This is a genomic window from Collinsella sp. wc0583, from assembly GCF_046116915.1.
GTDB lineage: Bacteria > Actinomycetota > Coriobacteriia > Coriobacteriales > Coriobacteriaceae > Collinsella.
In genome coordinates this window covers 57,672-114,711 of the sequence record NZ_JBJXBN010000001.1, presented here as the reverse complement: position 1 = coordinate 114,711, position 57,040 = coordinate 57,672, and the positions used below count along the sequence as shown (strand labels likewise).

The 57,040-nt window shown below is 59.8% G+C and carries 52 protein-coding genes, 1 other RNA gene, 1 pseudogene and 1 riboswitch (2 of these 55 only partly in view); of the genes and pseudogenes, 11 read left to right on the top strand and 43 right to left on the bottom strand.

What is annotated here, in order from left to right; genetic code table 11:
- The 4 genes and pseudogenes from ACKUUJ_RS00505 to ACKUUJ_RS00490 form a co-directional block, all read right to left on the bottom strand.
- Positions 1-227, bottom strand: a pseudogene (locus ACKUUJ_RS00505) (peptide chain release factor family protein); its annotated part reaches 82 nt to the left of the window's first position; the annotation flags it as partial.
- 154 nt (positions 228-381) lie between these two features.
- Complete coding sequence (locus tag ACKUUJ_RS00500) at positions 382-960, bottom strand: xanthine phosphoribosyltransferase (RefSeq protein WP_022095227.1); 579 nt, start codon at positions 958-960, stop codon at positions 382-384.
- A 159-nt stretch (positions 961-1,119) separates the two neighbouring features.
- Positions 1,120-2,424, bottom strand: coding sequence for an MFS transporter (locus ACKUUJ_RS00495; RefSeq protein ID WP_409064290.1), 1,305 nt, complete (start codon positions 2,422-2,424; stop codon positions 1,120-1,122).
- A 143-nt stretch (positions 2,425-2,567) separates the two neighbouring features.
- A complete protein-coding gene (locus ACKUUJ_RS00490; protein ID WP_148346077.1) occupies positions 2,568-3,851 on the bottom strand; it encodes an O-acetylhomoserine aminocarboxypropyltransferase/cysteine synthase family protein in 1,284 nt (427 codons plus the stop codon).
- Between the two features lie 231 nt (positions 3,852-4,082).
- On the opposite strand from ACKUUJ_RS00490, the gene ACKUUJ_RS00485 reads away from it, so the two are divergent.
- On the top strand, positions 4,083-4,529 hold the full coding sequence (locus ACKUUJ_RS00485) for a C-GCAxxG-C-C family protein (RefSeq protein ID WP_409064289.1): 447 nt from the start codon (positions 4,083-4,085) through the stop codon (positions 4,527-4,529).
- A gap of 68 nt (positions 4,530-4,597) precedes the next feature.
- Here the strand turns inward: ACKUUJ_RS00485 and ACKUUJ_RS00480 are convergent, their stop codons facing one another.
- The 3 genes from ACKUUJ_RS00480 to rpsA all read right to left on the bottom strand — a co-directional run bounded on the left by ACKUUJ_RS00480 (position 4,598) and on the right by rpsA (position 7,336).
- Positions 4,598-5,236: a YigZ family protein gene (locus ACKUUJ_RS00480; protein WP_199411510.1), complete on the bottom strand. Its 639-nt coding sequence runs from the start codon at positions 5,234-5,236 to the stop codon at positions 4,598-4,600.
- Positions 5,237-5,465: 229 nt separating this feature from the next.
- Positions 5,466-5,827, bottom strand: an RNA gene (gene rnpB, locus ACKUUJ_RS00475) — RNase P RNA component class A.
- Between the two features lie 342 nt (positions 5,828-6,169).
- On the bottom strand, positions 6,170-7,336 hold the full coding sequence (rpsA, locus tag ACKUUJ_RS00470) for a 30S ribosomal protein S1 (protein WP_022095232.1): 1,167 nt from the start codon (positions 7,334-7,336) through the stop codon (positions 6,170-6,172).
- A gap of 314 nt (positions 7,337-7,650) precedes the next feature.
- On the opposite strand from rpsA, the gene ACKUUJ_RS00465 reads away from it, so the two are divergent.
- Positions 7,651-8,409: an HAD family hydrolase gene (locus ACKUUJ_RS00465; RefSeq protein ID WP_409064288.1), complete on the top strand. Its 759-nt coding sequence runs from the start codon at positions 7,651-7,653 to the stop codon at positions 8,407-8,409.
- A gap of 188 nt (positions 8,410-8,597) precedes the next feature.
- Here ACKUUJ_RS00465 and ACKUUJ_RS00460 read toward each other — a convergent pair whose 3' ends face one another.
- Positions 8,598-9,917 (bottom strand): serine dehydratase subunit alpha family protein, encoded by a 1,320-nt coding sequence (locus tag ACKUUJ_RS00460; protein ID WP_409064287.1) that lies wholly within the window; start codon positions 9,915-9,917, stop codon positions 8,598-8,600.
- 271 nt (positions 9,918-10,188) lie between these two features.
- Here ACKUUJ_RS00460 and rpiB point away from each other — a divergent pair, with 271 nt between their 5' ends.
- Positions 10,189-10,656 (top strand): ribose 5-phosphate isomerase B, encoded by a 468-nt coding sequence (rpiB, locus tag ACKUUJ_RS00455; RefSeq protein WP_006234151.1) that lies wholly within the window; start codon positions 10,189-10,191, stop codon positions 10,654-10,656.
- Positions 10,657-10,807: 151 nt separating this feature from the next.
- Here the strand turns inward: rpiB and ndk are convergent, their stop codons facing one another.
- The 4 genes from ndk to ACKUUJ_RS00435 all read right to left on the bottom strand — a co-directional run bounded on the left by ndk (position 10,808) and on the right by ACKUUJ_RS00435 (position 14,780).
- Entirely contained in the window at positions 10,808-11,212 is a 405-nt protein-coding gene (gene ndk / locus ACKUUJ_RS00450; RefSeq protein ID WP_055251725.1) for a nucleoside-diphosphate kinase, read from the bottom strand.
- Between the two features lie 388 nt (positions 11,213-11,600).
- Positions 11,601-13,031: an argininosuccinate lyase gene (argH, locus tag ACKUUJ_RS00445; RefSeq protein ID WP_409064286.1), complete on the bottom strand. Its 1,431-nt coding sequence runs from the start codon at positions 13,029-13,031 to the stop codon at positions 11,601-11,603.
- A gap of 118 nt (positions 13,032-13,149) precedes the next feature.
- Positions 13,150-13,320, bottom strand: coding sequence for a hypothetical protein (locus tag ACKUUJ_RS00440; protein ID WP_409064285.1), 171 nt, complete (start codon positions 13,318-13,320; stop codon positions 13,150-13,152).
- Positions 13,321-13,553: 233 nt separating this feature from the next.
- Positions 13,554-14,780, bottom strand: a complete 1,227-nt coding sequence (locus ACKUUJ_RS00435; RefSeq protein ID WP_035138001.1) for an argininosuccinate synthase — start codon at positions 14,778-14,780, stop codon at positions 13,554-13,556.
- A 554-nt stretch (positions 14,781-15,334) separates the two neighbouring features.
- Here ACKUUJ_RS00435 and ACKUUJ_RS00430 point away from each other — a divergent pair.
- The gene (locus ACKUUJ_RS00430; RefSeq protein ID WP_409064284.1) at positions 15,335-16,162 is read left to right on the top strand and encodes a Cof-type HAD-IIB family hydrolase; all 828 of its coding nucleotides are present in this window, start codon (positions 15,335-15,337) and stop codon (positions 16,160-16,162) included.
- Between the two features lie 273 nt (positions 16,163-16,435).
- Here ACKUUJ_RS00430 and polA read toward each other — a convergent pair whose 3' ends face one another.
- Positions 16,436-19,186 carry a DNA polymerase I gene (gene polA, locus ACKUUJ_RS00425; protein ID WP_409064283.1) on the bottom strand — a complete coding sequence of 917 codons (2,751 nt, stop codon included), beginning with the start codon at positions 19,184-19,186 and terminating at the stop codon, positions 16,436-16,438.
- Between the two features lie 166 nt (positions 19,187-19,352).
- Between polA and ACKUUJ_RS00420 the strand changes: the two genes are divergently transcribed.
- Positions 19,353-20,750: an aminopeptidase gene (locus ACKUUJ_RS00420; protein WP_409064282.1), complete on the top strand. Its 1,398-nt coding sequence runs from the start codon at positions 19,353-19,355 to the stop codon at positions 20,748-20,750.
- 100 nt (positions 20,751-20,850) lie between these two features.
- Positions 20,851-21,660: a YaaA family protein gene (locus ACKUUJ_RS00415; RefSeq protein ID WP_022094511.1), complete on the top strand. Its 810-nt coding sequence runs from the start codon at positions 20,851-20,853 to the stop codon at positions 21,658-21,660.
- A gap of 63 nt (positions 21,661-21,723) precedes the next feature.
- Here ACKUUJ_RS00415 and ACKUUJ_RS00410 read toward each other — a convergent pair whose 3' ends face one another.
- Entirely contained in the window at positions 21,724-22,245 is a 522-nt protein-coding gene (locus tag ACKUUJ_RS00410; protein WP_409064281.1) for a hypothetical protein, read from the bottom strand.
- A 63-nt stretch (positions 22,246-22,308) separates the two neighbouring features.
- A riboswitch (TPP riboswitch) is annotated at positions 22,309-22,424 on the top strand.
- Between ACKUUJ_RS00410 and thiC the strand changes: the two genes are divergently transcribed.
- Together thiC and thiD are read left to right on the top strand one after the other, a co-directional pair.
- Entirely contained in the window at positions 22,417-23,751 is a 1,335-nt protein-coding gene (gene thiC, locus ACKUUJ_RS00405) for a phosphomethylpyrimidine synthase ThiC (protein ID WP_409064280.1), read from the top strand. Its footprint overlaps the riboswitch before it by 8 nt.
- Positions 23,752-23,929: 178 nt before the next feature.
- A complete protein-coding gene (gene thiD, locus ACKUUJ_RS00400) occupies positions 23,930-24,760 on the top strand; it encodes a bifunctional hydroxymethylpyrimidine kinase/phosphomethylpyrimidine kinase (RefSeq protein WP_022094507.1) in 831 nt (276 codons plus the stop codon).
- Between the two features lie 329 nt (positions 24,761-25,089).
- Here the strand turns inward: thiD and ACKUUJ_RS00395 are convergent, their stop codons facing one another.
- From ACKUUJ_RS00395 to ACKUUJ_RS00380, 4 genes are all read right to left on the bottom strand, one after another.
- Positions 25,090-25,749: an SGNH/GDSL hydrolase family protein gene (locus ACKUUJ_RS00395; RefSeq protein ID WP_409064279.1), complete on the bottom strand. Its 660-nt coding sequence runs from the start codon at positions 25,747-25,749 to the stop codon at positions 25,090-25,092.
- A gap of 78 nt (positions 25,750-25,827) precedes the next feature.
- A complete protein-coding gene (locus ACKUUJ_RS00390; protein ID WP_409064278.1) occupies positions 25,828-26,946 on the bottom strand; it encodes a TIGR02452 family protein in 1,119 nt (372 codons plus the stop codon).
- Positions 26,947-27,082: 136 nt separating this feature from the next.
- Entirely contained in the window at positions 27,083-27,778 is a 696-nt protein-coding gene (locus tag ACKUUJ_RS00385; RefSeq protein ID WP_343001257.1) for a Bax inhibitor-1 family protein, read from the bottom strand.
- Between the two features lie 79 nt (positions 27,779-27,857).
- Complete coding sequence (locus tag ACKUUJ_RS00380) at positions 27,858-28,196, bottom strand: hypothetical protein (RefSeq protein WP_343001258.1); 339 nt, start codon at positions 28,194-28,196, stop codon at positions 27,858-27,860.
- Positions 28,197-28,446: 250 nt separating this feature from the next.
- Here ACKUUJ_RS00380 and ACKUUJ_RS00375 point away from each other — a divergent pair, with 250 nt between their 5' ends.
- From ACKUUJ_RS00375 to ACKUUJ_RS00365, 3 genes are all read left to right on the top strand, one after another.
- On the top strand, positions 28,447-29,496 hold the full coding sequence (locus tag ACKUUJ_RS00375; RefSeq protein WP_118080373.1) for an inorganic phosphate transporter: 1,050 nt from the start codon (positions 28,447-28,449) through the stop codon (positions 29,494-29,496).
- A gap of 67 nt (positions 29,497-29,563) precedes the next feature.
- Positions 29,564-30,187 carry a DUF47 domain-containing protein gene (locus tag ACKUUJ_RS00370; RefSeq protein WP_118080370.1) on the top strand — a complete coding sequence of 208 codons (624 nt, stop codon included), beginning with the start codon at positions 29,564-29,566 and terminating at the stop codon, positions 30,185-30,187.
- Between the two features lie 281 nt (positions 30,188-30,468).
- Complete coding sequence (locus tag ACKUUJ_RS00365; protein WP_409064277.1) at positions 30,469-30,999, top strand: nitroreductase family protein; 531 nt, start codon at positions 30,469-30,471, stop codon at positions 30,997-30,999.
- 166 nt (positions 31,000-31,165) lie between these two features.
- On the opposite strand, the gene ACKUUJ_RS00360 is transcribed toward ACKUUJ_RS00365, so the two are convergent.
- The 25 genes from ACKUUJ_RS00360 to ACKUUJ_RS00240 all read right to left on the bottom strand — a co-directional run.
- Positions 31,166-31,843 (bottom strand): DivIVA domain-containing protein, encoded by a 678-nt coding sequence (locus ACKUUJ_RS00360; protein ID WP_118080366.1) that lies wholly within the window; start codon positions 31,841-31,843, stop codon positions 31,166-31,168.
- A gap of 62 nt (positions 31,844-31,905) precedes the next feature.
- Positions 31,906-32,151, bottom strand: coding sequence for a YggT family protein (locus ACKUUJ_RS00355; protein WP_255360343.1), 246 nt, complete (start codon positions 32,149-32,151; stop codon positions 31,906-31,908).
- Positions 32,152-32,208: 57 nt separating this feature from the next.
- Complete coding sequence (locus ACKUUJ_RS00350; RefSeq protein WP_343000982.1) at positions 32,209-32,934, bottom strand: cell division protein SepF; 726 nt, start codon at positions 32,932-32,934, stop codon at positions 32,209-32,211.
- A 60-nt stretch (positions 32,935-32,994) separates the two neighbouring features.
- On the bottom strand, positions 32,995-33,732 hold the full coding sequence (locus ACKUUJ_RS00345; protein ID WP_409064276.1) for a YggS family pyridoxal phosphate-dependent enzyme: 738 nt from the start codon (positions 33,730-33,732) through the stop codon (positions 32,995-32,997).
- A gap of 120 nt (positions 33,733-33,852) precedes the next feature.
- Positions 33,853-34,710 (bottom strand): phosphate signaling complex PhoU family protein, encoded by an 858-nt coding sequence (locus ACKUUJ_RS00340; RefSeq protein WP_409064275.1) that lies wholly within the window; start codon positions 34,708-34,710, stop codon positions 33,853-33,855.
- 92 nt (positions 34,711-34,802) lie between these two features.
- Positions 34,803-35,606 carry a phosphate ABC transporter ATP-binding protein PstB gene (gene pstB / locus ACKUUJ_RS00335; protein ID WP_409064274.1) on the bottom strand — a complete coding sequence of 268 codons (804 nt, stop codon included), beginning with the start codon at positions 35,604-35,606 and terminating at the stop codon, positions 34,803-34,805.
- A gap of 12 nt (positions 35,607-35,618) precedes the next feature.
- Positions 35,619-36,524, bottom strand: coding sequence for a phosphate ABC transporter permease PstA (pstA, locus tag ACKUUJ_RS00330; protein ID WP_409064273.1), 906 nt, complete (start codon positions 36,522-36,524; stop codon positions 35,619-35,621).
- Positions 36,525-36,527: 3 nt separating this feature from the next.
- Positions 36,528-37,451, bottom strand: coding sequence for a phosphate ABC transporter permease subunit PstC (gene pstC / locus ACKUUJ_RS00325; protein WP_118080356.1), 924 nt, complete (start codon positions 37,449-37,451; stop codon positions 36,528-36,530).
- A 1-nt stretch (position 37,452) separates the two neighbouring features.
- Positions 37,453-38,289, bottom strand: coding sequence for a phosphate ABC transporter substrate-binding protein (locus tag ACKUUJ_RS00320; RefSeq protein ID WP_118080354.1), 837 nt, complete (start codon positions 38,287-38,289; stop codon positions 37,453-37,455).
- Complete coding sequence (locus ACKUUJ_RS00315) at positions 38,286-39,086, bottom strand: polyphenol oxidase family protein (protein ID WP_409064272.1); 801 nt, start codon at positions 39,084-39,086, stop codon at positions 38,286-38,288. Before ACKUUJ_RS00315 ends, ACKUUJ_RS00320 begins: the two co-directional genes overlap by 4 nt.
- Positions 39,087-39,300: 214 nt before the next feature.
- A complete protein-coding gene (gene ftsZ, locus ACKUUJ_RS00310) occupies positions 39,301-40,455 on the bottom strand; it encodes a cell division protein FtsZ (protein ID WP_195520531.1) in 1,155 nt (384 codons plus the stop codon).
- Between the two features lie 198 nt (positions 40,456-40,653).
- Positions 40,654-41,805: a cell division protein FtsQ/DivIB gene (locus ACKUUJ_RS00305; RefSeq protein WP_409064271.1), complete on the bottom strand. Its 1,152-nt coding sequence runs from the start codon at positions 41,803-41,805 to the stop codon at positions 40,654-40,656.
- A 73-nt stretch (positions 41,806-41,878) separates the two neighbouring features.
- Positions 41,879-42,790 (bottom strand): UDP-N-acetylmuramate dehydrogenase, encoded by a 912-nt coding sequence (murB, locus tag ACKUUJ_RS00300; RefSeq protein WP_409064270.1) that lies wholly within the window; start codon positions 42,788-42,790, stop codon positions 41,879-41,881.
- 5 nt (positions 42,791-42,795) lie between these two features.
- Positions 42,796-44,214: a UDP-N-acetylmuramate--L-alanine ligase gene (murC, locus tag ACKUUJ_RS00295; RefSeq protein ID WP_409064269.1), complete on the bottom strand. Its 1,419-nt coding sequence runs from the start codon at positions 44,212-44,214 to the stop codon at positions 42,796-42,798.
- A 97-nt stretch (positions 44,215-44,311) separates the two neighbouring features.
- Positions 44,312-45,427, bottom strand: coding sequence for an undecaprenyldiphospho-muramoylpentapeptide beta-N-acetylglucosaminyltransferase (gene murG / locus ACKUUJ_RS00290; RefSeq protein ID WP_409064268.1), 1,116 nt, complete (start codon positions 45,425-45,427; stop codon positions 44,312-44,314).
- On the bottom strand, positions 45,417-46,904 hold the full coding sequence (gene ftsW / locus ACKUUJ_RS00285) for a putative lipid II flippase FtsW (RefSeq protein ID WP_409064267.1): 1,488 nt from the start codon (positions 46,902-46,904) through the stop codon (positions 45,417-45,419). Before ftsW ends, murG begins: the two co-directional genes overlap by 11 nt.
- A gap of 36 nt (positions 46,905-46,940) precedes the next feature.
- Positions 46,941-48,347 carry a UDP-N-acetylmuramoyl-L-alanine--D-glutamate ligase gene (murD, locus tag ACKUUJ_RS00280; RefSeq protein ID WP_409064266.1) on the bottom strand — a complete coding sequence of 469 codons (1,407 nt, stop codon included), beginning with the start codon at positions 48,345-48,347 and terminating at the stop codon, positions 46,941-46,943.
- 9 nt (positions 48,348-48,356) lie between these two features.
- A complete protein-coding gene (mraY, locus tag ACKUUJ_RS00275) occupies positions 48,357-49,376 on the bottom strand; it encodes a phospho-N-acetylmuramoyl-pentapeptide-transferase (protein ID WP_409064265.1) in 1,020 nt (339 codons plus the stop codon).
- A 3-nt stretch (positions 49,377-49,379) separates the two neighbouring features.
- Positions 49,380-50,804: a UDP-N-acetylmuramoyl-tripeptide--D-alanyl-D-alanine ligase gene (murF, locus tag ACKUUJ_RS00270; RefSeq protein ID WP_409064264.1), complete on the bottom strand. Its 1,425-nt coding sequence runs from the start codon at positions 50,802-50,804 to the stop codon at positions 49,380-49,382.
- 123 nt (positions 50,805-50,927) lie between these two features.
- On the bottom strand, positions 50,928-52,550 hold the full coding sequence (locus ACKUUJ_RS00265; protein WP_409064263.1) for a peptidoglycan D,D-transpeptidase FtsI family protein: 1,623 nt from the start codon (positions 52,548-52,550) through the stop codon (positions 50,928-50,930).
- 261 nt (positions 52,551-52,811) lie between these two features.
- The gene (locus ACKUUJ_RS00260; RefSeq protein WP_390397414.1) at positions 52,812-53,282 is read right to left on the bottom strand and encodes a hypothetical protein; all 471 of its coding nucleotides are present in this window, start codon (positions 53,280-53,282) and stop codon (positions 52,812-52,814) included.
- Positions 53,283-53,372: 90 nt separating this feature from the next.
- Positions 53,373-54,338: a 16S rRNA (cytosine(1402)-N(4))-methyltransferase RsmH gene (rsmH, locus tag ACKUUJ_RS00255; RefSeq protein ID WP_117840379.1), complete on the bottom strand. Its 966-nt coding sequence runs from the start codon at positions 54,336-54,338 to the stop codon at positions 53,373-53,375.
- A gap of 20 nt (positions 54,339-54,358) precedes the next feature.
- Entirely contained in the window at positions 54,359-54,793 is a 435-nt protein-coding gene (locus tag ACKUUJ_RS00250) for a division/cell wall cluster transcriptional repressor MraZ (RefSeq protein WP_006234269.1), read from the bottom strand.
- 463 nt (positions 54,794-55,256) lie between these two features.
- Positions 55,257-56,198, bottom strand: a complete 942-nt coding sequence (gene xerD / locus ACKUUJ_RS00245; protein ID WP_409064262.1) for a site-specific tyrosine recombinase XerD — start codon at positions 56,196-56,198, stop codon at positions 55,257-55,259.
- A 2-nt stretch (positions 56,199-56,200) separates the two neighbouring features.
- A protein-coding gene (locus ACKUUJ_RS00240) for a CTP synthase (protein WP_409064261.1) crosses the window boundary here: on the bottom strand, positions 56,201-57,040 show its 3' portion. 822 nt of this gene lie beyond the right edge of the window; only the last 840 of its 1,662 coding nucleotides appear in the window; its start codon lies off the right edge, out of view; the stop codon is at positions 56,201-56,203.

Sequence of the window (57,040 nt, the reverse complement as noted above, 5' to 3'; positions counted from 1 at the left end):
CGCTGAGGCACCTTGGTCTTTACGCGTCGGCGCGGCGGGCGGCCACGACGCTCAAGCTCTGCACGCAGCTTACGCAGACAGCAGCTACGGTTCTGGAACTGGCTGCGGCTCTCGCGCGCCGTCACGGTAATTCCCGAAGGGATATGTTTCATGCGCACCGCCGAGTCCGTCGTGTTGACGCCTTGTCCGCCCGGACCAGTCGCGCGAAACACCTGCACCTCGCAATCGCGCGCCAACTCCTCGGCCGACATCTCGGCATAGCGCGCATACTCACGCCATCCCATCTTGTTCTCGTCCATATCAACACCTCCCCTCATACAAAAAATGTGACAAAGGGAAAGCCCTTTGTCACATCGCATACCAATCGCTTGTGTTGCGCGCTTAGGCGAAGGTGATCTCGCCGGTCTCGCAGTCCATATCGGCAATACGGGCCAGGCTCTCGACGCGGAAGCCGCGCTCGCGGAGCTTATCGCCGCCGCCCTGGAAGCCCTTCTCCACTGCAATGCCAATACCGGACACCTCGGCACCCGCAGCCTCGCAGATCTTGATAAGGCCCTCGAGCGCGCAGCCATTGGCCAAGAAGTCGTCGATGATCAGGACCTTGTCGCCCTCAGACAGGAAGCGCTTGCCAACGATGACCGGGTACTCCTTCTGCTTGGTAAAGGAGTAGATGGTCGTGGCATACTGCTCGCCGTCTAGGTTGATGGACTGTGCCTTCTTGGCAAAGACCACCGGCACGCCGCCAAAATGCTGGGCTGCAATGCAAGCCATGCCAATGCCCGAAGCCTCAATCGTCAGAATCTTGTTGATCTCGACACCCTCGAACAGACGGGCCCACTCGGCGCCCATGTGGTCGAACAGCTCAACGTCGCACTGGTGGTTGAGGAAGGCATCAACCTTAAGGACGTTACCGGCCTTTACGATGCCGTCATGGCGAATACGATCCTCAAGCTCCTGCATGGCGCAACCCCTTCTCGCGGCAACGATACCGCGCGATTAATAAACGTTGTTCGATAGTCTACCACGGACCGACCCCCGCCCGCCCCACAAGCCCCTACGCACCATAAAGCCGCAAGACCAGTAGATAGGCCCAATTCGTGGCAGGCCTACCCCCACATGCTAATGGCGGGCGCGTATCCTCACCAAACGCACCATGGCAAGCGCAAAGCCCACAGCGGCCACAGCCATGAGCACGTAGAACACCGAGCGAAAGCCAAACAGGAACACATCCGGACGGCCTGCAACAAAACTGGTCACGGCCTCGCCCATCGCCATGCTCATCTGCCCATATAGGATATGTGATGCCGCCGTAATGCCAACTGCCATACCCGCGTAGCGCGCCAGGCTACCCAGGCTGCCCGCAAAGCCGAGCGCTTCGCGCGGAGCCGAGCCCATATACAGCGAGTTGTTGGGGCTCTGGAAAATCGACGTACCGCACGACATAAACGCGACACAGCACACGATCACAGGGATGGAAGAGCGCTCGTCGAGTGTGCTTACCGCAAAAAGGCCGCATACGTACACGCCCAGGCCGACTGCCGTGGGGCCCTCGCAGCCAACACGGTCCGAAACCGTACCCGAAAGCGGGCCGATAAAGGCATTCACCATCGGCAGCGCCAAAAAGAGTAGTCCAGAGATGTCAGAACCAAAGCCGTGGGCGTCCTGAAAATAGAACGGCAGAATAAACTCGGATGCGCCAATGCCAACGAACACGATGAGCATGCAGACAAGGTTGATGGTGAAGGCCGAATTTGCAAAGCAGCGACGAGCGGCCTCGGCAAGGGGCATGGGGCGCTCGCCGGCCTCTGGCTTAACATGCGGCAACGTATAGAGCCCCACGATAAACGAGATGACGCCGATAGGCAGGTTGATGAGGAAGATGCTCTCCCAGGGAAAGCTTGCCACCAGCATGCCGCCGAGCACGGGGCCACACATCATGCCGAGGGCCACAAAGGTCGCGAGAATACCCATGGCACGACCTCGTTCGCGCGCCGGAAACGATTCGGTGATGATACCCATGTTGTTAGCCATGGCCGCTGCGCAACCGATGCCCTGAACAATGCGTGCCAGGATAAGAACCTCGAGCGAGGCCGAAAGGCCGCACAGCAGCGAACCGACCGAAAAGACGATGACGCCCAGCTGGAACACATTCACCTTGCCGCGCACATCACCCAGACGGCCAAACGGCAACATAGCCACGCATGTCGCAAGAAGATACACCGAACTCACCAGCTGGATGCGGTCGAGGCCCACGCCCAGCTCCTTTTGCATCACGGGCAGCGCCACGGTCACGACGGTCGAATCCAGACACACCATAAACGTCATGATGAGCACGGTAAACAGAATCGCCCATTTGTTCTTGCCATGGGTGTCGCCCTCTAGAGCAATGTGCTCGCGGCGCAGCTGCTCTGCAGTTTTCTCCATATCCATCCTTTCGAGTGGCCCAACGCAAAAAAACGGGGCCCCAATCGCCTGCAAACAGCCGCGATTGGGGCCCCGCCTACGGAATCGGAACGAAAGGTCACCGAAGCTTTCTGCCAGCATCGGCACCTTGTGCGAACGCTAGCCTAGCACTGCTCGAGCGCCTGCTCAAGGTCGGCAATCAGATCGGCCGTATCCTCGAGGCCGCACGACAGGCGCACCATGTCGGCGGAGATGCCACAGGCGATGAGCTCCTCATCGTTCATCTGACGATGCGTGGCATTAGCGGGATGCAGGCAGCAAGTGCGGGCGTCGGCCACGTGCGTGGCAATCTGGGCGAGCTTGAGGCTCTTCATAAAGGTCTCGGCCGCCGCGCGACCACCGTTAAAGCCAAAGCTCACAACGCCGCAGGTACCGTTGGGCATGTACTTCTGAGCCAGGTCATAGTACTTATCGCCCTCCAGGCCCGGATAGCTCACGAAGCGCACCTTGGGATGGCTCTGCAGGAACTTGGCAACGGCCAGGCCGTTCTCACAATGACGCGGCATGCGCACATGGAGGCTCTCGAGCGAGCTGTTCAGGAAGAACGCCGCCTGCGGGTTCTGCATGGGTCCAAGGTCGCGCATGAGCTGCGCGGTGGCCTTGGTAATGAAGGCACCCTCGCGACCGAACTTCTCGGCATAGGTCACGCCGTGGTAACTCTCGTCGGGCGTGGTGAGACCCGGGAACTTGTCCGCATGGGCCATCCAGTCAAACTGGCCATGGTCAACGATCACGCCGCCCAGATAGGCAGCATGTCCATCCATGTACTTGGTAGTGGAGTGCGTAACGATGTCGGCGCCCCATTCAAAGGGACGGCACATCACGGGCGTCGGGAAGGTGTTATCGACCATCAGCGGCACGCCGTGGTCATGCGCAGCCTTGGCAAAGCGCTCAATATCGAGCACGGCAAGGGCGGGATTGGCGATCGTCTCGCCAAAGACGAGCTTGGTATTGGGCTCAAAGGCTGCCTCGAGCTCTTCATCGGTGCAGTCGGGGGCAACGAACGTGCAGGTCAGTCCCATACGGCCCATGGTGTGGGCGAGCAAGTTGTACGTGCCGCCATAGATGGCAGAGCTCGCGACCACGTGATCGCCGGCACCGGCCACGTTAAAGATCGCGAGGAAGTTCGCAGCCATGCCCGAGCTCGTGAGCATCGCGGCAGTGCCTCCCTCCATCTCGCAGATCTTGGCGGCAACCAGATCGCACGTGGGGTTCTGCAGACGGCTGTAGAAATAGCCCGACTCCTCCAGGTCAAACAGCTTGCCCATGTGCTCGGACGTGTCGTACTTCCACGTGGTGGACTGGTAGATGGGCACCTGGCGCGGCTCGGCATCTCCCGGGTGATAGCCGCCCTGAACACATGTAGTACCGATGGTCTGCTCGCTCATATCTAGCTCCCTTGCCTGGGTTTTAGTTTTATTCGGTTCACGATACCGCTACCCCGCACCCCTCTCAACCCATCCCCAAGGTGGGTTATGAGACAAATTGATCCGGGGCATTTATCTCAAGCCTTGGACATTTGCTCGATAGATAAAAATGAGGCATACATGAAGCTCTCGATGGTTACATGCACCGGCACGGGTACCATAGGCGGGTACACCGTGACCAAGGAGACAACGATGAAGCAAATCGATACGGCCCAGCTCGACATCACCGCCTGCCAGGCTCAAGCTGCCGAATACCACGCCCGTGGCTTTAACTGCGCCCAGGCCGTCGCCTGCACGCTCGCGCCTGCCGTCGGGCTCGACCCCCAGATCGCCTTTACCCTCACCGAGGGCTTTGGCGCCGGCATGGGTGGCATGACCGAGACTTGCGGCGCCATCTCGGGCGCTGTGGCCATCATGGGCTTTGTAATGAGCGACGGCATGGAAAACCCCAAGACCAAAGGCCAGACCTACAAGCTGTCGCGCGAAATCGCCAAGCGTTTTGTCGAGAAGAACACGACGACCGTCTGCGGCACGCTCAAGGGCATCGGATCGGACAAGGGTCCGCTCCGCAGCTGCCCCGGCTGCATCGACGATGCCGTCGAGATCGCCTGCGATGTGCTAAAGCAGCTCGCCGAGTAAACGGCGGCAACAGAAAAACGACGGCCGGCGCACTTGGGATTCGTCCAAAAGCACGCCGGCCGTCGCCGTTAGAACTCGGCAAATTCAGGAGCGCCGACCTCAATCTCCTCGCGCCCCGCCATAAGCTCGCGCATCTTGGCGCAAAACGGCTCCTGCTCCCCCGCCTTAAACACCAAATGAAGTGTCACGGCATCCGCGTAATCGGTATCCGAAACCTTGGCACCCGAATCCTGCGCCAAGCGAAGCACCTGCTCATACTGCGGATAGGCCACATGCACGTCAACAGGCACGACGCTCGTCATCTCGACGATCTGCCCGGCCTCCTGAGCAGCGGCCACCGCCGCCTGCGTCGCCGCGGTATAGGCGCGTACCAAGCCACCAGGCCCCAACAACGTGCCACCAAAATAGCGCGTCACTACGCAGCAAACATTTTTGAGTCCCGCACCGCGCAACACCTCGAGCGTCGGCATACCGCTCGTGCGGCTCGGCTCACCGTCATCGCTCTGGCGCTCGCGTCCATCGACCAAAATCCACGCGGGCACATTATGCCGAGCGTCGTAATGACGCTTGCGAACCATCTCGATAAAGGCATTCGCCTCATCCTCGGACTCAATATGGACCAGTTGGGCAATAAAACGGCTCTTGCGGTCCACAAACTCGCCCGAAGCCTCAATATTCGATTGCAGAGTAAAATAGCTGTCCAACAAAGCCCCTCAACAGAATAAAGCGCGGCAACAAACAGCCTCAATAATACGGCAAAGACAGCACCATTGCCCTCGCCAACAAGAACGGAAACGCCAATGATACCGTCACCAACAGGGAGAACCCGTCAGCGCGAGCAAGGTGCCTTGAAAGACAAGGGCATTGACCTTATGGTCATGCCCGAAGGCTTGAAAGGCAGATTGCCGCGCTGACGGGTTCGCAGCGTCAACATAGTTGCCAAGTGGGCCTATAAGCCGGGTTCTGTCGTGAACGGTCATTTATCTTGTCTGCACGTTACCGTGCAGCTCCACGCACGCTACCCGAACGCGGACCGGGCCGGCCCATAGCGTTCCTATTCGCGCTTGCTCCGGATGGGGCTTGCCAAGCCGCCGTGTTGCCACGACGCTGGTGGTCTCTTACACCACCGTTTCAGCTTTTCCCTTTACGCCTTGCGGCGCAGGTGGGAGTCTTCTTTTCTGCGGCGCTTTCCGTCGGATCACTCCGCCCGGCCGTTAGCCGGCATCCCGCCCTCTGGAGCCCGGACTTTCCTCACGCGTGCTGCAAGCAGCACATCGCGCGACCGTCTGGCCCACTCAGCAGTGCAAGAGTGTAGCACACCGTTGCCGCAAGCAATGGCACAACACAAGCGTTCGACACGATAAACCAAGAACCACGCTATACAGTACAATAGGGTCGTCGATGGGCAACGTCGTCAGTCGAGACGCGACCGCGCTCCGCACCCCTCCGTCTACTCGGTGCGTTCCCGCCTCCTCCCCGAGGCGGGATGTCGGCATTTTTCATGCACCGACAATCCAATAGTCTGTGGACAGCCCGGGCAGCATTGCGCCCGGGCAGCATCGCGCATCTCGGCGTCAAATGCAAAAAGGGACCCGTCCATTGCGGACGGATCCCTTAAAACAAGTGATCGTCAAACCGATTTACTCGGCGTCGGTCTCCTCGTCCTTCTTCTCGGAAGGCAGCGGGGTGACCTCGATCTCGACGCCCAGAGTCTCAGCAGCGGACTTCATGGACAGGGAGATACGACGACGGTCGAGGTCGATCTCCATGACCTTGACCTGAACCTTGTCGCCCACGTGGGTGACCTGAGAAGGCTGATCGACGTGCTTGTTGGCCATCTCGGAGATGTGCACCAGGCCCTCGATGCCCTCGCCCAGGTCGACGAAAGCGCCGAACGGGACAAGCTTGGTCACAGTGCCCTCGACGATAGCGCCGACGGGGTACTTCTTGACCAGTGCGCGCCACGGATCCTCGGTGGTCTGCTTGAGACCCAGGGAGATGCGCTCGCGGTTGAGATCGACGTCGAGAACCTCGACCTCGACCTCCTGGCCGACCTTGACAACCTCGGAAGGATGGTTGACGTGGTTCCAGGAGAGCTCGGAGATGTGGATGAGGCCGTCGATACCGCCGAGGTCGACAAAGGCGCCGAAGTCGACGATGGAGGAAACGGTGCCCTGGAGACGCATGCCAGACTTGAGCTTGGACAGGATCTCGGAGCGCTCGGCCTTACGGGACTCCTCGAGCACGACGCGACGGGAGAGGACGACGTTGTTGCGGTTGCGGTCCATCTCGATGACGCGGGCCTCGATGCGAGTGCCCATGTAGGAGGTGAGGTCCTTGACGCGACGGAGGTCGACGAGGGAAGCGGGCAGGAAGCCACGCAGGCCGATGTCGAGGATCAGGCCGCCCTTGACAACCTCGATAACCTCGCCCTCGACGTTCTCGCCGGAGTTGAACTTCTCCTCGATGCGGTTCCAAGCACGCTCGTACTCGGCACGCTTCTTGGACAGGACCAGACGACCGTCCTTGTCCTCCTTCTGGAGAACCAGAGCCTCGATGGGATCACCGAGTGCAACGATGTCTGCAGGGTTAGCGTCCTTGCGGATGGACAGCTCGCGGACCGGGATAACGCCCTCGGACTTGAATCCGATGTCAACGAGCACCTCGTCATGCTCGATCTTAACGACAGTGCCGTTAACGAGATCGCCCTCATCAAAGTCGGTAATCGTACCGTCGATGAGGTTGTTCATCTCCTCCTCATTGACATCGTCAAGAGAGAAAATGGACGAGTTCTGAATCTCACTCAAAGGTGGACCCCTTTCGAACTACGGGGCCCCGATTGCTAGGACCTACAGAAGGGTGCGACAAGCACACAACGTTTAGGAACACTCGGGAGCCGACAGATACTAATGTGACGCTTATGCAATCACGTTCGTATAGGTTACGGGGAAATCATTTCGATTTCAAGCGTGAACTGCGATTTTTTACTCGTATGGAGACTTTTTCGCAATCTTGTGGACGACCGTCCCCATAAGTTGACGATAGGCAGTTAGGCATACGGCTTTGGGGTAAAGTATCCGGAGCAACGATTCTGGAACGATTTATCGAGAAAGGTGCCCGCGTGCTCAAAGCAGTCGTTTTCGATATGGACGAGACGCTTCTTAGCATCAACCTCAACGCGTTCATCCTTCGCTATTTTAAGGATGTCTCGTCGATGCTCGCGGATATCGGTCGCCGCAGCCGCGGTGGCACGATGGCGCGCCTCGGCACCATCCTGGTCGACCTCAACGCCAATCGCCGAAGCGGCACGGATAACCGCACCAATCTTGAGTTTTACCGCACCGAGGTTGAGCGCCGATGCGGCATCTGCCTCTCCGATCCCCTCATCTACGAGGCGTTTACCTACTACGACCGCGAAGTTCTTCCATACAAGAACGACGATGTCATTAACGCTCACGCCATGCCGGGCGCGCACGCCGCGCTCCAGGCCGTACAGGACGCAGGGCTGCGCTGCGCGCTCTTTACCAACCCCAGCTTTCCGCAGGGGGCCATCGAGTGCCGCATGGGCTGGGGCGACCTGGCCGACGCCCCCTTTGAGCTCGTCACGCACATGGGAAACGCCACCCGCTGCAAGCCCGATGCCGCCTACTATCTCGAGCAGCTTCAGGTGATGGGGCTCGAGCCAAACGAGGTCCTTATGGTGGGCAACGATCCCAAGCGCGACTTCCCCAGCCCCGCCTGCGGCATTCAAACCGCCTATGTTGGCCAGGGAAAACCCAGCCGAGCCACCTGGAGCGGAACCATGGAAGACTTCGCCCGCGACTTCAACGCCGTAATCGAGGCCTTCTACGAACATCAAGTAGCCGACGAACTGTCATAGGACTCCTCGCTCCAAACAAAATAGCGTCGTAGGTTGAGCATAAGTCAGCGAAAACGCCCCCAAGCGAGCAATGTGCCTTGAAAGAGGAGGGCATAGGCCTTCTGGCCATGCCCGACGATTGAAAGGCAGATTGCCGCTTGGGGGCGTTTGCAGCGTCGACTGGTACGCGGTTTGGTAAAACCGCGTAACTAACAAACCTGGGTTTTGCCGATCATGATGTTGAGGATCTCGACGTCGGTGTCCTTCATGCCCACGCGGCCTACGTAGCCCATGCTGGCGATCGTCTGCTCAACGGTATCTTGGATCAGGCCCTCACCGGCACGGAAGCCGCGGCCCTGCATGGCCATATCATGGCCCAGAATCGCCGCATCAACGGCAGCGGAAATCTTGGCGGCACAGCTCGCCTTGGCGCCATCGCACACGATGCCGCCCACGTTACCGAGCGTATTCGAAACCGTCGCGCCAATCTGCTCGCGCGTGCCACCACACAGCCAGGTAATCGCGGCGCCGGCACCGCATGCGGCGCAAATAGCACCGCAAAACGCCGAGAGTGCACCGATATAGCTCTTGATATGCACAGCGACAAGATCGGACAGCATCACGGCGCGCACCAGGCGATCGTGGTCGCAGCGCAGGTACTCGGCATACTCCATAACGGGCAATGCACAGGTAATGCCCTGGTTGCCCGAGCCGCACACAATGGCGACCGGCAGCGCGCAGCCGTTCATGCGGGCGTCGGACCCGGCGGCTGCACGGGCACGGGCACGACAGGCGACGTCATCGGCACGAGCGCCCAGCAGCGTACGGCCCACCTCGGCACCCCATGCGTGCGCAAGACCCTCGGCGCTGATTGCACCGTTAAGCTCGATCTGACGCTCAACGGCAGCGCGGGCGCCCTCAACATCGCCGTCCTCGATAAAGTCGATAATGGACTCAATCGACATGGGCGTGTCGGCGCTATCTGCCGCCCGCTCGGCCACGACGCGCTCGGCGCAGGCAGCACACTCCCCCGCTGACTTGCCGCATACCGGAATACCGTCGAGCGTATGGCACGTGACATTGGTGTGGTGGTCGGTAATCTCGACGACCGCGGTATGGCCCCCGGCCGTCGCAGTCACCTTGATGTAGAGGTTGGGCACGCCCTCGACAAGCGACACATCGCAGTAGCCGGCGTCGGCGAGGAGCTCGGCCACGCGAGCACGGTCTTTATCGTCAACGCTCTCGAGCACCTCGAGCGCGCTCTTGGCGTCGCCGCCCACGGCACCCAGCACGGCCGCGGCCTCAATACCATGCATACCGCCCGAGTTGGGCACGGTCACACTCTTAACGTTCTTGATGATGTTGCCCGAGCAGGCAACGTCCATATGGTCGGGTTCGCAACCGAGCGTCTGGCTCGCCAGCGCCGCTGCATAGGCAACGGCAATGGGCTCGGTGCAGCCGAGTGCACAGACAAGCTCGCGGTTCAAAACATCGCAAAACGCGGCATCACGAAGGGAATCGGTAGGCATAGGTATCTCCTACTTGTATAACGGGCTGGGCTCTCAAAAATAGTTAGCTCTTTTATTTGATAACAATGCATCGAAAACCGCAACCATAGTTCCGGCGGACGGCGTTCAAGCGCAATCTGGCGGCATTCATTCATGAAAAGCTAGTCTTGCTGCAAACTAAAGCATTTGACCAAAAAACGCCCGAGCGTTTACACAAAAGTCGCGCTATCATGCAGTCGAACGCGGTAAAACCTTTAGCAATCTCGCCGCACAGACCAGAGAGGAACCATCCATGAAGATCGGTATCGGCAACGACCACGCCGCCGTCGAGCTCAAGAACATCATCTCCGAGCACCTGAAGGAGCGCGGCTGCGAAGTCGTGAACTTTGGCACCGACACCTCCGAGAGCTTTGACTACCCCATCGCCGGCTACAAGGTGGGTAAGGCCGTTGCCAACGGCGACGTCGACCTGGGCATCCTGATCTGCGGCACCGGCGTCGGGATTAGCCTGGCCGCCAACAAGGTCGAGGGCGTACGCGCCGTCGTGTGCTCCGAGCCCTTCAGCGCCAAGCTCTCCCGCATGCACAACAATACCAACGTGCTCGCATTTGGTGCCCGTGTCGTGGGCTCCGAGCTCGCCAAGATGATCGTCGACGAGTGGCTCGACGCCGAGTTTGAGGGCGGCCGCCACGAGCGTCGCGTTAACCTTCTCAACGAGATCGACCACACGCGCGGCCTCAAGGTTGTCGACGAGGCCTAATCTACTCAGCGCCACAAGCTAACAGCAGGGGCCCGCTCGGAACACGCGTCCGAGCGGGCCCCTTCATAGATTTTGGAATAAAAGGGCGCCGCGGATGGAGTTCCGCGGCGCCCAAGCCACACGCTAACAGCTTTAAGGAGTCAAAGCTGGTTTAGCCAAAGAAGCGCTTGATCTCGATCTCGGCGTTCTCCAAGCAGTCGGAGCCGTGGATCACGTTAGCGTTGACATCAACAGCGAAGTCGCCGCGAATGGTGCCGGGGGCAGCATCAAGCGGGTTGGTAGCGCCCATAAGGGTGCGCATCTTGGAAACAGCGGAGAGACCGGAAACGACCATCTTGACAACCGGACCGCTCGTCATAAAGTCACAGAGACCGCCAAAGAAGGGCTTGTCGGCCAGATGGGCGTAGTGCTCCTCGACGGTAGCGCGCTCGAGCGTGGTCATCTCCATGCGCTCGATGACAAGGCCGCTGCGCTCGATGCGAGCAACGATCTCGCCGATCTTGCGGTCGCGCACAGCATCGGGCTTAATCATGATGAAGGTCTTCTCGATAGCCATAAGGTAGCCTTTCAAGTAGGTTCGCGCGTGCCCAAGTCCCATTCCGGCACCCGCCTGGACTGCATCGTAACAGAGTTTTAGCTGCAGTTAAACAAAAAGCTGTTTATTGAAACGCTACAATTTATTAAAGCGCTCCATATGTGTCACTTCTGTTTCGAGGCCCGATTAGAGTACCATCCGACCGCGCATCAACCGCACCGAACCAAGCGGACGGTCAGTTGCCGCCCGTGAACGCACCCCCTTCACAACCTGCCCAAAGGTCCTACAGAAGTTCTCGACAAGCCCCTCCCCCATAGCAACAAAATACGGGCGCCCGCACCAGCAGACGCCCGTAAAAGCAACAACGATTTATCAATAAATAATGGCCAAAACAGCTTCAGCCAAACCCCTACTTTACCCCGTGGCCCATTTCGACGACCTTGGTCAGCAATCCAAATACGCCTTTGTCGGCCTCAAGCTGTGCCTCGGCACGCTGCAGCTGCACGGCAACGGCGGCAGGGGCGGTGCCGCCCTCGGTCGTGCGCGCGGCGACAATCGACGGGATGTCGAGCGCCTCGGTAATGTCGTGCTCAAAGAGCGGGCTCGCCTCCTGGAACACCTCAAACGGCAGGTCCTCAAGGTTGCAGCCGCGCTTCTCACACATCAGGACCAAATGGCCCACCACGGCATGTGCCTCGCGGAACGGCAGGCCACGTTTGGCCAGGTAATCGGCAACATCGGTGGCGGCAAGGTGCCCCACACCGCACTCGCGCGCCATGGCATCCTCGTTGACGGTCCAGGTCGAAATCATACCGGCCATAACGGACAGGCACTGCATGAGTGTATGGGCGGTATCGAGGGCGCCCTCCTTGTCCTCCTGCAAGTCCTTGTTATAAGCAAGCGGCAGGCCCTTCATGGTCACGAGCAGCTGCACCAGGTTGCCATAGACTCGGCCGCTCTTGCCGCGGATAAGCTCGGCAAAGTCGGGATTCTTCTTCTGCGGCATGATGGACGAGCCAGTAGAGTAGGAGTCGGAAAGCGTGATAAAGCCAAATTCGGAGCTCGACCACAGCACGATCTCCTCGGAAAGACGCGACAGGTGCATGGCCATGACGGAGCCGGCGTAATGCAGATCGAGCAGGAAATCACGGTCGGAAACCGCATCGAGCGAGTTGGGAATCACACCCGCAAAGCCAAGTTCGGCAGCCGTCATCTGACGATCGAGCGGATAGCTCGTACCGGCAAGAGCGGCAGCACCCAACGGGCAGTTGTCGGCGGCATCAAAGGCGGCCTTCAGGCGTGTAAAGTCGCGCGCGAACATCCAGGAATACGCCAGCAGATGATGCGACAGCAGCACGGGCTGAGCGTGCTGCATGTGCGTATAGCCCGGCAGAATCACCTTGTCGTACTTCTTGGCCGCATCCACCAGCACATGGCGCAGTTCAAGATTGGCCTCCATGAGCTCCTTGGCCAGCGCCTTGACGCCCAGGCGCGTATCGGTCGCAACCTGGTCGTTGCGCGAACGCCCGGTATGCAGGCGCTTGCCGGCCTCGCCGATGCGGCGCGTCAGCTCGCTCTCGATGGACATATGAATGTCTTCGTCGTTGATATCGAAGGTGAAGTCGCCGGCATCGATATCCTGTTCGATTCCGGTCAGGCCCTCGGCAATCGCCTGCTCGTCCTCGGCGCTGATAATGCCCTGGGCCGCCAGCATCTTGGCATGTGCCTTAGAGCCGGCAATATCCTGCTTATAGAGATGCTTGTCAACCGGCAACGACGCGCCAAACTCCTGCGTGACCTCGGCCACACCTGCCTCAAAACGACCGCCCCAAAGAGCCATGGAACCGTCCCCTTTCATCAAATACCAAAACAAGCGCCCAAAGCTATGCGCCCTGTCGCTAAAGCGATTTTTCAACCGCTAGTTTTACACACTCCCTGCCGTAAGCGGGGCCATGTAGCTAATTTGCAAAGAAGTGACGCACCATGCACTTGGCGCCCAACGTCTCCCTCCGGATGTTGCCCCGCGAACCATCGATCCAGGCCTTCAGACTCATAGGGACGTCCTCGACCTTTGCAGCATCAAATTCAGGCGCGAGGGAAAGTAAAGCATGCGCGATAGCATTGAACATAATGGATACTCCTCATATATATAGGCGCAGAGCCGCCAAATTGATAGAAGGAGCCCCGCCGGACAACCCCGGCGGGGCTCGGACTCAGCCGCAGACGCGGCAACATATATGCGGGCGGAACGTAGGGGCCACCAATGTTAAGAAGTGTCAGCAAGCATAACGAAAGGTAGGGACCCCATGCGCCCGTTATGTATCACGCGGATGGGCCGCGCGGATACCAAGGAAAGGAAGACCTAAGCCTGGGCGGCAGCAGAGCTGGGACCCTGGACCTTAGCCCATGTCTTGAGCGACAGCGTATCGATCTCGATAAAGCCGGCGCTGGCCTTCTCGTCAAACGTGGTGTCGCGGTCGTAGGTGGCCAGGCCGTAGTCGTAGAGGCTGAAGGGGCTCTTGCGGCCGACGACATGGCAGTTGCCCTTAAAGAACTTCAGACGGACGGTGCCGGTCACGAACTTCTGGGTGTCGGCCATAAAGGCGTCGAGCGCGTTTTTGAGCGGGCTGTACCACTGGCCGTTGTACACGGCGGTGGCCCAATCCTGCTCGAGCTTAATCTTAGTCTTGAGCAGGTCGCCCTCGACGCAAATGTCCTCGAGCGCCTTGTGGGCGGTGATGAGCGTCAGGGCGCCGGGAACCTCATAGCACTCGCGACTCTTGAGGCCCACCAGACGATCCTCAACCAGGTCGAGACGGCCAAAGCCGTTGTCGCCCGAAATCTTGTTGAGGGCGATAACGATCTCGGAGAGTTTCATCTTCTTGCCGTCGACGGCGACGGGCTTGCCGGCCTCAAACTCAATCTCGGTATACGTCGGGGTGTCCGGCGTGTCCTCCGGATTCTTGGTCATAACCCAGGCGTCGTCGAGCGGCTCGTTCCAGGGATCCTCCAGGTGGCCACACTCAATGGCACGACCCCACAGGTTGTCGTCGATGGAATAGGGGTTGTCGTTGGCACCCTCGGGAACCGGCACGTTGTGGGCATGAGCATAGGCGACCTCGTCGGGACGGCACTTCAGATCCCACTCACGAACCGGGGCGATAACCTTAAGCTCGGGGTCGAGGGCCTTGACGGCAGCCTCGAAGCGGACCTGGTCGTTACCCTTGCCGGTGCAGCCGTGGGCGACGTAGGTCGCGCCAAACTCGTGAGCGACCTCGACAAGCTTCTTGGCGAGCAGCGGGCGAGACAGAGCGGAGAGCAGCGGGTACTTGTTCTCGTACATGGAGTTTGCGGCGATGGCCTTAGTCAGGAACTCATCGGAGAACTCGTCACGCAGGTCGAGCACCTGGCAATCAAGAACGCCCAGGTCGAGCGCCTTCTGCTTCTTGGCATCCAGACCGGTCTCCTCCTGGCCCACGTTACCGCAGACGCAAACGACATCGAGATTCTTCTCGTCCTGGAGCCACTTGACACATACGGATGTATCAAGACCACCGGAATATGCGAGAACGACTTTTTCCTTGCTCATGGCTGTTTCCTTTCGCCCTTGGTAGCTAGTTAGAACATCGGTCAGTTGCAAGTCATTTCAAGGTCGAATACCGTACAATATCAGGTTAAATAGCAATAATCAGCACATACATGCCCTAGAAACATGCAGCAATGTCGTGCTAAAACCCAACGACCTCAAAATGACTCTGTTGAGGCAATTCGCCCCATGCGGACAGAGACGATTGTTATCGTCGTCGGGAAATTGCGCGCTGGCGTCGGATGGCATTATCTGCAGTAGTGATGATCTTTACGAACTGCATCTGCCTCTCCTTTCACCTATCGCCGGGCGCAATTCTAATATCGTAAACGGTACCTTTTCCTCGGTAAGCGGTTGTTTTTCCGTCTCCGTTTTCGATGGTCGCTATATTACGCTAAAGTGCTCGCGGCACAAGCGACAACTTCAAATTTCTGAAAAGTTTTTTCATTACTTTGTGAATGGTGATGCAAACGCGCGCCAATCCTGCGAAAATACGCCCGACTACGAGTTAATGGTTATAACGTCTGAAACAATCTCGAAACGAAAGGCTCGCTTTTATGCAAACTTACGAATCGGACGCCAATATCGGAAACATTAAGCTCATTGCCGTCGACATGGACAAGACGCTGCTGACCGACGAGCGCGTTCTGCCTCAGGGCCTCGACGAGCGCCTAGACAAGCTCGCCGAGGCTGGCATCGTGTTCTGCCCCGCCAGCGGACGCCCCGCCCCAAAACTCGAGGAGATGTTCGAGGGCATCAAGAACCGCCTCGCCTTTTGTCCCGACAACGGCGCATGCGTGATCTATCGTGGCAGCTATATCTATAAGAGCGTTATCGACGTGGAGCTGTACCAGCAGGTCTTGAACCGCGCCTCGGAGGATCCTCGCGCCGTCCCCGTCCTGTGCTGCTTCGACGAGTTCTACGTGCTTGCCCGCGACCATCAATACCACGACGAGATCAGCGTCTACTACAACACAATCAACTACGTCGACAGCTTTGAGGGCATTGATATCGAGTCCAACAAGATCTCGATCTTCTTCCCTGCCTACGATGCCGAGCCCGCATTCCGCGAGACCTATAGCCCCGAGTTTTCGGACAAGCTCTACGTCACCAACGCCGGGCGCGAGTGGATCGACTTCATGAACTTGGGCGTCGACAAGGGCGCTGGCGTCGCGCACCTGTGCGAGCAGCTCGGGATCGATATTGCCGATGCCGCCGCCGTGGGCGACACCTACAACGACATTCCCATGCTGGAGCGCGTCGGACATAGCTTTATCGTGGACAATGCCGAGGAGCACATGAACGCGCACGCTAAGTGGCGCATTCCGAGCAACAACGACGGGGGCGTACTGACGCTCATCGACGCCATCTTGGCGGCTCGGTAGCCGTCCCATCGGGCCTGGCCGGGCGGCACGGGTTAATTTTTCGCTCGGTCAGGTCCTGCGCAAGACGAAAGCCACATTAAGTGGCTTTCTTTGCGTGCGGAATCTACGAAAAGTTAACCCGTGCCGCCCGGCCAGGCCCTAGGTTTACTTGCTTGCCGCCTAGATGGCGTCTTGGCGTCTAGATACTTGGCTGATAGTTTGGAATGAAGGACGCTCCTTGTTGATGAGGGGCGTCCTTCTGGTTTTGATCACTTTGGAATTGCGGGCGTGCCCTTACTTGGCGTCTGCCCAAGTCACTCCAGTCGAGGCTTCGGCGATTAGGGGTACGCGTAGGTCTACGACGTGTTCCATGACGTCTTGGACCATGGCGGTCAGGCGCTCGACCTCGTCGATGGGGCACTCAAAGTCCAGTTCGTCGTGCACCTGCAAGATCATGTGGGCGGCAAAGCCCTCTTCTTCCAGACGGCGGCTTACGCGGGCCATGGCGATCTTGATGATGTCGGCCGCGGTGCCCTGCATGGGGTGGTTCATGGCCGTGCGCTCACCAAAGCCGCGGAGTTGCGGGTTTTTGGCCTTGAGCTCCGGAATGTGACGACGGCGGCCGTACATGGTCTCGGCATAGCCCGTCTGCTTGGCTCGCGCCACCACGTTGTCGAGGAACGTGCGCACGCCCGGATAGGCCTCGTAGTAGCGGTCGATCATGTCGCGCGCCTCGGCCATCGAGATGTGCAGCGACTGTGACAGGCCGTAGGCCTGCTGACCATACACGATGCCAAAGTTCACGGCCTTGGCGCGGCTGCGCAGGTCGGGCGTTACTTCGGACACCGGCACGCCAAACACGCGCGCGGCCGTCTCGGCATGGAAGTCCTCGCCCTCGTTAAAGGCGCGCACCAGGTGCTCATCACCCGAGAGATGTGCCAGCAGACGCAACTCGATCTGCGAGTAGTCCACCGCCAAAAAGACGCTTCCCTCGCCTGCCGAAAACGCCGTCTTGACGGTACGGCCCAGCTCCGAGCGCGTCGGGATGTTCTGCAGGTTCGGTTCGCTCGAGGACAGGCGACCCGTTGCCGTGATGGTCTGGTTGTACGTGGTGTGCACGCGACCGTCACCGCGGCGCAGCGGGCCCAGCGTGTCCAGATAGGTGGACTTGATCTTGGACTTCTCACGCCAATCCAAGATCAGACGCACGATTTCGTGGTCGCGGGCAAGGTCGCTCAGCACCTTGGCGTTAGTCGAATAGTAGCCGCGCTTAGTCTTTTTGAGGCCCTTGGTCGGAAGCCCCATAACGTCAAACAGCACGTGCGAGAGCTGCATAGGGCTACCGATGTTAAACGTCTCATCACCCGCCAGGTCGCGAATGCTGCGCTCGACCTCGGTAATCTGGGTCGCCAAGCCCTCGGACAGACTGTGCAGGCGGTCGGGGTCCACGAGCATGCCCGCGCGCTCCATCTTGGCAAGTACCGGAACGAGCGGCATCTCGATGCCATCGAACACGTTGGCGGCGTTCTCGCGTGCCATGCGGTCGCGCAGTGGTGCGACCAGTGCCAGCGTCAAGGCCGCCGTGCGAGCGGCGGGCGCAGGAGCATCCTCGCCAGCACCCTCCGCACCGCGCACCGCAGGCAGCGCCATCTGCAGATAGGTATCGGCCAGATACGCCTCGTCAAACTCGGAGCGGTCGGAATCCAACAGGTAGGCGGCAACCACGGTATCGAAGATGCGCGTGGAATCGACTGCCAGCGGATCCATGAGCTCGGGCTCGGAAGAGTCGATGGGCGAAAGCTCATGCAGCAGTGCTTTCATATCCGGGCTCGCCACGCGGCCCTCCATAAACAGGCGCGCAAGCACGCCGGCGATCACGCCATGGGCGAAGTTGAAGCCATCGACCGCGGCAGTGGTACCGCCTTCGCCCTCCTCAAGCGCAAGCAGCCCCTTGGACGTCGCCAGCCACAGCGTGCGCGTCAGGCCAAAAAGCGCGCCCTCCTCCTTGTCATCGTCCACCACGGCGGCGATCCATTCGTCCGCCTCCATCGAGCGAGCGATCTCGGCAGCGGCGGCAGTGAGCGCCTCGGCATCGCCGGCGGCAGCGCGCGAAACCGCGGGCATCTCGAACGCGCCGGCAGCGGCCGCAGCCCCACCCTCGCCACCGATCAGCGCCAGGAAGCGATTCTGCATGGCCGTAATGCCGAGCGTGCCCAGCGCCGCGGAGACTTCGTCGGCAGAAAACGCCGGGAAGGACGTTTCGTCAAAGTTGAGCTCGACGGGCGCATCGGTGCGAATGGTCGCCACCTTACGGCTCAACAGCGCGTCGTCGATGTGTGCGCGCAGGTTTTCGCCCATCTTGCCCTTGACCTCGTCAGCATGCGCGATGACCTCGTCCAAGCTGCCGTACTGCGCGATGAGCGCGCTCGCCTTTTTGGGGCCGATGCCCGGCACACCGGGGATGTTATCGGACGTGTCGCCCTTCAGACCGTAAAAATCGGGCACGAGCGCCGGCGTGATGCCGTGATACAGATCATCCACGCTCTCAGGTGTCATAATCGCTACGTCGGATAGGCCCTTGCGGGTCGAGACCACGTTGACGTGCTCGGTCACAAGCTGATACATGTCGCGGTCGCCGGTCACCAGCAGCATGTCGCAGCCTGCCTCCTCACCCAGGCGCGCCATGGTTCCCAGGATATCGTCGCCTTCCCAGCCCTCGGACTGCAGAATCGGCACGTTGAGCGCCGTGAGCAGCTCCTTGATCATCGGAAACTGCGCGTGCAGATCGGGATCCGTGGGCGGACGCTGCGCCTTATACTGCGGCAGCATCTCCATGCGCACGCGCGGCTTGCCCTTGTCAAACGCCACGACCACACCGTCGGGGTTAAAGGCGTCGATCATCTTGAGAAACATGTTCAGAAAGCCAAAGATCGCGTTGGTGGGGCGACCGTCCGGCGCGTTCATGGTCGGCGGCACGGCGTGGAAGGCGCGATGCATGAGCGAGTTGCCGTCGATAACGGCAAAGGTGCGGCGCTTGTCAGACATATTGAATACCTCGCTTTGGGCTGGGCACGGTTTGCTCACTCCAGTTTACACGCTCCCCGCCCCGCGGCCACTGCACATCAAGCTCCCCTGCCGCCGCGAGCCCGCGCGTGATACGATGGCTCACGGTACATCAACCAGCACGATCGATCCGAAAGGAGCCTGCGTCATGGAGCGTCCCTGCGCATGGAAAAAGTACACGCCACAGCAAGTCGAGGAGCTCGAGGAGCTTTGCCGCGGCTATAAGCAGTTTTTGAGCGAGAACAAGACCGAGCGCCTGTGCGTCAAGGCCGGCATCAAGATGGCCGAGGAGGCGGGATACGTCGACCTGGAGACCGTGATCGCCGAAGGCCGCGAGCTCAAGGCAGGCGACAAGGTGTACGCCGCCAACCACGGCAAGGACCTTATGCTCGTCAACCTGGGCACCGCCCCGCTCGAGCAGGGCTTTAACATCCTGGGCGCCCACGTGGACTCGCCGCGCCTGGACCTTAAGCAGAATCCCGCCTTCGAGGCCGGCGACATGGCCTACCTCGACACGCACTACTACGGCGGCGTCAAGAGCTACCACTGGGTAGCCTCCCCGCTCGCACTCGTGGGCGTCATCTGCAAAAAGGACGGCACCACCGTCGACATCAGCATCGGCGACAAGGCGGACGACCCGGTCTTTACCATCTCCGACCTGCTGATCCACCTCTCGAGCGAGCAGATGTCCAAGCCTGCCAAGGACGCCGTCGATGCCGAGATCCTCGACGTGATCGTGGGCGGCCGCCCCGTCAAGTTTGACGAGGACGACAAAGACGCCCCCAAGGAGCCCGTCAAGCAGATGTTCCTGGACATCCTCAAGGAGCAGTACGACGTCGAGGAGGAGGACTTCCTCTCCGCCGAGATCGAGGTCGTGCCCGCCGGCCCTGCCCGCGACATGGGTCTCGACCGCTCCATGATTCTGGGCTATGGCCACGACGACCGCGTCTGCGCCTACCCCTCCATGCTCGCCCAGATCAATGTGGCCAACGTGGAGCGCACGAGCATCACGCTCATCGTCGACAAGGAGGAGATCGGTTCCGTGGGTGCCACCGGTATGACGAGCCGCTTCTTCGAGAACACCGTCGCCGAGATCATGACGCTCGCCGGCGAGGATAGCCCGCTGGCCCTTCGCCGCGCACTCGCCCGCAGCCGCATGCTCTCCTCCGACGTGTCCGCCGGCTTCGACCCGGGCTACGCCGGCAAGTTCGAGACCAAGAACGCCGCCTTCATGGGTCGCGGCCTGTGCTTCAACAAGTACACGGGCAGCCGCGGCAAGGGCGGCTCCAACGACGCCGACGCCGAGTACGTGGCCCTCATCCGCGACATCATGGACGAGGCCGGTGTGGACTTCCAGACCTGCGAGCTCGGTCGCGTCAACGCGGGCGGCGGCGGCACCATCGCCTACATCATGGCCAAGTACGGCATGAACGTCATCGACTCCGGTGTTGCCGTCCTGTCCATGCACGCCCTGTGGGAAGTCGCCAACAAGGCCGACATCTACGAGGCCTACCGCGGCTACAAGGCTTTCCTCGAGCGCGCCTAACCAGTCCCTTATAACTTGCGGTGAAATACGGACTAAACTGGCCCATAAACGGCCAAAACAGACCGTATTCCACCGCAACTTTTTTGGCAGAGGAGAGTCCATGCTGCAGGTCATCATTTCGCCCGCCAAGCAGATGCGCGCGGCCCAAGATGCTTTTGAAGTCCTGGGCATTCCACCTTTTGCGCACGAGACGGCTCGCCTCCACCACGCACTGCTAGATATCGAACGAAATGAAGGCAGCGGCGGCCTGCAGGCGCTGTGGAACGTGAGCGACAGGCTGCTCACAACGTGTCTGGATACGCTTCACGAATTTATGCCCGTCCTGAGCGATACCGACCTCGCAGATCCCGATATCGCGCGTCGAATCTCCCCCGCCGTCATGTCCTATCACGGCATTCAATACCAGAGCATGGCACCCGAGGTGATGGATGCCGCGCAGCTCGACTGGCTGCAAAACCATCTCTGGATCCTCTCGGGACTCTACGGATGCGTGCGCCCCTTCCACGGCGTGTCTCCCTATCGGCTCGAAATGGGGGCGAAGCTCGCCGTCGACGGCGCTCGCGACCTCTATGCCTTCTGGGGGAATCGACTTGCGCAGGTAATTGCGCCGGCCGGTTCCGACACCACTATCGTCAACCTTGCCAGCGTGGAATACGCCAAAGCTGTCCTGCCCCATGCTGCACAGGATACAACGGTTATCACCTGCTTTTTTGGCGAAGGCGTCCGCAACGATAAGCCTATCCAACGATCGACCGCCAGCAAAAAGGCACGCGGTTCGATGGTCCGCTGGATGGCGGAAAACAAGGTCGAGGACGCCGCCGGTCTTACCGAGTTCAACCTTGGCTACCGCTATGTCCCCGAGCTCTCGTCCCCAGATAGCCTGGTCTTCATCAACGAGCAGGCATTCTAAATGCCTGTCGCCAGCGCCGAACTCCACCTCGGCATGCTTTCATGATATTCGGTGAACATCCCGCTATTCCGCCAAGCCGTCTGCCTTGGCAATCTCGCTTGTCGAGCCGTCCTGATAGGTAATCTTGACATGCTCCACATCGGACGCCTTGACGCCCGACGGGGGCTCCAGGCGCCATTCCGTCAGGGCGATATCCATGGTCGTGGGCACATCTCCTTGATCTTTGAGCTTCACCGTCAGCGTTTTGAGCGCCGCGTCAAACGTCACGCGTTCGATTTCTTCGCCTGGAATGGACCCACCACTCAGCTGCAACTGCACAAACTCATCGCGCGGGTACCAATAATCGCCCGGAATGGCGAGCGTATTGGCATTACCGCCAGTACTCCTCACCGTCATAATCGGTAGGCTATCATCGGCCTCAAACTCCCAGGCAGTGCCGCCGCGACCACCAAACGTCCAGATACAAACGGCAATCACCAGCACGGCAAGCACCGCAAAACCAATCGCGACCAGCCCATGATGGGCACGGCCCTCCTCGGCCGATACATCCCATTGCGTCTCTCGATATAGATGCTTGTCTTCCATGTTCGCCTCCCCATGGGCATGCTCATCGCGTCAATCGTACCCATTCAGGCTATACTTGAGCCCACCACATAAACGGGGAGCTTGCAGGACAAGACGGCAGGCTGAGACTGGGCGCGCCCGTCCTGACCCGCAAACCTGATATGGGTAATGCCAACGAAGGGAGCCGTGCCAATGAGCACACAAACCGAGCCCACGCTCGTCACGCAAATCGACTTCGCCCGCGCCGGGCAGATCACACCGCAGATGAAGGAGGTCGCCGAGCGCGAGCATCGCGACCCCGAGTACATCCGCGAGCGCGTGGCCGACGGCCGCATCGCCATTCCCGCCAACATCGTGCACATCAAAAAGGGCATGCGCGCCTTTGGTGTCGGTGAGGGCCTGTCCACCAAGGTCAATGTCAACCTGGGCATCTCGGGCGACAAGGCCGATGCCGCCGAGGAATGGAAGAAGGTTAAGATCGCCGAGGACTTTGGCGCCGACGCCATCATGGACCTCTCCAACTCGGGCAAGACGCGCCAGTTCCGCCAGCAGCTCATCGACGAGACACCGCTCATGGTAGGCACCGTACCCATGTATGACGCCATCGGCTACATGGAAAAGCCGCTGGTCAAGCTCACCAAGGACGATCTGCTCGAGGTCGTGCGCGCGCATGCCGAGGACGGCGTGGACTTTATGACCATCCACTGCGGCATCAACAAGTCGGTCATCAAGACCTTTAAGGAGACCGGCCGCCTCATGAACATCGTCAGTCGCGGCGGCTCGCTGCTGTTTGGCTGGATGGAAGTCACCGGTAACGAGAACCCCTTCTACGAGTTCTACGACGAGCTGCTCGATATCTGTCATGAATACGACGTGACGATTTCGCTCGGCGACTCCTGCCGCCCGGGCTGCCTCTACGACTCCAACGACGCCACCGAGACCGCCGAGATGATCGAGCTGGGCAAGCTGTGCAAGCGCGCTTGGGCCGCCGGCGTCCAGGTCATGGTCGAGGGTCCGGGTCACATGGCGCTCGACGAGATCGCCGCCAATATGAAACTGCAGAAGCGCCTGTGCCACAACGCCCCGTTCTATGTGCTCGGGCCACTGGTGACCGATATCGGCGTGGGCTACGACCACATCACCGCCGCCATCGGCGGCGCCATCTCCGCCAGCTCCGGAGCCGACTTCCTGTGCTACGTGACGCCGGCCGAGCACCTGTGCCTGCCCAACGCCCAGGACGTGCTCGACGGCCTCATGGCCACCAAGATCGCCGCACACGCCGCCGACATCGCCAAAAAGGTGCCCCACGCCCGCGACATGGACGACAAGATGGGCCAGGCACGCCGCAAGCTCGACTGGGACGCCATGTGGAAGTGCGCTCTCGACCCGGTCACCGGTAAGAAGCGCTACGAGGAATCCCCCGCTGCCACCGAGGGCACCTGCACCATGTGCGGCAAGATGTGCGCCGTCCGCACCGTCAACAAGGTGTTCGAGGGCACGACGATCGACCTCGGTATTGAGGACTAACGCGTCACCGAAGCCACAATCGGTAACAAGGTGTTCGACAATTGTTGACGCGTGAACATTTGCTTACATTTGCGTAAAGATTGCATCGCCCGCCCGGGTTCGGAATACAGCCGGCCCGGGCAACTTTATAATGCAGACTTAAAGACCCATTTGAATCCGACCGAACAAGGGAGCGAACATGGATCGCAGTAAGGTACCCGCCGTTCTATCCATCGCAGGATCCGATTCCAGCGGTGGCGCCGGCATTCAGGCCGACATCAAGACCATCACGGCGCACCGCCTGTATGCCGAGACGGCCATCACAGCCATCACCGCACAGAACACCCTGGGCGTCACCGCTGTGCAGAACATCTCTCCGGATATTGTCGCGGCGCAGATCGATGCCGTTTTTGACGATATTCGACCCAGCGCCGTCAAGATCGGCATGGTTTCCTCTGCCGAGATTATCGAGGTTATCGCCGACCGCTTGAGCGCCTGGGACGCACAAAATATCGTCGTCGACCCCGTCATGGTCGCCACCTCGGGTGCTCGCCTCATTGCCGAGGATGCCGCTGAGGCACTCACCCGCCGCCTGTTCCCGCTGGCGACCGTTATCACGCCCAACATTCCCGAGGCCATGGCGCTGCTCGATTATGAGGTCGATTCCGAGCGCACGCAGCAAAATGCCGCCATGCTTCTCACCCGTCGCTTTGGCTGCGCGTCTCTCGTTAAGGGCGGGCATTTTGTCAACGAGGCCAACGATGTGCTAGCAGAGCCCGCGCCGCTCGATGACGAGGGCAACCATCTGGGCGATCCGCTCACCACGTGGTTCCGCCACAAGCGCATCGAGACCGGCAACACGCACGGTACTGGCTGTACGCTTTCGTCCGCCATCGCCTGCGCGCTGGCCCAGGGCATGGATCTTGCCGATGCCGTCAACGCCGGCAAGGCCTACCTAACGGGCGCTCTCGCCGCTGGCTTTGACATGGGCAAAGGCTCCGGCCCCGTCAACCACATGTGGCAATACTAAGCCCCATCCCAAACCGCCACAAAGGGGACAGGCACCTTTGTGGCGGTTCCCGCAAACATCTCGATCTGTAACAGTTAGAGTCCATTTTTCGGCCCACCTGTTACAGATTGAGACATTCAAATTCCGCTGAGAAGAAAATCTCGATCTGTAACAGTAACTCGGCGAAATCGACCCTAGATGTTACAGATCGAGACAAACGACCGATATCGACCTAAATAATCTCAATCTGTAACATCTAGCCCGTTTTCGGCCTTACAGCTGTTACAGATCAAGACAAACCAACGAAACAAGCCACCGCAAGGGGAACTTTTGTACTGCTTGGGGTCGCGCTACGCTCCGAGCATCTCTTTGAGCTTGGCCGCCACGGCGTGGCCCAGGCTCTCGTGGCTTTCCGGCATCATGTGCAGATAATCGATATCGCCCGGCTCGGCAAAATCGGCGGCATTCAAAAAGTCGCAGCCAAACTGTTCGGCAACATACGCATAGTATTCGGCAAAATGCTCCGAGGCCTCGACGGAGTGCTCGTCAAAGTCGGTCATATACACATCGGCGATCTGCGGCTTGATCTTGATAGGAGCCATCAGCAGAATGCGCGGACAAGGCGCAGCGTCGGTCCAGGGAAACGCGCGGACGGTGCGAATCAGCGCCATGGCACCGTCAGCGATATCGGCAGCCCCCACGCTAAAGACCGTCTTGCAGTCGTTGGTGCCCAGCATAATCACGATCGCGTCCAGCGGCTTATGAGTCTCGAGCAGCATCGGCAACGCGCGAATGCCGTTGAGATTGGTGTCCAGATGGCACATGTCGTCGCGCACCGTCGTGCGACCATTTAGACCTTCCTCAATCACATGCCAGCCCTCGCCCAGGTCGCGCTGGGCCACGCCGCACCAGCGCACATCGTGCGCATAGCGCACCGCGGTGCCGTCGCGCATGCCCGCCGGATCGTAGCCATAGGTATTGCTGTCGCCAAAGCACAGAACGTTTTTCATCGTAAGCCCTTCCTCTAGTAAAAAGCCGGCGGGAGCAGTCTCTCCTGCCGGATCGACCTATCTGTCAGCACATACCGATTACAGGTATTTGCGCCAGTCGTCGTCATCCTCATCGTCCTCGGCGGCAGCCTGGGCTTGCTCGGCGGCGCGAGCAGCAGCAGCGCGAGTGGCAACCTGAGCATAGGACTCCTCGTTGCGCTCGGGGAAGTTTGCCAGCACGTGCTCGAACTTGGCAAAGTCTTCGTCCCAACGCGTAGAAGGCACGGCAAAAAACACCTGCTTGACCTTGAAGTCGCCCGACGCGAGCTCCTTGCGGAAGAGCTCAGCCACGGCCTCGGCGTCAAAGCCGTTGTTGTCGCAGCCCCAAGCGCCCAGCACGAGCTTCTCGCGACCCAGCTCATCGCAGATGGCAAGCACAAAGCGGATGCGATCGCGCAGGGCATCCAGCAAGGCATCGTCACCCACGCGATACTCCTGGCGAGCGCGCTTGGCGTTGGGCGCGGCGGCAACGATCACGTCAGCATATGCATGTACGTGATTGCGGTCGAAGCGCACCGCAGGCACCACCAGCGCACGGTTGCGGTAAAGCTCGCAGTTGATGTTGCGACGACGGTTCTCGCCGTACCATTTGCGCTGCTTATCGAGCACGTTGTACAGGTACGAATCGGCACAGAGCGTGGCCTCCTGGCCCAGATAGCCCTGGATGTAGCCACCGCCCGGGTTGGTGAACGAGGCAAAGGCGAGCACAGCCATGTCGCAGAACTGCGCGTAGCCTCGGCCGTTATCCAGAATGGCCTGCGTGGCAGAGGCGTCGAGCACGGTGACCTCGGGCAGGACCGGAGCAGGCTTTTCAGCGGCAGGCGCAGGCTCGGTCTCCGCGGCCTCCTCTGCAGGCGCAGGCTCGGCCACGGCCTCAGCCTCGGCAGACGCAACCTCGGCGGCCTCAGACTCCTCGGCGACCTGCTCCTCGGCAGCCGCAGCCGCTTGGGCCTTGGCCTTCATCGCCGCGACAAAGCCGGCAGGCATACCGTCGAACTCGCGCACGCCTGCAAGCGAGCGCTCGATATCCTTGGCGCACGCTTCGGACACAGTCGCCACGTGACGCTCGGCGGCCTTGGCACGGGCCTCGCGCTTGGGATTGGGCTGCCCTGCGCGATTGGGTCTGCGGTTACGGTTCCTGTTGTCAACGTCTGCCATAAGTGGTCACCTTTCTCGGTCTCTGCCGCTATCGGCTTTTCCATCCATGATACCCCGCCACGCACAAAAAAGACGGCCCCGAAGGACCGCCTTCCGCATCGATTTACACGTGCGCAAGCACCGCTGCAATTTGGCACTAGTCGCGACGACCAAGGATGTTCAGGATGCGCAGGAACACGTTGATGATGTCCACGAACAGGTTGGATGCCATGAGCACGGCGTTGGGCAGCGTGGGCGGCACCGTCGTGGCCACATAGGTGTCGTAGCCAATAAAGCCAGCGAACACCACGATCACGATCAGGTCGGTGATGGACTGCGAGACGCCCATAAACATCAGCACGATCTCGACCAGAATCGTGGCAAGCAGGATGCCAAAACCAATGCCGTACACACGCTGGAAGAACTTGGGGAAGGTCACGCCCAGCGCACCAAAGACAAAGGTGATGGCGGCCGTGGCGATAAAGGCAGTGTTGATGGTGGGCAGGTCGTAATTGGCAAGGCCAAACGACGCGGTCAGGCCAAAGGTACTCGCAAAGATTACGTAGCCCACAAGGGACAGACCCACAGACTGCTTGCCCGCGGCGGCCGACATCATGACCATGCCGACGATGGTCAAAATAAACGAGCCAAAGACCAGCGGCAAGGCGGCGCCGCTCATCATCATGCGGGCGAACGCCATGGTGCTCGTAAAGTAAGCACCGGCACCCATGGCGCAAAAGCCCAAAAAGATCAGGGCAGACATGGCAAGGTTGTACGCACGCGGCGACATCTCCTTGGCACGGCTTGCGCCGGTCTCAATGGGGCCGTTCTGATAACCCTGGATATCGTTCATAATATCGTCCTCTCAAAAGCGCCGCGACAGCGCCGTAGGTGACAAGATTCCTGCCATTGTACCCGAATGCCGCGCGCTCTTACCTGCGGCGCCCGCTCTCGAGCGTACGGTCGAATGCCCACACCCACCAACGCATCAGATGGGCCTGCGAGCCATCCGGTCGCTCGCGCGCCTGTTCTTCCAGATACAGTTCGGTCGCATGCCCACCAAAACGAACCTTATAGGTTGCCGTACGAATGCCGTGAACCGTTAGGCCAAAACCGGTGGATGAGACAATCTCGTCGATCGTAAAACAGCGACCGTCGACCCAGCAGACGGTAACCGGCACGACTTGTCCGCCCGCGAGGATGCGGGCCACGACGTCCACATACTGCTTGTGCACGCGTCGAGTTTTACCATCTGTCTGTCGATATTCCATGCCTCCTATTATCGAACGCATGTTTGCATATTGTAAAGCGAACAGGCTGTGGTTTTGGGATGTTGGGGCGCGCGCCCGTGTCCTCATGGCGTGCTAGCAAAAAGAACACCCGCGGTCAACAGGGCAAATATTCAATGTTAGTGCCAAAAAATTCACTTCTCCCGTCAGAACTCGGTAAAGAAACCCGCAGGAGGTGATACGATTTATCATGTTTCTGTAACGTGCCTGCAAACTTCGAGAAAGCCCATATATGGACGTAACGTTCTCAGCCTTCCTCGGCCAAATTGTGTCGAACCCAGTCCTTGCCGTCACCGTGATCCTCGCGCTCGGCGCCATCTTCGTCAATGGATGGACCGACGCGCCCAACGCCATCGCGACCTGTGTCACCACGCGCTGCATGCCCGCCCGCGCCGCCATTCTCATGAGCGCCGCATTCAACTTCCTCGGCGTGCTCATCATGACGCACTTTAACGCGAGCGTCGCCAACACCATCTCACATATCGTCGACTTTGGCGGAAACAGCACCATGGCGCTCGCGTGCCTCTGCGCAGCACTGTTCTCCATCGTCGTCTACGGCGCCACAGCGTCGCGTTTTGGCATCCCCACCTCGCAAAGCCACAGCCTTATCGCCGGCCTGACCGGTGCCGCTATCGCCCTCGGCGGCGCGAGCAGCGTCAACGTCCACGAGTGGATGAAGGTCATCTACGGCCTGGCGCTCTCCATCGGCCTGGGCTTTGTCATGGGCTGGGTCCTGTGCAAGCTCGTCTCGATTCTTTTCGCCGCCGCCAACAGGCGGCGTGCCAATGTCTTCTTTAAATATGCTCAGATCGCAAGTGCCGCGGCCATGAGCTTTATGCACGGCGCGCAAGATGGACAAAAGTTTATCGGCGTGCTCTTTTTAGGTGTCGCCTTTGCCAGCGGACAGACGAGCGTCGGCGACGCCGGCATCCCCATCTGGATCATGCTGCTGTGCTCGGCCACCATGGGCATCGGCACCAGCGTGGGCGGTGAGCGCATCATCAAGTCTGTCGGTCAGAGCATGGTCAAGCTCGAAAAGTACCAGGGCTTCTCCGCCGACCTGGCGGGCGCCGCAAACCTGCTGCTTGCCACGCTCACCGGCATCCCCGTGTCCTCCACGCACATCAAGACCTGCGCCATTATGGGTGTCGGTGCCGTCAAGCGCCTCTCGGCGATCAACTTCGGTGTCGTCAAGGACATGATGTTCACCTGGTTCTTCACCTTCCCCGCCTGCGGACTTATCAGCTTTGTCATGGCCAAGCTGTTCATGATGTTCATCTAGTCAAACCGAACGTCCATCCGGACCGCAATACCTCGCCCACCCGTCTTCGCCTCGAAAGGACCCACTCATGGCAAAGAAACCCGATTCGTTCTACTTTGACAACTACGTCGCCTGCGCCGACCTTGCTGTCCAGGCCGCAGAGTTGCTCATCAAGATTTTTGAGAACTTTGATCCCGCGCAGATCCACGGCATGCTCGAAGAGATGCATGCGATTGAGCATGCGGCCGACAAGAAGCACCATGAGCTCGAGGATGCCCTGCTCACTGCCTTTATCACCCCGCTTGAGCGCGAGGATCTGGACCTGATGAGCTGCTCGCTCGACACTGTGCTTGACCGTATCGAGGGCGTCGTGCAGCGCGTCTACTTCACCAACATCCAGAGCATCCACCCCGATGCCATTGTCATCGCCCACAAGGTGACCGACGCCTGCCGAGCCATGAAGGACCTTATGGTCGAGCTGCCTAATTACCGCAAGTCCAAGACCCTGCGCGAGCTGGTCATCCAGATCAACACCATTGAGTCCGAGGCCGATGAGCTCTACATCAACGCCATGCGCAACCTGCACGTCAATGGCAAGGACCCGCTCGAGGTCATCGCCTGGCGTGACGTCTACGCTTTCCTGGAGTACTGCGCCGACTGCTGCGAGAATGTGGCCGATGTCGTGGATTCGATTGTCATGAAGAACAGTTAATTGGGGGTACGTGTCCCGGCGGTCGCGGGCCCGACCACTAATAACCTTTTTCACTCCGGCTGCAAGCAGAGTCGTTCAAAAGGTTATTAGTGGTCGGGCCCGCTCCCTTACGTACCACCATTGGAAACTTTGGCTGATACTTTGAAAGCGATGGGGCTTTTGTTGGCAGGGCCTTGGGGCCCGATTGGAAACTTTGGGACCGCCTTAAACGTTTGGCTGAGTGTTGCTTTGGGTACCCTTTTGCTTAGTTTTGGGTTGTTTTATTAACTTTGGAGGCTCGTATGGGGTATTTGGATTTGGCTCGGGCTCGGTATTCTTGTCGTTCTTTTGAGGATCGGGCTGTGGAGCAGGCTGTGGTGGATGTCATTGTTGAGGCTGGGCGTATTGCTCCTTCTGCTTGCAATAACCATCCAGCCCGTGTGATGGTGTTGGATACGCCCGAGCTTTTGGAGAAGGCGGCTGCTTGTCAGCCTCGGTTTGCTCGTGATGGGTCCATCTTTGGCGCTCCGCTCATCTTCCTCATTTGCAGCGTTACCGACGACGCTTGGGTTCGCCCCTATGACCAGATGAACTCCAGCGCTATCGACACCTCGATTGTTTGCGATCAAATGATGATGGAGGCCGAGGAGCAAGGCCTGGGAACGTGTTGGGTATGCCATTTTAAGCCCGAGCTAGCCCGAGAGCGGTTCAACCTGCCCGAGGGCGTCTATCCCTATCACATGCTCGTCTGCGGCTATCCTGCCGACCACATCGCCGATCCCGAGCATCGCGAGGCCCGTACCATTCCCCTCTCCGACTTCCTCCTCAAGTAGTTCTTGGGCATGCCCTAAAATCTACCTTTTACCGCTCACCCTTTCGCCGAGTTCTGCCCTATCGCACGCAGAGCTCGGCGTTTTGTTTCCCAACCCGTATGCAGCCACAAAAAAGGAGCCCGCAGGCGCGAGCTCCTCTTAAGGGCACGAGATTGTAGCTCTGGCGCTAGTCCAGGTCGTCGGCGGCAAAGTTGTCGATCGGGGCGAAGGGGTCAGCCACGGGAACAACCGGATCAGCGACAGGCAGCGGCTCGGCGGCGGGAACGGTCACTGCAGGAGAAGCCGCAGAACCGACCGGCGTGGAGGCCATAAGGTCGGACGGGAAGGAATTCTGCGCATCGTCCATGAAGTGCTGGATGAGCTTGAGGTACTCGGCTTTGAACTCCTCACGGGAAGCCTTCAGACGGTCGATCTCCTCGAGCTCGGCCTGCTTCTCGGTCAGGGCCTGACGGATGACCTCGCGGGCCTTGGCGTCGGCTTCGTTGCGGATGCGCTCAGCGTTCTCGTTGGCATCGTTGACGATGCCCTCGGCGGTCTGCTGGGCAGCAATCAGCGCAGCGGAGATCTGGCGCTCCTGAGCGGAGAAGTCGGGTGCGGGAGCGGCCACAGGAGCGGCGGGAACGGCCTGAGCGGCAGCGTCCTGAGCCTGGGCAAGCTGGGCCTGCGTGTCGGCAAGCTGCTGCTCGGTGGCAGTCAGACGACCCTTAAGATCGACAATCTTGGCAAGCATAGCGTCAACCTCGGAGGACAGCGTCTCCAAAAAGACGTCGACCTCGGCGGGATCATAGCCGCGCTTGGCCTCAGAGAAAGTCTGAGCCTGGATGTCAGCAGGGGTAATAGCCATAACAAGTTCTCCTTTATCATCGCCTTGGCGCCGGGCGCCCGACGTAAGTTACTGAGCCAGTACTATACGAGTATACCTATAAGAAGCTGCAGAATCAGCCTCTGCACCAACTGCAACGCAATAATCGCAACGACCGGCGAAAAATCAACGCCGCCCATCGGCGGAATAAACCGACGAAACAGGTTGAGCCACGGACCGCAGACGCTATCGAGCACCGCGGCGATATCCTGCAGCAGGCCGCCCTGCTTCATGGGAATCCACGTCATAAAGCAATAGACCACAATAAGTGTGGAGTAGAAGTTGAACAGCGTGTTGACCAGCTGGACAATGGTGTAGATGTTGATGAGAATCTCCTCGTCTTGGGTTTACTTAAGGTAGCCGTCGGCGCGCAGCTTCTTGAGGTCCGAATCCTTGACCTCGCAGCCGGCGGGCAGCACCATAAACACGCGATCGCCCACCTCTTTGACCGTAGCGCCCAGGCCGCAGGCAAAGCCATAGCTAAAGTCCAGGACACGCTTGGCGACCTCGGTGCGAACGCCAACAAAAATCAGCGCAACGGGCTGCTTGGTGCGCACGCGGCGGACAACGGTCTCGACATCGTCATAGCTCTCAGGGCGCAGGACATAGGCAGGCAGCTGCGGCGTGGCGTTAATGATGTTGTTTGCATAGGCCGAGGCGTCGCTCGGCGCAGAAGCGGGCGCAGGTGCCGCGGCACGAGCGCGGGCGCTCTCGGCATAACTCGACGGCGTGTCGTAAGCGCCGGGGCGATAGCCGCCTGCGGCACTATCCTGAGAACGCGACGGCGGATTGTACGTCGTTGCATGACGCGAGTCATCGCCGACCAGCTGGCCGGAGCGCGTATACACGGCGACCGACTCGGCCTCACCGCGGCGCGTCTGGCCCAGCAGGCCGTTACTCGGCTCGTCCTGGGTATAGAAGCCCTCGCCCGAGGTACCGCTGTAGCCGTTGTTCTGATAGCCATCATCGTAGCCGTCATCGTAGCCGTAGTCGTCATCCTGGTCATAGCTCTGGTCGTAACCCTGCTGGCCGCCCAGGTGCATCTTATTTTTAATCTCGTCAAGGAAGCCCATGGTTGTGTCCTCTCACGGTTTAGTGCAGGCGCTCTGTAAACCAGTGCGCACTTCAGAGCCCTATTTTACTGCAAACTCCGGGCTAAATACTACCCTGCCCAGGCGAACGAGCGTAGAGCCCTCCTCAAGGGCAGGCTCAAAGTCCTCGCTCATGCCGCAAGAAAGCTCGGGCAGCCTCAGATCGGGATGCGCCGCCTCCAACTCATCCCTCAGCTCTCGCAGCCCGGCAAAGGTGCGACGCGCCACATCCTTGTTCCCCCGAGGGGCCATAGTCATAAGGCCCTGCACACAAATTCCCTCAAGTTCCGCAAGCTCGCCGGCAGCCCCACGAATCTCATCGGGCGAAAAGCCGCCCTTGGACTCCTCGCCGCTTACGTTAACCTCGATTAGCACCTGTTGGGGAGCAGAAAGCTCGCCCGCTTCGATCTTGCGAACGGCACGGCTCGAGATCGCCTGCGCCAAATGAAGCGAACCAACCGAATGAATCAGCTCGGCCGAACCCAACACCGCGTTAATCTTGTTGGTCTGAAGGTTGCCGATCATATCAAAGCGTACCTCGGGCAGCTCCGGATGCTCCGCCAGACCTGCGAGTTTGCGGACGAGCTCTTGCGGGCGGTTCTCGGCAAAATGGCGGTATCCCACCTGGATGGCCACGATGGTCTCATCGACGCCGACGGTCTTGGACACGGCAATCAGACGCGCGGCATCGCGGGACCTCCCGGCGCGATCGAGCGCGGCATAGAAACGCTCAAGTATCTGCTCGCGGCGAGCGCGCATTACATTCAAATAGTTATCCATTGCCAATCGCCTCCGCTAACAGCACAACAAGTAGTCCCATGCTAACGCAAGAGCGCAACCCCGCATCCGCAAGGCCGCGCTCCCTTAGGTATTTACAATCTCTCAACGAACGGGGCTACCCTATTCCTCGTCGTCCTCGGCATCATCCTCGTCCTCAAGATGATCCAACAGGTAGCGAAGACCCTCGCTCACCTCGTTAACGGGCACCTTGGCAACATAGCGTGCATCGACGGCGGGCCTCATGATGACGCCCTCGCCCGAAGGCACGCGCATGCTCTCGAGCTCATCCTCGTCCGTGCGGGCGATATCGCCGGCTGTCATGCGCTGCCCGGTCAAAAGGAAGGTCAGACGGCAGGCGGCATCGATGGAGATCGAAGCGATGCGATCGAGGTAGCGCGAGACCATGATGGCGCGGCGCAGGTCGTCATAGTTGCTGTCATCGTCCATAAAATCGCCGGTGTCCATGCGGTTAAAGGTGCTGAAGAACTTCTCATACGCCGCATGCACCGGCTCGTCCTCGACGGCCAAGTTGCAGATGATGGACATGTCGTTAGTGACGAGCGCAGAAAGCGACGAACCCAGCACCTGGTAAACAGCTTCGGCCTCGGCCTCAACCGTACCGACGAGCTCCTGGGGCAGCGAGATGTCGGCCTTGACCATGTGACGCGTGGCGCGGCAGATCTGGCGAACCTTATCGGTCATGCGCTGCAGGTTAAAGTCGACGTAGATAATCGTCTGCAGCAATCGGAAGTCGGAGGCGACCGGCGACTGCGTGGCGATCAGGTTGTAGCACACGGCCTCCAAATTGGCGCAGCGAGCATCAATCGAAAGCGTGCGCTTCTTGGTCTTGGTGGCGAGCTTGCGGTCGTCGGTCACATAGGCCTTCACGGCATCATGAAGGGCAAGATCGACGGCCTCGTAGATGCTCAGCATCTCGTGACGGGCCTCGATGAGCTGACGGGAAAACAGTTTGCGCATGGTTCACTCCAATCAGTTGGGTGCGGTCATGCCGCCCGCACAGTGAATACGCACCGGACCAGGTCCGATCGGCTTGGGACTAGTCGCGCCGATCAGCCAAAGCGGCCGGTGATATAGTCTTCCGTCCGCGAATCCACCGGGCTGGTGAAGATCGCGTCGGTTTGACCATACTCGATGAGCGTGGCGGGCTCACCGGCAACTTCCTGCAAGAAAAATGCGGTGTAGTCGCTGATACGAGCCGCCTGCTGCATAGAATGCGTGACGATGATGATCGTCATCTCGGGCGCCAGCTCGGCCATCAGATCCTCGACCTTAGAGACGGACGTGGGGTCGATGGCGGAGCAGGGCTCGTCCATCAGAAGGACATCGGGCTGCACCGCAAGCACGCGCGCGATGCACAGACGCTGCTGCTGACCGCCCGAGAGCGCCAAACCGTCCTTGTTGAGCTGATTGGATACCTCTTTCCAGAGGTTGGCGCGCTTGAGCGATTCTTCCACGATGTCGTCGAGGTCGCTTTTGCTAGTCACGCCCTGCAGACGAGGGCCAAAAGCGACATTCTCGTAAATGGATTTGGGAAACGGGTTGGGCTGTTGAAAAATCATGCCCACGCGGCGACGAAGATCGACCGGGTCGACGCCCTCGGCATAGATATCGTTGCCGTCGAGCGTCATAGTGCCCTCGACGCGCGTGCCCTCGATAAGGTCGTTCATACGGTTGATGCAGCGCAAAAACGTCGATTTACCGCAGCCCGAAGGACCGATAAACGAGGTGATGGCGTTTTTGGCGATGTTGAGGTCGAGCCCCGTCAGCGCATGAAAGTCACCGTACCAAAAGCTGAAATCCTTGGCCGTGATGGCCGCTTGCTCCGGCGTGGGAGCGGACTGATAGACGGACATGGGACTCCTTAACTAGCGGCGCTTGCGCGACAGATAACGCGCAAACAGGTTGAAGGCCAGAATAATCGCCATCAGCAAAAGCGCGGTGCCGTAGGCTGCGTTCATGTTGATGCCGTCGTTGGCAAGCAAATAGAGGTGGACGGTCATGGGACGACCGGAATCGAGCGGCGAGATCGGCAGATTGATGGCCTGACCCATGGTGTAGAGCACCACCGCGGTCTCGCCGATGGCGCGACCGATGGCAAGGACGATGCCGGTGGCAATGCGGCCAAAAGCAGAAGGAAGCACGATCTTGGAGACGACCTGCCACTTGGTGGCGCCCAGGCCATATGCGCCCCAACGGATATAGCGCGGAACGGCGCGGATTGCCTCCTCGGTGGTGCGCATGACGATGGGCAGCATCAGAAGCGCCAGCGCCAGGGCGGCCGAAACCATCGAAAGACCCAGGCCCATAGCCTCGACGAACAAGGCGTAACCAAAGAGGCCCATAACGATGGAAGGCACCGAGGCCAGGGCATCGGCAGCATAGCGAATGATGTCGACGACCTTGCCCTGCTTGGCGTACTCGGCCAGATAGACCGCAGCCAAGACGGCAACCGGCGTGCAGATGAGCATGGCGAGTGCCGTCACGTAGATGGTCGAGACGATCGTGGGCCAGATGCCACCCTCGGCGTTTACGCCCTGCGGCCAGCCAAAGATAAAGTCGAGCGAGATATGCGGAAGACCGTTGATGACCACGTAGGCGATGATGGCGAGCAACACCAGGGTGGTGATATAGGCCGCGGCGCGAAACACGCCGAGCATAATCTTGTTGGACAGGTCCTTGTTGATGCGGCCCTTCTTGCCATGGGAAAGGGCACGCTTGATGAGCTCGCGCGACGATGTCGCATCGACCGTCGTGTCAACGGAATCGGACATAGCCTACCCCCTCTTCTTTGAAATCAGGCGAACGATACCCACCAGTGCAGCTGAGATGATAAACAGGACCACGCCCATGCCAAACAGAGCCGAGCGATGCAGGCCCGAGGAATAGCTCATGTCGAGTGCGATCTGGCTCGTGAGCGTCGAGATGGGGCTCGAGATGCTATCTGGAATGACCGGGGCGTTGCCCACGACCATCAGCACGGCCATGGTCTCACCGATGGCACGCCCCATACCCAAGACAATTGCATCGACAATGCCCAGCTTGGCTGCAGGCAGCACGACCTTGTAGATGGTCTGCCACTTGGTGGCACCCATGGCATAGGACGCCTCGCGAATGCCCATGGGGATGGAATTGAGGGCATCGATGGTGAGCGTCGTGATGGTGGGAACGATCATGATGGCGAGCACGAACCACGCCGTCAGCGCGCCAAAGCCAAGACCGCCGGTCAGCTGCGCGATAAACGGGCGGATGATGACCATGCCAAAGAAGCCGTAGATGATGGAGGGGATGCCCGCCAGCAGGTCGACGGCGGGGCTGATGAGCCTGCGCACGCGCTTGCTGGCGATCTCGACCAGATATACAGCCGTGCCCACACCCAGGGGCACGCCCATGGCGAGCGCACCGACCGTCACCAGACCAGAGCCCGCCAGCAGCGACATGATGCCGTAGTGGCCCTCGGATGGCGCCCACGTAAAGCTAAAGAAGTCCGCCAGGCCGATGTCGGTAAAGACGGGCAGCGCCGAGTACGTGGTAAAGACAAAGATCAGGATAACGGTGACGACCGCCAAGAACGCGCAGGCAAAGAAGATCCACTGCAGCGCCTTCTCCTTGAGATAGGTGCTACGCGACACCAACGCCAACTCACGCTTTTTGGGCGTCTGAGCCTCCTGCTCAATCTGGGGGGTTTCCTGTGCTTCCACGCTACTCACTCCCCTTTCCGTCGTTGGTGACGGGAATAAAGCCCGCCTCGCGAATCTGCTTGTCCATCTTCTCGGACGTCACATAGTCAATGTAGTCCTGCGCCTGATGCGAAGGCGTACCCTTCACAAAGAAGTAAAGGTCGCGCGAGATGGGATAGCCGCCACTTGCGACCGTCTTCTCGGATGCCTCGACGTGGTTGACCGAAACGGCCTTAACCGAGGTCGTGGCGTTGAGGCTCTCGACAAAACCCAGCGAGATGTAGCCAATGGCGCCATGCGAGCGGGACACGACGTCGCGCACTTGGCCCGTACCCGAAAGAACGGCCGAGCGGCGATCGAACGGCGTGCCGTCCATCACGATGGTACGGAAGGCCTCGCGCGTACCGGACGCCTCGTCGCGGTTGATAACCTGAATCTTCAGGTCCTCTCCGCCGACTTCCTTCCAGTTGGTGATCTTGCCGGCGTAAATATCGCGGAGCTGCTCGGTCGAGAGATTGTCGACCGGGTTGTCGTCGTTCACGATGACTGCGATGCCGTCGTGCGCGATTACGATCGGGGTCAGGCCAAGGTCTTGTTCGTCGGCATTGAGACCACGAGACGAGCTGGCGATGTCGGCCGTGCCGTTGCTGACGGCCTCGATACCCGCAGAGGAGCCAAGGCCGGAGACGAGCACATCGGTGCCGGCCTCTTCCTTAAAGCCCTCGGCTGCGATCTCGGCAATGGGAAGGCACGTGGTCGAGCCGGCCACGGTAATAGAAGATGTGGAAGATCCCGAGGAGCAAGCACACAGCGTGAGCGTAAGCACTGCAGCACTCAGGACCGATGCGATCTTTCTCATAGCATCGCGCCGATCGCAGCATGGCGCCCACAGGTGCCGCCCTCGTTGCGGTAGGAATAAAAGCGGTCGTTCTGACGAACGGTGGAAAGCTTGGTGTCCACAATGCTGCTCGCCTCGACGCCGGCGTCCATCAGCGCCTCGCGAATGGCGGCGGAAAGATCGAGCATACGAGAAGCAGAGGCATCGATGCACGCGAACTCGGCGGCAAAGCGATCCATAAGTTCTTGGGACACCTCGTACTCGTCGCCCAGGATATGGGACCCAATGTAGGCAGAGATGTCGTCCGGCTTGCAGCCAGCCGCCTCGCAGAGCGCTTGGCACGCCTTGGCGGAAATGCGCGCAATCGTGCCCTTCCAGCCAGAGTGCACCACGGCAAAGCCGCCGGGAGCCACCAGCACCACGGGAACGCAATCGGCAAAGCAGAGCATCACGGGTACCTCACGGGCCATGCAGACGATGGCATCGCAGCCCTCGGCAATCTGCTCGCGAATGTTCTCGAGATCATCAGCACCGTTCGAGGTCACCGTCACGACATGGTCACCGTGTACTTGATTGGGAACAAGCAGGTTGTGCTCGCACTCGGCGGCACCCAAGGCCTCGAGTGCGCGGCGACGATTTTCTTGAACGGCAAAGGGGTCATCGCCAACATGCGAGCCCAGATTGAGTGAGGAGTACGCATCTTCTGAAACACCACCGGTGCGCTCGGTAAAGGCAAAGCGAACATCGTGCGTCGCGCCCTCTACCAACGTAACTCCATCATGGTCGACACGCGAAACGTTGTCCGCACGTGCTGCCATACTAAAGCCTCCTAATAACACAAGTATCGCGGCGACGCCGCAGCAGTCCGTGCCACACGGCTGCCATACTTCATCAAAAGGATACCCGCAGCGGTAGGGGCTAAACGTAAGGGGAACGTAAGGAGATTGGAGGCTTTCGTTTACAAAGGCAAAACACAACAAAAAGGGTGCGCCCAATCGGACGCACCCCATACAGGTCGCTGATAAAGACGAACTAGAAGCTGCCGCGCTTGAGGAAGTCAGGAAGCTCAAACTGGTCGTTACCAAAGTTGGGAAGCTCGGTACCACCGACGTTGCGAGTCGGGGCAGCCTGAGCCGGGCTCGTGGCAGGAGCGGTGCGCTGCGGCTCGGCAGAAGCAGCGGCCTTGCTCTGGGACTGCTGAGCAGCGAAGAGCTCGTCCTGACGGTTGACGTTGGAGTCGGAGAAGCCCGTAGCGATAACGGTGATACGCACCTGATCGCCCAGGGACTCGTCCACAACGGTACCGAAGATGATGTTGGCCTCGGGGTCGACGGCGTTGGCGACAACGTCGGCAGCGTCGCTGATCTCCTGAATACCCAGGTCCTTGGAACCGGCAATGGAAAGCAGGACGCGCGTAGCGCCATCGATGGAGCTCTCGAGCAGCGGGCTGGAAATAGCCTGCTGGGCAGCGTCGACGGCACGGGTGTCCCCAGAAGCGGTACCGATACCCATCATGGCGGTACCGGCCTGCTTCATGATGGTCTTAACATCGGCGAAGTCCAGGTTGATGATACCGGGGACGGTGATGAGGTCGGTGATGCCCTGGGTGCCCTGGGAAAGGACGCCATCGGCGATTGCGAAGGCCTCAAGCATGGTGGTCTTCTTCTCGGCGATGTCGAGCAGCTTGTCGTTAGGGATAACGATCATGGTGTCGACGCAGTCGGAAAGCGTCTTAATGCCTTCTTCGGCGCTCTTCTTGCGCTTGCGGCCCTCAAACGTAAAGGGCTTGGTCACGACGGCGACGGTCAGCGCGCCGACCTCGTTCATCGCGATATCGGCAACGATGGGGGCAGCGCCGGTACCGGTGCCGCCGCCCTCGCCGCAGGTGATGAACACCATATCGGCGCCAGCGAGCGCCTCGGCGATGTCGTCGCGGGACTCATCGGCGGCCTTACGGCCGACCTCGGGGTTGGCGCCAGCGCCCAGGCCGCGGGTCAGGTCGGTGCCGATGTGCACCTTGATATCGGCATCAGAGATCGCGAGTGCCTGAGCATCGGTGTTGATGGCAACAAACTCGACGCCGCGGATACCCTCTTCGATCATTCGATTGACCGCGTTGGTACCGCCGCCGCCGACGCCGACCACCTTAATGACGGCAAGGTAGTTGTTGATCTCTGTCTCGTGCATGTCGGTCCTCCGAACAAAGGTTATTGCCATAGCATGGGTTGACCCCTGCGCACATTAACCTTCAAGTTGAAAGTAAATGCAAAGGTAAACCGTATTATGTTTGCACATTATGAACGTATCAGTCAAATAATTGACGGTGAAAACCAAACAAACCAGATAAACGGCGCGGTATGCCCCGTCAACAAAGGCCAGAAAACGCTACGAGGTCGGTGCGTTCCTAAACGTATAGTTGCCAGGAGATCGAACGTTGATATACGTCACGCCCTCCACCTGCGAAAGCAGCTTGGTCACGATACGCTCCTTTTTGGCAATGTCGTCCGAATCTCCGAGCGACACCTCGATACCGTTATCGAGATTCGCCGAGATGGCCTCGACCGAGGGCGTGGAAATATCCTTGACCTGGCCCAGGAACTCGCTCGAGAAACCGCGGACGTAATCCAGGCCGGCCTTGACGGCCTTGGAATTTACGGCTTGCCCCGAAACCGGTGCGACATCGGCCGAGACATCGGTCAACAGCACGGCACCGTAATGTTTAGCGAGTGCCAGGGCGGCATCGATACCGTTTAGGGTGTTGGCACCCTCCCCCGTTGTAATGACATTGCCCTGGTCGTCAACATCGACAGAGGTAGACAGCGGTGCAATCCATGTGTCATCGTCCCCGATCGCCCATGCAAGATCGTCGGAGCTAATGTAGGCAATTGCGATAACCTTGCGTTCCGTCGGCGTGATGATGAGCGTATGGGGATATTGACGCTGAACATCCACGCCCGAGACCCACGGATTTTGCTTGAGGCCCTCGGTGATCTGGTCGGGATTCACATTGAACAGCGACGTGTTCTCGGGCAGATCGATCAGCTGGATGGCATCGTGCTTGGTCACATGCTCGCTGCCCTGGATCTGAATATCGGTAGCGGCGAACAGGCCAGAGTTAATGACGACGACGGCAACGACTGCAAGCACTGCCAGAGCGGCAAGGATGCCGCCCACGATTTTGCCCTTGCCCTTAACGGCAGAAGCGGCACCCGCCGCATGATTTGCCAAGGCGCCGATCGATGACAACGGATTAGAGCCCTTTTTGCCCGATTGCGGTTTTGCGGAAGCCGACACCGACGTCAGCATACGTGGCTTAGATGCACCCAGCGCGCGGCCGGGACGCGTCACCTTTGCCCCCAACGAGGGCTTGGGCGACGCTATGGGGCGAGAAGGCTTGGCGCCCATCGCCGGTTTGGGCGTCACCGAGGGACGTGCCGCCGAACGAGCAACCTTTTTGGCCGTGGGGCGTCCGCCAAGCTGCGAGCCGGCAGCCGGACGCTTGGCAGGCCGCACGGATCCAGCAGGCTTAGAAGGCATAACGGATTTACGTTGAGGCTGAGACGGTGCGCCGGAACGCCCTCCGGCGCGGCGGAAGGTTGGTTTCGATGCTCTAGAAGCCGAGGAATTTAACTTCCGGTCTGAGCTCGATGCCATACGCCTCCCTCACCTTTCCGTGCACATGTCTGATAACCGCGGCCACGTCATCGGCCGAGGCGGTTCCGTTATTAACGATAAAATTAGCGTGTACGGGCGAAACTTCCGCGCCGCCAACCGAAAAACCCTTTAATCCACAATCCTCGATAAGCTTGCCCACGCTCGCATCGGGCGGGTTGCGAAATACCGACCCGCAGGATGCACAGCCCATGGGCTGTGTGCGCTTACGCCGCGTCAGGTACCGCTCCATACGTTCACGGATATCGGCCTTGGGCGCAGGTTTGAGCTTGAGCACGCACTCCAGAATGATCTCGTTACGCGGCAGGCTGCATTCACGGTAGCCCCAAGCGATCTCCGAGCCCGCGTAATGCTTGATGCCGTAGCTCGGGTCAAACGTAACGACATCTTCGACCAGCGAGCCAATCCACTCGGTTCGCGTGCCGGCATTCATGGACACGGCGCCGCCAACGGAGCCGGGAATACCGACCGCAAACTCAAGGCCCGAAAGGCTGCGCGACAGCGCGTCGTTGACTAGGCGAGCGAATATCACGCCCGCACCGACCGTCAGCGTACAACCGTCTTCGGCGACAACCGTACGCTGGAACTCACGCCCCAACGAAATGACAGCGCCGCGATAGCCTGCATCGGCAACAAGCAGATTAGATCCCTTGCCGATAATGACCCACGGCACCTGCTCACGATCGAGCACCGCCACGGCGCGACGCAGGGCATGATAGCTGTGACACGTCACAAAGAGGTCCGCCTTGCCGCCGATACGATAGCTCGTATGGCGCGCGAGGCGTTCATCCTCAATTACGTCCGTATCGATCATGCCCGAAAGCGCCATGACGGCGTTAAACAGACCCATGGGGTTTAAGCGTCTTTCTTGGCAGTCAGATACTCGATGAACTCGGGGCCGACGGTCGTGACGTCGCCGGCGCCCATGGTAAGCAGCAAATCGCCCTCGCCCACCATCTTCTCGAGCTCCTCATTGAGCTCAAGACGGCTCGAGCAGTACACGACCTCCTTGCCGGGATGCTTGGCGCGCACGGTATCGGCAAGCATCTTGGACGTGACGCCCGGGATGGGCATCTCGCCGGCAGAGAACACGTCAATCAACAGCAGCTTGTCAGCATTGGCGAATGCGTCGGCAAAGTCATCGCACAGAGCCTGCAGGCGCGAATAGCGGTGCGGCTGGAACACGACGTCGACATGTTTGTAGCCCAGCGAAGAGGCAGCAGCGAGCGTCGCCTTGATCTCGGTGGGATGGTGGCCGTAATCGTCAACCACCGTGATGCCGTCGATATCGCCCACGTGGGTAAAGCGACGGCGGACGCCTTCAAAACTCGAAAGTGCCTTAGCGGCGGCGTCGATATCGAGGCCTAGGACATGGGCGACGGTCAAGACGGCCGTGGCGTTGAGCATGTTGTGACGACCGGGGTTGCTCTTAATCTCGACAGCGTGCTCGGTGCCGTCCTCAAAGCGAACGATAAAGTCGCTCTGGATGCCCTTGACATCCGGATGCACGCAGACGATGTCGTTGGTCTCGGCAAAGCCATAGGAAAGCACATGACGGCCCGTCGACTTGGCAAGCTCGACCAGATGCGGGTCCTCGCCACAGACGATGACCGTGCCGTCCTCGCCCACCAAACTCATAAACTTGGCGAAGGTGGCCTCGATCTCCTCGATACCCGAGTAATGATCGAGATGGTCGGCCTCGACGTTGGTCACGATGACCACATTGGGGTTAAGGAACAGGAAGGAGCTGTCGGACTCATCCGCCTCGGCGACAAAATAGTCGCCCGAGCCGTTCTTGCCGTTGGTATCGTAGCCCTCGACAATGCCACCGATCAGGAAGCTAGGGTCCAGACCCATGCGGTCGAGCATGGTGGCACACATCGAAGAGGTCGTGGTCTTGCCGTGAGTACCGGCGACGGCGACGGTGGTGTAGCCGTGGCCCAGAGCCGAGAGCATCTTGGCGCGAGGCCACACGGGAATACCCAGCTCGCGCGCACGGACGAGCTCGGGGTTGGACTCGGGAATAGCGGTAGAGACCACGACGACGTCGGGCTTGACCTCGTCGATGGTGGCGGCCTCATGGCCCACATGCACCTTCACGCCGGCGCAGGTAAGCTGGCGAATATAGCGCGACGTCTTAAGGTCGGAGCCGGTAACGACATAGCCGCGTTCGTGAAGGACGAGGGCGATGCCGCTCATGCCGGCGCCACCGATACCGATAAAATGGGCGCTCTTGAAATCGGGCGCGGAGGTTGCAGTCTGGGAATCAGCCATGTGCTCGTGTACTCCTTGCGTAAACACTGCCTGTAACCCGTCTACTGTACCGCACCTACCGCATCCGCGCGAGGGCGACCCGCGATATCCCGTCTAACTAACGCAATCCTTCTACCGCGTCTGCCAAAAGGACGGCAGCGCGGTCCTGGGCCAAACCGCGAGCCGCCTGACGCATGGCATCGCGCGCCTGCGCATCATCGATAAGATGCAGCAGCTCATCGGCAAACGCCTGGGTATCGATATCGGCATCGGCGCAGAGCACGCCAGCACCGGCATCGACCAGATAGCGGGCATTGGTGGTCTGATGATCGGCCGTCGCATGCGGATACGGCACCAGTACCGAAGGTGTGGCAAGGGCCGCGATCTCGGCAACGCTCGAAGCGCCCGAGCGCGAGAGGACCAAATCGGCCGCGGCCAGCATATCGCCCATATTGTCGATGTAGGGCTGGACGCGATACCGCTTCGCCTCCTCGGGCATCAGGGCAAGAGCACGCTCGGTGTCCTCGAAGCCATCGGCGCCCGTCGAATGCAAAACATAGAGATTATCGCGCGAGAGCAACTCGTTTTTAAGCGAAGCCACGCGCTCATTAAGATGTTGAGCACCAAGTGAGCCGCCAAAAACCAGCAGGAGTGTGGCGTCCTCAGGCACGTCGAGAGCCCTGCGACCGCGAACCCGATCCCCCTCGATCACAGAACGGCGCACGGGGTTGCCGGTCATGAGCACATGGTCAGGATCGCCCTCACGCTCAAACACGGAACGTGCTGCCGGCACCGAGATGCAAACGCGGGCGGCATGCGAACTCATCATCTTGTTAGCAAGGCCCGGAACGGAGTTCTGTTCGTGCAGCAGATACGGAATGCCCGCGTCTTTGCACCAGCCCAGAAGCGGGACCTCGACATAGGCGCCAAAACCTATAGCGACATCGGGCTTGCAGGCTTTAGAAAAATGGCTGCCGAGCGTGCGCTTCGCCTTATAGACACGCCACAGCGAGCTCAATGCCGTCCAAGGGCGAGAGCGGTCGAAGCCCGTAACCGTAATCGGCACAAAATCGAACCCTGCCTCGGGAACCAGACGACCCTCGAGCTTATGCGACTGACCCACAAACACAACGTGGTGGCCACGGTCACGTAGCTCCTCGGCCAAGGCGAGTGCGGGGTTGATATGTCCCGCCGTGCCGCCGGCTGCGATAGCAACGGTCATCTTATCGGTCATGGTAGTCCCTTCGTACGCGCGACCCCTGGTCGTCGGTGCGCAAGCGCGCCGACGGGTCCGAATTCAAGTCGATCCGATTATATCCGCCACCCGTATTGCGCGGCGTCGGTCGTTGCGGGCGACTCTGCGGCGCCGAGCGCGGACGGGCATCCGACTCCGAAGCAAAACCGTTCAAGACGGTAAAACCGCCACGCGACGAGCGCTCCCCACGCGTATGAGGAACACCGGCAGTGCTCTCGTCCATAACGGCAAAGCTATCGCGACGACGATCGTATTCATCGCGTCGAGCGCTCTCGTGCGAGACGCGTAAAATAAGCCCGGCGAGCATGAGCGACACGATAATCGACGAGCCGCCATAGCTGATAAACGGCAGCGGCTTACCCGTCATAGGAAACACGTTGAGAATACCCAGCGCGTTGATCAAAAACTGCACCGCGAGGATAACCGCAGAGCCCGAAGCCATGAGCGCCCCGCGACGATCGGCGGCCTGCTCGGCAATTCGAAACGCCGAGTAGATCAGCATCGCAAACACCAAGAAAAACAGCAGCGTCCCCAAAAAGCCAACCTCCTCGCCAATGATGGCCAGGATGTAGTCGTTGTGTGCCTCGGGCAAATACGAGTACTTCATGGTTGAGTTGCCGATACCGCGGCCGAACAGTCCGCCCGAAGCAAACGCCATAATGGCGAGCGTTGCCTGATACCCGTCTCCATATTCATCTGCCCAAGGGTTCAAGAGAACCTGAATGCGCACCATACGGTACGGCTCGACGACAAGAGCGATCACGATGATGACGGCGCCAGCAAGAATCGCACCGATAATGTATTTTGGGTCAAGGCCGGCAAAGAGCGCCATGCACATGATCGTCAACAGAATAATCAGGATGGTGCCAAAGTCGGGCTGAATAAAAATCAAGACGAGCGATATGCCCAAATATAAGCCCATGCCCTTAAGGAACTCATTGATGTTACCGCCGGGCGAAAACACGCGATCGAGCATGATGGCAGAATAGGCAATGGCAAACGGCTTGAGAAACTCCGATGGCTGAAACTGAATGCCGGCAATGCTCAGCCAACGCGTAGCGCCACGGCTGCCGCTACCAAAGAGGAACACCGCAAGCAGCAAGATCATCATAGCGATAAGGGCAAGTTTAAGCGCCCCTTCGCCAAACCAGCTATCGGGTGCAACGCGCGCGATGAACTCGAGGGCAGCAACACCGACGACAGTGAACATAAACTGCCGGAACAAAAAGTAGGTCGCGGAGTCGTTCTCGTGAAGCGCCTCGACTGAAGATGCCGAGTACACCATAAGCAGGCCAAAACAGACCAGCGAGAACAGGCAGGTCAAAAAGACCAGGCGGGGTCGCATGATACGTGCGGGGACGCCGGCGATATAACGTTCGCCGATGCCCTGCGTGCGACGACCGGCGCGCGGCGTGCTGCGCTGCGAGGAAGCACGGTCCGAGTCGGGCCTCCTCATATTCTGTCGGGGGCTCTCCTCTCTCACCGGCAACCCCTATTCCATTTGCGTATTGGACGCAGCGGCAAGCTGGGCCACATAGTCCTTAAACACGCGACCGCGCTCCTCGTAGCCCGAGAACTCATCGAACGAAGAGCAGGCGGGCGACAGTAAGATCACATCGCCGCGGCTCGAGAGCGAACGGGCAACGTCCACGGCATCGCGCAGGTCGTCGGCCTGGGCGATATCGACATCACCGTCGACATCCGCCTCGTCCATAGCGGCGGTAAAGCGCTCGCGCGCGTCGCCAAAGCAGACCACCGAGCGAACGTTATCCATCACAACGCGGGCAAAGGACTCGAGCGGCGTGCCCTTATCGTGACCGCCGAGCAGCAAGATCACATCGTCATCGGGAAACGCCGTCAGGGCCTTTTCGACCGCATCGGTGTTCGTTGCCTTGGAATCGTTAACATAGCGCACGCCATCGATCTCGCCACAGGGCTCAACGCGGTGCTCCAGCGGCTGGAACGAGACCAGGCCGCGACACACGCCGTCAACATCGGCGCCGACCGTCAGGGCCGCCGTGGCAGCACACAGGGCATTGATTACATTGTGATGGCCCGAAATCTTAAGCTCGGACGTATCGACGAGCGGGGTCTCGACGCCCTTCAGGCGAACGACCATCTTGCCATCGCGCACAAATGCGGCGTCCTCGCCCGCAGGCTCGTCAAAAGCAACCTTGCAGATGCGACGGCCCGGAACATAGATGTACTCATCGAACTCGTGGATACCGGCATCCTCGACGTCAACAATCACCAGGTCATCGTCGACCATATTCTCGAAGAGCTTAATCTTGGCGAGCGCATAGTTCTTATGGCTCTTATGCCAGCCCAGATGGTCGGGGGTAATGTTGAGCAGCACCGCCACACGGGGGTGAAGCTCCTGGGTCGTTGCGATCTGATAACTCGAAAGCTCCGCCACAAACCACTCGTTATGCGCACGGCCATCGATCTCGTTCACCGGAGGCTCGCCAATGTTGCCGACAGCAACGCTCGCCTCGCCCGCTGCCTTAAGCAGGTAATCGGTCAGTGACGTGGTTGTCGTCTTGCCGTTGGTGCCCGTAATGGCAATCCAATTTTGGGGAGACAGACGGTAGGCAAACTCGGGCTCACCCATAATCTGGGCAGCGTGATCACGGCCAGCCTTAAAGAATGCCGAGAACTCCGAGATGCCCGGACACGTCACGCATACATCAAACGCGCCCTCAACCTGCTCGGTTCCGTAGACAAACGATGCCCCGTGTGCCTCGAGCGAGCGCGTGACATCGTTGGGCTCGGACGTGCCGCCACCGTAAACGGTAACGGCACTCACACGCTCGGGATGTGCAAGCGCCCAGCGAGCGACATCAAGACCGGACTTACCCTGGCCCAAAACGAGCAGGCTAAAGACATCAGCAAGAGGCATGAAAGACCACTATCCCAACTGGAAGAACAAAGCGAGGCCCAGGGCTCCGAAGGCCGCAGCGACAATCCAAAAACGGATGACGACCTTGGTCTCGGCCCAGCCCTTCTTTTCGAAATGATGATGAATGGGCGCCATATGGAAGACGCGCTTGTGCGTAAAGTGGAAATAGACAACCTGGATCATGACCGACAGGGTCTCGACGATAAACAGACCGCCGATGATGAGGGAAACGACCTCGGTGTTGGTCATGATGGAGGTGCAGGCAAAAGCGGCACCCAGGGCAAGCGAGCCGGTATCGCCCATAAAGATGCTCGCCGGATAGCAATTGAACCACAAAAAGCCCAGGCAGGCGCCGGCGCACGCCGTGCAGAAGATGGACAGGTTCACATCGCCGTGCAAAAACGCCATGGCAGCCATGGCCAGCATGGCGATCATGGAGGTGCCGCCGGCAAGACCGTCCAAGCCGTCGGTGAGGTTTACGGCGTTGGAAAGGCCCGCGATCATCAGCCAGCAAAAGACAAGGTAGAGCCACGGAAAAGAGAGGCCGCAAATGGTGGTCGAGAGCACACCAAGGTCGATCGTCAGGCCACCGGGGAAACGAATCTCGGGGGCGACGCCGCACCAGTTGACAGCAAGCACGGTAAAGGTAACGCAGATGAGGGTAAGGCCAATCATCTTGGCGTGAGGCGTCAGGCCGAGCGAGCGGCCGTGCGTGACAGAAGTCAGGTCGTCGATGAGACCAAGAACGCCGGTTGCCAGCGTGGCGAGCAGCACAAGCACGAGCTCGGTGGTGAGCTTTCCCATCAAAAGGCAGGTCAGCGAAACGGCAACCAGGATGATGACGCCACCCATGGTGGGCGTGCCCTGCTTAATCAGGTGACGCTTGGGGCCATCGGCGCGAACCTGCTGGCCGATGCCCTCGACCTTCAGGAGCTTAATCCACCACGGCATAAGCAGCATCGCGATGACGGCGGCGATGCCCAATCCCAAAAATGCCTGGTACGTAGGATACGAAGGATTGCCGAACATGGACTAGCACACACCTTCCACAAAGCGATCGAGCTCAACGAAGCGTGAGCCCTTGACCAGCACGACATCATGCTGCTCAAGAGCGCCGCCCATACGGTCGAGCACCTGCTGATAGTCGGAGAACACCTGAATGCGGTCCTCATCCATACCCATCATGCGCGCGGCCTCGGCCATACGCTGGGCAAGCTCACCGCCGACACATGCGAGCATATCGAGCTTCTTGGCCGCCGCATAGGCGCCCACCAGCTCATGCATGCGAGGAGCCTCGTCGCCCATCTCGCCCATCTCGCCCAGAACCGCCATGCGCGAACCCGTGCACGAAAGCGAACACAGCAGGTCGAGGCCGGCTGCCATCGATTCGGCACTGGCGTTATATGAGTCGTCGATGACGCGAGCGCCGCTCTTGGCGCGCTTGATTTCCTGGCGATGCCCGGTAATCGTAAGACCCCTAAAGGCGGCATCGATCTGCTCGGGCGTCACGCCAAGACGATAGGCAACCGCCGCGGCCTTGACGGCATTGGGAACGGACTGCGCGCCGGGAATGGCAAGCAGTGTGTCGATAGTCTCGCCCAAGCCAAAATCGAGCGTAAAGACCGGGCGTCCCTCGTCATCAATGCGAATGTCGCACGCACGGACCTCATCGTCGTCCGAGACGCCCGCAAGCATCACGTCGACGCCCGCAGGCGCGGCAAAGGTGTCGCGGATGAACGGAGTAAAGTCGTCCTCACCACCCAAAACCAGCAACGGGAGAAGGTCTCCGGCGGCGCACATGCCGCCAACAATCTCGGATTTGGCACGAGCGATATTCTCGCGACTGCCCAGAATACCGATATGGGAGGTGCCGATCTTGGTCACAATGGCAAGGTTGGGATTGGCGGACTGAGACATGCGCTCAATCTCGTGGAAATGGTTCATGCCCATCTCGAGCACCAGAACCTCGGTGTCGGCAGGGGCCGCCAGCACCGTGAGCGGCATACCGATCAGGTTGTTGTAGTTACCCTTGGTTGCCCAAACGCGATAGCGCTTGGCGAGCACCGCGGCGAGCACGTCCTTGGTTGTCGTCTTGCCGATAGAGCCGGTAATGCCAATTACCAGGCAGCCAAGCTCCAAACGATAAGCGTGAGCCAGGCGCAGCAAAAACTCCTCGGGGTCATCGGTATGCAGGATGGCGCAGCCCTTCTCATGGGCCAGCGAAAGCAGCTCGGCATCGGGCTCGCGCGTCATCACTACGGCGCCGGCACCCGACTCGATGGCACGGGAAGCAAAGTCGTTGCCGTCGACCTTTTCACCCGGGAAGGCGACGAATATCGTGCCCTCCTCAACCTGGCGCGAGTCGATAACGCAACCGCGGCATACCCGATCGGCTTCTCCCGTCACGGTTCGGGCCCCTGTTGCGGCCGCGAGATTGTTGACGGCGATCTCTATCATTGCAGCTCCCCTGTAAACCTAATAATGCTATCGGCGTATTGTATCCCAGCGCCGCCTACGCGTGGTGCAGGGCGTGTGAACAACCCGGATTAACCGACTGGCCATTTCATAGATAGTAACCCCCTACTTGGTGCGCGGGACACCCAACACGTCAAGCGCACTGGCCATAATGGACTGGAACGGCACTGCGGCGGCATCGGAGCCTGACGGGGTTCCGTCAAGGGTGATATAGCACAGGACCTTGGGCGACTGCGCCGGGGCAAACCCCATAAAAGACGACATGTAGTTCTCTTTGAGGTAGCCGCCGTTCTCATCGGCGCGCTCGGCCGTACCGGTCTTGCCCGCCACGTCGTAGCCGTCCACCGCGCCGCCAACGCCCGTTCCCTCGGCAACGACCGTCTGCATACACGATGTCACCTGCGAGGCGGCCTCCTCGGAAATCGCGCGATCCCCCTCGCCCCAATCCTTTTCATCGCCCTTGCTCGACTTATAGAAGTGCGGAGTCACCATCACGCCGCCGTTCGCGATGCCGCCCACGGCACGTGCGACCTCAATCGGCGAGACGGACAGCGCCTGGCCAAAGCTCATAGCACCCAAGGTGGCACCATCGTACTGGTCGCGCTCCTTGACGATGCCCAGACTCTCACCCGGAAAATCGACACCGGAGCTATGACCGATACCCCACTTGTCCACATAGGTGGCAAAATCATCGGCACCGATCTTGCGCCCCACCAGGACAAAACCGACATTGGACGAACGGCGCATCATCTCACGTACGTCCATTGTCATGGTGTAGTCACGCTTGTCGGCATCGGTAACGGTATCGTCGCCCACCTTGATACTCGCGGGAACCTCAAACGATGTGCTCGGGCGCACAACGCCCAAATCAAATCCGGCGCCCGCAACCAGCGTCTTAAAGACCGAGCCGGGCTCGTAGGCATCCGTCACCAGACGAAGGTTCATGTCCTCGGTCTTGGCGTTTTCCAAATTGGTCTGGTCGTAGGTCGGATACGAGCAGGCGGCCAGGATCTCTCCAGTCGTCGGGTCGGTCACCAGGGCCGACCCGTTTTTGGCCTTCGTCTTCTCGACCGCCTCGGCCAAGGCATCTTCCGCGGCGCGCTGAATGTTGACGTCGATCGTCGTCACGATATCCACGCCATCGATCGCGGCAACCTTTTTATAGGCACCGCCCGCGATGTAGCCGCCATCTCTTGCGCGCTCGCGCACAAGAGAGCCATTCGTTCCGGTCAGAAGCTCATCGTATTGTTTTTCGAGTCCCGTCAGGCCAGCGTTGTCCACGTTCACGACGCCCAGCAGCTGAGAAGCCAGGTTTCCATACGGGTAAACCCGCTTCATCGCCTGCTCAAAGAGCACGCCGGGTAGATTCTTCTTTTCCAGGGCGGCAGCGTCATCCTCGTCGACCTGGCGCTTGATATACACCCAGGAACCATCAGACAGCACCAGCTTGCGGCAGGTCTTTTTATCGATACCGGTAGCCTTGACCAGCGCCGAGACCGTCTTGTCGACGTCCTCGACAAGCTGAGGGTTCACGGCGACATTGCGGCATTCGACCGACGACGTCAGCACGTTGCCGTTGCGGTCGTAGATAGTGCCACGTTTGGCATAGAGCGTCTGTGAGAGCAGGCGACGCGCGTCCGCGCGCTCGCGCAGCTTGTCAGCATTCACGATCTGGTATTCGGCAAGACGGAAGACGCCCGCGGCAAGGCCAACCCCGATACAGCCCATAACGACATCGCGGCGAGGCAGCGGCGTTCCCGTAACCCATTCAGACGACGACCCCTTGCGCGCGCCCGTATTGCGTACCCGAGGTCCGCCCGAGCCACGAAGACGCGACGCAGGGTCGTTGCCATAGGACGGCCCCGCGTTGTAAGATGGCCGACCCGTTCCTTGATAACCAGAACGTCCCCGCGAGGAGGGACGTCCAGACCCGTGGTCCCCGTCGGAACCGCGGCGATAGTCATTTGTCATACTCAGCTACCGTCTTATTTACTGAGCGGCCGCAGTCGAGCTAGCGCCCGCGGCTGCATCCTGCGAAAAGTCAAGCGTAACGCTCTCGCTGGGCTCCACCATGCCATAGGCGCCCGCAAGATCGCGAATACGCGTGTCGGCACCATAGACCGAATGCATGACCTCAAGGTTAGAACTCTCGTCGGTCGCCTTCTCGAGCGTGCTGGCAAGCTCTGCGTTGCCGTTGAGCACCTGGGCCGTGACACCGGCAAGTGCCACGCGGGCGACACCAATCGTCATGAAGACAGCCGCGATGATGCAAACCGTTTTAAGAACGCTCATGAAAACCGGGCTTACCGCCTGGTTTGCCTGACGGCCCGCACCCGTGTAGACATCAAAACGCGGCGTGCGTTGCTCACGAGGGGCAACGGGCGCCTGCGGTGCCTCGCGGTAGGCGGGCATGGCGTTCATATCATAGGCGAGTGCTGCGTTTGAGGTGTTATAGCCCATGATATGCCGCCTCCCATCCCGAGTACGTTGGTAGTGTGTTTAAGCTTCGTTTATGGTGCGAGCGGGAGGTCCAATTTCGCGCGGTCGCGCCTACAGGCGCTGCGCCACGCGGATTTTGGCTGATCTCGCCCGAGGGTTGCGCGCAACCTCATCGGGTTGGGCAACCAAGGGTTTGCGGGTGATGACCTTGAGTATCGGCACGTTGCCACACACGCACACCGGAATCTCCGGCGGGCACGTGCACCCCTGGCTCATCTCCTTAAAGTGGTTCTTTACGATACGGTCCTCGAGCGAGTGATACGAGATGACGCAGATGCGTCCGCCCGGGTTGAGCCACCTGGTGGCGGCATCAAGCCCCCTCTCGAGCACATCGAGCTCGTGGTTGACCTCGATGCGAATGGCCTGGAAGCTCTTCTTGGCCGGGTGCCCACCATGCCGACGAGCGGCAGCCGGAATGCCAGCCTTGATGATCTCGACAAATTGGCCTGTAGTTTCGATCGGTTCTTGCTCGCGACGGCGCACAATCTCGCGCGCAATCTGCGAGGCGAACTTCTCTTCGCCGTAGACGCGTAGAATCCGGGCGAGGTCGTGTTCGTTATAGGTGTTGATGACCTCAGCTGCGTTTAGGGTGTTGTTACCCGGATCCATCCGCATGTCCAATGGGGCATCTTCGTTATACGAAAAGCCCCTGCCAGGGATATCGAGTTGCGGTGACGAAACGCCCAAGTCAAACAGGAAGCCATCGACCCCGGGCACCTCGGCCGAGCAAAGCAGCTCGTCCAAGTCGCCGAAGTTGCCCTTCAGCAGCTGGTGCGGGACGCCGGGAACCTCGCGGTCCAGACGGGCACCAGCGGCCTCGAGGGCCATGTCGTCCTGATCGACGCCGAGCAAAAGGCCCGTCTCCCCCACCTGCGCGGCCATCTTTACCGAATGACCGGCACCGCCAAGGGTGCAATCGCAGACAACGGAGCCGCTCTTGAGCTGCAGCGACTCAAGCACTTCGCCGAGCATGACAGGTTCATGCCGATATTCTTGTGTCAAGATCCCACGCTCCATCCGTTACTCGTGCCTTGCCCTTACGAGAAGAAGAGGTCAAGCAGAGCCTCGTCGTCATCGTCCTCATCGGCCGCGGCGCGGTCCCAAACCTCAAGGTGGTCGTAGTTGCCCACAACCGTGACCTCGCGGTCAAGGTTCGCCTGCTTGCGGAGAGACTCAGAAAGACCGATACGACCGGCGCTGTCCACATCCATCGACGTGGTGCGCTTGTTGATCGCCCTCATGAGCTTCTGGTCGTTGATGTCACGCGGGTTAAAACCCTCGTGGCCCTCACGACCCGCGAAGAGTCCTTCGACCCACTTATCGAAGGCCTCGGCAGAGAACACGTACAGAGCATCGACATCCAGGGCTTTGAACACGCGAACGTGCTCTCCAAGTTCCTCGCGAAGGGGTGCAGGCAGGGACAGACGACCTTTTGCATCGAGATTGCGCTCGTATGCACCAGTCATTCCCATGTGCGCCCTCCCCTCGGTTACTCAGATGGCACGTACGCGGGGAACCACCCCGCCTGTCGACGTCATTAATAATATGGGGAACCGCCCCATTTTTCAACACCTTTCCCCACTCCTTCCCCCACCCCACCCCACTACTCCACCCCCTAACTATTGGGCGCCACCCCCGAGCATATGTTCGAAAACACAATATGTTGTGTTTAACGCAAAGGCGGGATGCCACCTGTAGCACCCCGCCTTTCAACCTCAACCTTCAAGTTGACCTTGAGGCGATTTTTATGTCCCTTTACATGCCGTTCACATCGCCCCCAAACTCTCCCACGCGCGGCATGTGCACCCCGCCGTGCCATTGGCCGGTGGCGCAAAATGGGACGGACCCCCCCGATTGCCAAAACGTGCGCAACAGCACGTTCCAGCAATCGGGGGTCCGTCCTCGGATAGCATGTAATCGCAGCTCAGCAGCGTATTAGCGATGTGCCAGCGGGTGGGCCGCCAGGTAAACCTCAGTCAGCTGCGTACGATCGACATGCGTGTAGACCTGCGTTGTCGATATATCGGCGTGTCCCAAGATCTCCTGCAGCACGCGAAGGTCCGCGCCGCCCGCGAGCATATGGGTGGCAAAGGAGTGGCGCAACGTGTGCGGATGGAGTCCCACCAACCCCACCTGGCGTCCGTAGCGCTCGCATATGACGTGAACACCCTGACGCGACAGACGCCCGCCGTTCTTGTTTAAAAAGACCGCCGGCGTCTCTGTCCCACGAGCATGAGCCGCCAGAAGTCGGCGCCCATCACATATATAGCGTGTCAGGGCACGCGCCGCACTTCCCACCAAAGGGGCCAGACGCTCCTTGGAGCCCTTGCCGCGAACCAGCACAAAGCCGTCATCGACATGGATATCACTCACATCGAGCCCCACCAGCTCGCTCACGCGCAGGCCGCACCCATACAGCACTTCCAAGATGGCGCGATCGCGCAGGCCCATCTCTCCATCGGGAAAATCCTGGTCAAGCAGCGCTGAAACATCCTCCACCGAAAGGCACTCCGGCAGGCGCTCGGCCTTTTTTGGCAAGCGCAATGCCGCCGTGGGATTTTGGGCCACGGCCCCATCGCGCACCAGAAAGGCATGCAGACCTTTGACGGCCGCGAGCGCGCGCTCCACCGAGGCATCGGAATAGCCCCCGTCGCGCCGATCGGCGATAAAGTCCTCGACGACCCGCCGGCTCACGTCCTCAAAGGATGCAATGCCCGTCCGCTCCAGATAGGCACAGTAGGTCGTCAAGTCTCGGCGATAGGCGGCAATCGTGTTGCGCGCCAAACCCCGCTCGACTGCAAGGTAATCAAGAAACTCCCCCGCCGCCACAGCGAGCGACGAAGGAGCTTCTTCGATATGTTCCCTGTTCGACGGCAACCTTAGTCCGTCGCACGATTCATGGGCGTCACCTGTAGGCGATCGACACCCTCATGCTGGCCAATCGAGGCGCGCACGAACTCACGGAACAGCGGCTGAGGATTGGTGGGGCGGCTCTTGAACTCGGGGTGGGCCTGAGTGGCCACGTACCACGGGTGCACGTCGCGCGGCAGCTCGACCATCTCGACCAGACGCTCGTCGGGTGAAAGGCCCGAGATGACAAGACCGGCGTCCTCGAGCTGATCGCGGAAGGCATTGTTGAACTCAAAACGGTGACGGTGGCGCTCGTAGACAAGCTCCTCGCCATACGCCTCACGCGCGAGGGTATCGGCAGCGAGCTTGCACGGATAGGCGCCCAGGCGCATGGTGCCGCCCTTCTCGGTCACGTCCTCCTGCGAGCTCATCAGGTCGATTACGCTAAACGGACCGTCCGGATCAAACTCGGAGGAGCTGGCACCGGCAAGGCCGACAACGTTGCGGGCGAACTCGCACACGGCAACCTGCATACCCAGGCAAATGCCCAGATACGGAATCTTGTGCTCGCGAGCAAACTCGGCAGCAAGGATCTTGCCCTCCAGGGCGCGCTTGCCAAAGCCGCCGGGAACCAGGATGCCCGATGCGTCGCCCAGAACCTCATTGACGTTTTCGGCATCGAGGCTCTCACCATCGACCAGCTGCACATCTACGTGACGATCGTAGAAAACGCCCGCGTGATGCAGGGCCTCGATAACCGACAGATATGCATCGGGAAGCTGGGTGTACTTTCCCACGACGGCAACCTTAACCTTATCGGCGTGATGGTTGGCATGGTTTTGCTTGCGCAGGAACTCATTCCATGCGCT

Bases quoted from the DNA above. Each gene is read 5' to 3' on its own strand.
- ACKUUJ_RS00500 (WP_022095227.1), bottom strand. From the start codon at position 960: ATGCAGGAGCTTGAGGATCGTATTCGCCATGACGGCATCGTAAAGGCC.
- ACKUUJ_RS00495 (WP_409064290.1), bottom strand. From the start codon at position 2,424: ATGGAGAAAACTGCAGAGCAGCTGCGCCGCGAGCACATTGCTCTAGAG.
- ACKUUJ_RS00490 (WP_148346077.1), bottom strand. From the start codon at position 3,851: ATGAGCGAGCAGACCATCGGTACTACATGTGTTCAGGGCGGCTATCAC.
- ACKUUJ_RS00485 (WP_409064289.1), top strand. From the start codon at position 4,083: ATGAAGCAAATCGATACGGCCCAGCTCGACATCACCGCCTGCCAGGCT.
- ACKUUJ_RS00460 (WP_409064287.1), bottom strand. From the start codon at position 9,917: ATGCCTACCGATTCCCTTCGTGATGCCGCGTTTTGCGATGTTTTGAAC.
- rpiB (WP_006234151.1), top strand. From the start codon at position 10,189: ATGAAGATCGGTATCGGCAACGACCACGCCGCCGTCGAGCTCAAGAAC.
- ndk (WP_055251725.1), bottom strand. From the start codon at position 11,212: ATGGCTATCGAGAAGACCTTCATCATGATTAAGCCCGATGCTGTGCGC.
- argH (WP_409064286.1), bottom strand. From the start codon at position 13,031: ATGGCTCTTTGGGGCGGTCGTTTTGAGGCAGGTGTGGCCGAGGTCACG.
- ACKUUJ_RS00440 (WP_409064285.1), bottom strand. From the start codon at position 13,320: ATGTTCAATGCTATCGCGCATGCTTTACTTTCCCTCGCGCCTGAATTT.
- ACKUUJ_RS00435 (WP_035138001.1), bottom strand. From the start codon at position 14,780: ATGAGCAAGGAAAAAGTCGTTCTCGCATATTCCGGTGGTCTTGATACA.
- ACKUUJ_RS00430 (WP_409064284.1), top strand. From the start codon at position 15,335: ATGCAAACTTACGAATCGGACGCCAATATCGGAAACATTAAGCTCATT.
- polA (WP_409064283.1), bottom strand. From the start codon at position 19,186: ATGTCTGACAAGCGCCGCACCTTTGCCGTTATCGACGGCAACTCGCTC.
- ACKUUJ_RS00420 (WP_409064282.1), top strand. From the start codon at position 19,353: ATGGAGCGTCCCTGCGCATGGAAAAAGTACACGCCACAGCAAGTCGAG.
- ACKUUJ_RS00415 (WP_022094511.1), top strand. From the start codon at position 20,851: ATGCTGCAGGTCATCATTTCGCCCGCCAAGCAGATGCGCGCGGCCCAA.
- ACKUUJ_RS00410 (WP_409064281.1), bottom strand. From the start codon at position 22,245: ATGGAAGACAAGCATCTATATCGAGAGACGCAATGGGATGTATCGGCC.
- thiC (WP_409064280.1), top strand. From the start codon at position 22,417: ATGAGCACACAAACCGAGCCCACGCTCGTCACGCAAATCGACTTCGCC.
- thiD (WP_022094507.1), top strand. From the start codon at position 23,930: ATGGATCGCAGTAAGGTACCCGCCGTTCTATCCATCGCAGGATCCGAT.
- ACKUUJ_RS00395 (WP_409064279.1), bottom strand. From the start codon at position 25,749: ATGAAAAACGTTCTGTGCTTTGGCGACAGCAATACCTATGGCTACGAT.
- ACKUUJ_RS00390 (WP_409064278.1), bottom strand. From the start codon at position 26,946: ATGGCAGACGTTGACAACAGGAACCGTAACCGCAGACCCAATCGCGCA.
- ACKUUJ_RS00385 (WP_343001257.1), bottom strand. From the start codon at position 27,778: ATGAACGATATCCAGGGTTATCAGAACGGCCCCATTGAGACCGGCGCA.
- ACKUUJ_RS00380 (WP_343001258.1), bottom strand. From the start codon at position 28,196: ATGGAATATCGACAGACAGATGGTAAAACTCGACGCGTGCACAAGCAG.
- ACKUUJ_RS00375 (WP_118080373.1), top strand. From the start codon at position 28,447: ATGGACGTAACGTTCTCAGCCTTCCTCGGCCAAATTGTGTCGAACCCA.
- ACKUUJ_RS00370 (WP_118080370.1), top strand. From the start codon at position 29,564: ATGGCAAAGAAACCCGATTCGTTCTACTTTGACAACTACGTCGCCTGC.
- ACKUUJ_RS00365 (WP_409064277.1), top strand. From the start codon at position 30,469: ATGGGGTATTTGGATTTGGCTCGGGCTCGGTATTCTTGTCGTTCTTTT.
- ACKUUJ_RS00360 (WP_118080366.1), bottom strand. From the start codon at position 31,843: ATGGCTATTACCCCTGCTGACATCCAGGCTCAGACTTTCTCTGAGGCC.
- ACKUUJ_RS00350 (WP_343000982.1), bottom strand. From the start codon at position 32,934: ATGGGCTTCCTTGACGAGATTAAAAATAAGATGCACCTGGGCGGCCAG.
- ACKUUJ_RS00345 (WP_409064276.1), bottom strand. From the start codon at position 33,732: ATGGATAACTATTTGAATGTAATGCGCGCTCGCCGCGAGCAGATACTT.
- ACKUUJ_RS00340 (WP_409064275.1), bottom strand. From the start codon at position 34,710: ATGCGCAAACTGTTTTCCCGTCAGCTCATCGAGGCCCGTCACGAGATG.
- pstB (WP_409064274.1), bottom strand. From the start codon at position 35,606: ATGTCCGTCTATCAGTCCGCTCCCACGCCGGAGCAAGCGGCCATCACG.
- pstA (WP_409064273.1), bottom strand. From the start codon at position 36,524: ATGTCCGATTCCGTTGACACGACGGTCGATGCGACATCGTCGCGCGAG.
- ACKUUJ_RS00320 (WP_118080354.1), bottom strand. From the start codon at position 38,289: ATGAGAAAGATCGCATCGGTCCTGAGTGCTGCAGTGCTTACGCTCACG.
- ACKUUJ_RS00315 (WP_409064272.1), bottom strand. From the start codon at position 39,086: ATGGCAGCACGTGCGGACAACGTTTCGCGTGTCGACCATGATGGAGTT.
- ftsZ (WP_195520531.1), bottom strand. From the start codon at position 40,455: ATGCACGAGACAGAGATCAACAACTACCTTGCCGTCATTAAGGTGGTC.
- ACKUUJ_RS00305 (WP_409064271.1), bottom strand. From the start codon at position 41,805: ATGCCTTCTAAGCCTGCTGGATCCGTGCGGCCTGCCAAGCGTCCGGCT.
- murB (WP_409064270.1), bottom strand. From the start codon at position 42,790: ATGGGTCTGTTTAACGCCGTCATGGCGCTTTCGGGCATGATCGATACG.
- murC (WP_409064269.1), bottom strand. From the start codon at position 44,214: ATGGCTGATTCCCAGACTGCAACCTCCGCGCCCGATTTCAAGAGCGCC.
- murG (WP_409064268.1), bottom strand. From the start codon at position 45,427: ATGACCGATAAGATGACCGTTGCTATCGCAGCCGGCGGCACGGCGGGA.
- ftsW (WP_409064267.1), bottom strand. From the start codon at position 46,904: ATGAGGAGGCCCGACTCGGACCGTGCTTCCTCGCAGCGCAGCACGCCG.
- murD (WP_409064266.1), bottom strand. From the start codon at position 48,347: ATGCCTCTTGCTGATGTCTTTAGCCTGCTCGTTTTGGGCCAGGGTAAG.
- mraY (WP_409064265.1), bottom strand. From the start codon at position 49,376: ATGTTCGGCAATCCTTCGTATCCTACGTACCAGGCATTTTTGGGATTG.
- murF (WP_409064264.1), bottom strand. From the start codon at position 50,804: ATGATAGAGATCGCCGTCAACAATCTCGCGGCCGCAACAGGGGCCCGA.
- ACKUUJ_RS00265 (WP_409064263.1), bottom strand. From the start codon at position 52,550: ATGGGCTGTATCGGGGTTGGCCTTGCCGCGGGCGTCTTCCGTCTTGCC.
- ACKUUJ_RS00260 (WP_390397414.1), bottom strand. From the start codon at position 53,282: ATGGGCTATAACACCTCAAACGCAGCACTCGCCTATGATATGAACGCC.
- rsmH (WP_117840379.1), bottom strand. From the start codon at position 54,338: ATGGAGCGTGGGATCTTGACACAAGAATATCGGCATGAACCTGTCATG.
- ACKUUJ_RS00250 (WP_006234269.1), bottom strand. From the start codon at position 54,793: ATGGGAATGACTGGTGCATACGAGCGCAATCTCGATGCAAAAGGTCGT.